This is a genomic window from Streptomyces sp. G-G2, from assembly GCF_030063135.1.
Taxonomy (GTDB): domain Bacteria; phylum Actinomycetota; class Actinomycetes; order Streptomycetales; family Streptomycetaceae; genus Streptomyces.
This window is the reverse complement of the sequence record NZ_JASISO010000032.1, coordinates 1-57,025: the sequence shown is the minus strand read 5'-3', so window position 1 is coordinate 57,025 and position 57,025 is coordinate 1. Positions and strand designations below refer to the sequence as shown.

Below are 57,025 nucleotides of genomic sequence, written 5' to 3'. Positions count from 1 at the left end.
TGCTCCCGCTGCAGAGCGGCGGCCAGCTGATCGGCACCCTGGCGCTGCCGCGGGAGCGGGGCGGCAAACCGTACGACGCCGTGGACCGGCTGCTCGCCTCGCAGTTCGCCTCGCAGGCCGCGCTGGCGCTCGTACTGGCGGACGCGCAGTACGACCGCGAGCAGCTGGCCGTCTACGAGGACCGCGACCGGATCGCCCGGGACCTGCACGATCTGGTGGTCCAGCGGCTGTTCGCGACGGAGATGATGCTGGAGAGCACCCGGCGCCGGTCCTCCACCGCGCCGTCCGGGGACACCGTCGGCGAGGAGCTGGCCCGGGCCGTGGACGAGCTGGACTCCACCATCCAGGAGGTCCGGACCGCCATCTTCGCCCTCCAGCAGCCGCCCACCGACGCGCCGACCACCTTCCGCGGCCGGGTCCTGCGGGAGACCGGGGGCGCGGCGGTCCTCTTCGGCTTCCAGCCGTCCGTGCACTTCTCGGGGGCGGTCGACGCGCTGCTCGTGGACCCGGTGGCGGGCGCCCTGCTGGCCGCCCTGCGCGGGGCGCTGGCCGCGGCGCACCGGCGCAGCGAGGTCACCTCGATCGCGGTCGAGGTGGACGCGGAACCGGGCCGGGTCCACCTGATGGTGGCGGACGACGGCCGCACGGAGGCGGGCACGCGCGGCACCCGGGTGGAATGGCGGTCGGCGCTGTAGCGGCGACGCAGAGGGCACTGGGGCGTGGGTGAGAAGTCCCGCCCGGCCCGCGAGGCGTGGCCCCGCGACGCCCGGCCCGCGACGTCCGGCGTCGCGGGCCCGCCCTTCGGGCGCCCGACGCTCCTTCTCCCACCCGCCCTAACCCGGGCGGGAAGCGGCCCGGAGCGCGATCCGGTGGCTGGACTGGGCGACCCCGGCGTCGCCCTTGAGCCTGCGCAGCAGGGTGTCGAGGGCGGCCGGATCGGCGGCCCGGGCCCGTACGAGGTAGTCGTGGGCGCCGGTCACGTGCACCACCTCGGTGATCCCGGGCAGTCCGCTCACCCGCCGCTCGAACTCCTCCACCGGGCGGCCCCCGGCCGGGACGGCGGTGGCGGGGCGGCGGGCGGGGCGGCGGGCGGGACCCCCGGTTCCGGGACGGAGCGGACCGGGGCACGGGCCGAAGGGCACCGCCCGGCCGCCTTCCGCGCACGCCACGCCTTCGCCCGCTATGTCGCCCTCACCGGCGTCAACCCCACCACCGCCCTCTACTTCGCCGCCCTCATCACCGCCCAGGGCTCCCGCCTCGCCACCGTCCCCGCGGCGGCCGCCTTCGCCGGGGGCGTGCTGCTCGCCTCCCTCCTCTGGCAGCAACTGCTGGCCGCCGTCGGCTCCTTCGCCGGGAGCCGGATCCCGGACTCCGCCCGGACGTGGACCTTCCGCCTCGGCCACGGCCTGATCGCCGTCTACGCCGTGAGGATCGCCCTGCCCCTCCCCTGACCCGGCCGGACCACCCAGTACGCTGGCGCCGTGACGACCCGCCTCTCGGCCCGCGCCGCCATCGCCTCCGTCGCCGATCCCGGCAGTTTCGCCGAACTCCCGGCCCCCGCCAGGGAGTCCCGCCCCGACGGGCCCCTCGGCTGGGACGGGTACGGCGACTCCCGGGCCCGCGCGGCCGCCCGCACCGGCGAGCGCGAGTCCGTCGTCATCGGCACGGCCCGCGTCGGGGGCCGCGAAACCGCCCTGATCTCCTTCGAGTTCGGCTTCCTCGGCGGTTCCCTCGGGGAGCACACCGGCGACCGCCTCGAAGCCGCGTACACCCATGCCCGCACCCACCGCCTCCCCCTCGTCTCCCTGATCGCCACCGGCGGCTCCCGGATGCAGGAGGGCATGCTGGCACTGACCCAACTCCAGCGCGTGGCGCGCCAGTCCGTCCTCACCCGGGCCGCCGGTCTGCCGCAGATCGCGGTGCTGCGCGACCCCACCACCGGGGGCGGCTGGGCCACGCTCGGCGCGGGCGCGGACATCGTGCTGGCGCTGCCGGGTGCGCAGGTCGGGTTCGCCGGGTCCCGGGTGCGTCCGGCCGACGCGGATCCGGCGGCCTACACCGCGGAGGGCCAGTACGCCGCCGGGCACGTGGACGCCGTCGTCCCGCCCGCCGAACTCGCAGCGACCGTCGGCGACTGGCTGCGCCTGCTGGGGTCGGCGCACGCCGGGCCCGCCGAGCCCCCGGCCGCGCTGGCCGACGTACCGCCTCCGGCGAGCGGGTGGCAGGCCGTGCACCAGGCCCGGCATCCGGACCGGCCCCGCGCCCCGGCCTATCTGGACGCGTACTTCGAGCTGCGCCTGCCCGTCTCCGGCGACCGCGCGGGCGGGGTCGACCCCGGGATGCTGTGCGGGTTCGGGCTGCGCGCGGGCCGGACCGTCGCGTACGCCGCCCAGTGCGGCACCGCCACCCGCCCGGCCGGGTACCGTACGGCCGCCCGCCTGGTCCGGCTCGCGGACCGGCTCGGGGTACCGGTGCTGACCCTGATCGACACCCCGGGCGCGGCCAATGACGCGGCGGCCGAGCACGCCGGGGCGGGCGCGGCGATCGCGGACTGCTTCGCGGCGCTGGCGTCGGCCACGGTCGCGCTGACCACCCTGCTGATCGGCGAGGGCGGCTCGGGCGGCGCGCTGGCACTGGCCGCGCCCGGCAACACCTGGGTCACCCCGGACAGTTACTTCTCCGTCATCGCTCCGGAGCTGGCCGCCGCCATCCTCAAGCGCCCAGCGGACCGGGCCCCGGCCACCGCCGACCAACTCCGCCTGCGCCCCCAGGACCTGGTGGACCTGGGGGTGGCGCGCGGCATCGTCACCCGCGGGGCGTGACGGCAGCGGTCCGCGGCCGCGGACCGCACGGCTTCCGGTAGGTACCGCCGGGAACCACCTGGCGGCGCTGACCCGGGAGTCCCCTTGTCACGCACCGCGCACCACCGCGCCCGCTCCCTCGGGACCTGGCCGCTCACCGCCACCGCCACCGTCGACGACCTGCGCTTCAGCGCCCGGCTGTGCGCCGAGGCGCGGCGAGCGGGCCACCGGGTCCGGCCGGAGGCCGTCCGCCGCCGGGCCGTGGTCCGCCGCCTGCCGCGGCTGCTGCGCGACCCCTCGGTCGGCCGCTGGGCCGCGCAGGAGGAGCGGCGCGCCCGCGCCCGGCTGCGCACGGCCGTCCGCGCCGCGGTGCGCGACGCCGGGCCGGGCGCCCCGGACCCGGACGTGCTTCCGGCCCGCCACCGCCGGGGCGCCCTCCAGCTCGCCTGACCCGCGGAGCGGGACCGCTCAGCGCCGGCTGCGCGCGGGCAGGCGCACGTCCGTCGTGCAGAGCCGGGTGATCTGCTGCGGCAGCTCGTTGTCGTCGCTCACCAGCAGCGGCCGCACCCGGCCGGGCCCGTCGTGGCCGGTGACGGCCGTGCCCTCGGTGGTGTCGACGAGCGGATGGTTCTGCGGCGGCTTCGAGGGCGCGCCCGGCGTCGGGCTCCGGAGCTGTGGCCCGCGGGCTGTCAGTCGGTGAGGCCGGGGACCACCAGGCCGGATTCGTAGGCGATGACCACCGCGTGCGTCCTGTTCTGTGCGCCGAGCTTGGTCAGCACGTTTCCCACGTGGGTCTTCACCGTCTCCAGGCTCACCGTGAGCGCCCTCGCGATCTCCGGGTTGGACAGGCCCGTGGCCATGCTCCGCAGCACTTCTTCCTCCCGGTCCGTCAGCGCCGCTTTCGGTAGCGCCTCGGCGGAGTCCAGGGGGCGGGCGGTAACCATGCGGCGCAGTGCTGAGGGGAAGAGGATCGCCTCCCCCGACGCCACCACCCGTACCGTCTCCGCGATCTGGCGGACCGGGAGCCGCTTGAGCACGAACCCGGCGGCGCCCGCGCTGAGTGCCGCGGTGACGTAGTCGTCGTTCTCGAAGGTGGTGATCACCACGACCTTCGGCCGTGCGGTGGCCGGGTCGGCGAGGAGTTGCCGGGTGGCCTCGATGCCGTTGCAGCGCGGCATCCGTACGTCCATCAGGACCACGTCCGGGCGCAGTCGCCGCGCCTGTTCGACCGCGTCGACCCCGTCGGCGGCCTCTCCGACCACCGTGATCCCCGGCTGAACCCCGAGGAGCGTCCGCAGACCGCTGCGGGTCACTTCGTCGTCGTCCGCGATCAGGAGGGTGACGGGGCTGTCAGCGGGATCGGCGGTCGGGTGGGCGGTGGCCGCAGGAGCGGTGGCCGCGCTCGCGCCGGGGGCGGTCATGCCGATGCCGGCCTTACCGATGCCACTCATACCGCCGCCGATGCGGGTACCGGCAGGCGGACCGCCAGGCGCCAGTGCCGCGTCCCCCGCGGGCCCGCCTCGATCTCGCCGTGCAGCAGCCGCACGCGTTCGGCGAGACCGGGCATGCCGTGCCCGGACGTCGGGAAGGTGCCCGGGCCCGCGCTCGTCGGCGGTCCGGTCCTGTTGACCACGCCCAGCTCAAGGCTGTCCGGGGTGGCCGCCACCCGGAGCTCGATCGGACCGCCCGCCCCGTGCCGCAGCGCGTTCGTCAGGCCCTCCTGCAGGATCCGGTACGCCGCCCGGGAGAGCGTCCCCTGCACCTGCGCCCAGTCGCCCGACAGCTCCGGCTCCACCGTCGCGCCCGCGTGCCGCAGCCGGTCGATCAGCTCGGGCAGGTCGGCCAGGGTGCGGGTCGGTGCCGTCCCCGCCCGCTGATCGCGCAGCACACCCAGGACGTAGTCCAGGTCCTCCAGCGCGGCCCGGGACGACTCCTCGATGCTGCGCAGGGCGGCCCGCGCCGCCGCCGGGTCGGCGGCGAGCACCTCGCTCGCCACCGCCGCCTGGATCGTGGTCGCCGTCAGTGTGTGACCGATCGAGTCGTGCAACTCGTGGGCCAGCCGGTTGCGTTCGGCCAGCGCCCGTTCCCGCTCGGCCGCCAGCGCGAGCCGCTCGGCCGACGAAGGCCCCAGCAGCCTCGGCGCCAGTCGGCGCAGGGCTCCCGTCACGACCACGCACCCCACCGCGGCCAGCAGCAGGAAGCACAGCCCCAGCGTCCAGCTCTGCCAGCCGCCGTCCGCCCGCAGTGACCAGCCGAACAGACTCAGCTCCGCCTCACCGCCGAACGGAAGGGTCACCCCCATGAGCAGCAGCACCCCACTGGTCAGTGCCCCCGCCCACCCCAGCGTCACGTGCAGCAGCAGCCACAGCGGAGTCCGCCAGCGGTCGCCGCCCGACGCCGCGGGGTCCGGCAACGGCACCCCCAGCAGCCTGCGGGCGAACGCGATCAGCGCCCGCCGCGTGGTGCGGGCCAGACCGACCGTACCGATCAGCGCCGCCCAGACCAGGAGGGTCAGAACGGCCTTCATGCCATAGGGAGCGGATGGCCACACCAGCGTCGACAGCATGGCGAAAGGCAGCAGCGGAATGCTCGCCAGAGCACCGCAATAGGCGAAGAACATTCCCGCGTACGTGGAGCCGCGCAGCAGCGGCCGTATTCCCCAGATCATGATCCGACCAGTATGACCGGCCGGCCTGCCGGGGCCCTCCCCCGATCGGGGGAGGAAATCCTCCCGCCTTCCCGCGATGTGCGCTCACGTCTCCCGAAACGAGAATCAGCCCCCTGAGCACTCGACCGGAGGATGGCTGATGAACACGCAAGGGACCCAGATGCCGCCGTACCACACGGCACCGGCCCGGACCGGTGGGACGGTCCCGCACCGCCCCCACCCGCAGGGCCCCAAGAACCGGCTGGCCGGAGCCGCCATGGTGCTGGGCGTCACCGGCCTGGGCACCTCGGTCTTCTTCTTCGGCGGCCTGCTCGGCCTCGTCGGCCTGGTCCTTGGCATCAGCGCCCTGGTGAGAAGCGGTCCGACCCGGAGCGGCCGGGGCAAGGCCATCACCGGCGTGGTGACGTCAGCCGTCGCGATCGTGGTGGCCGTCCTGGTCGCCTTCTTCATGGTCTGGTACGCGAACGAGACGCAGAAGTGCTACCAGCCCGACAGTTTCCAGCAGTACGAGCAGTGCGTCCGCCAGCAGCTCACGGGGAACTGATCCTGATGCGGAATCCACGCACAGCGTCTGTCCTGGCTTTCGGCGCCGCGGCGGTTCTTCTTTCGGTGTCGATTCCCGAACCGGCCTTCAGCGCGTCCGAGCCGACCGCAGCGCAGCACAAGCTCCGATGGCAGCGGTGCGACGCGGGCAGCCCCGCCTCCTTTCAGTGCGCGACTGTCCAAGTGCCCCTGGACTACGGCGATTCCGGCGGCAGGACGATCGGCATCGCGATATCCCGGATCAAGGCGGGCAGCGCGAAGGAGCGGCGCGGAGTGCTGCTGCTCAACCCCGGCGGACCCGGCGGACCGGGCCTGGACATGCCCGTGGACCCGGCACTGCACCTCTCGCGGACGGTGCGGAGGCAGTACGACCTCATCGGGTTCGACCCCAGGGGCGTCGGGCACAGCTCTCCCGTCAGCTGCGGGCTGACCGACGACGACCGGGACACCGAACGCCCGTACAGGGCCGGGACCTTCGCGAGGGATGTGGAGCGGGCCCGTACCGTGGCCGCCAAGTGCCAGGCCGCGGCGGGCGGCACACTGCGCCACCTCACCACCCGCAACACCGCGCGCGACATGGACGCGATCCGCGCCGCACTGGGCGAGCAGAAGATCTCGTACCTGGGGATGTCCTACGGCACCTATCTCGGAGCCGTCTACACGCAGCTGTTCCCCCGGCGGACCGACCGGTTCGTGCTGGACAGCGCCGCCGACCCCGCGGGCTACGGGCGCGGCATGTTCACCGCGCAGGCCGAGAGGGCCGAACTCGCCTTCACACGGTGGACCCAGTGGACGGCCCGGCGGCACGCGGCGTACGGCCTGGGCCGCACACCGGCCGCGGTCCGCACGACCTTCTGGGACCTCGTCACCAGGGCCGACCGCACCCCCATCGAGGACGGCGGGGCGCTGTTGAGCGGTGACGGCATCCGCGCTCAGCGCGCCGTGTTCGCGCGCATCGAGAAGGCCGCCGCCTGGGTCGCCGGACTGAAGGAGACGGCCGACGGCAAGAAGCCCGGGACCTCCGGGCAGGCAACGGGCCCCGTCCCTCCGGCGTCCGCCCGCGACGTTCCCCCGGACAACGATGACGCGAGCGCCTGGGCCGTGCTGTGCGCCGACACCCGGGCGTCATGGCCGAGCGATCCGCAGCAGTACCGCCACGACGCGATCCGCGACCGGACCCGGTATCCGCTGTCCGGCGATTTCGACGCCAACATCAAGCCGTGTGCCTTCTGGAAGCCGGGCAGCGAGCCCAGAACGGCGGTGGACAACAACGTCCCCGCGCTCATCGTGCAGAACGAGTGGGACCCCCTGACGCCCCTGGCCGGAGGCCGGGCCATGCACCGGGCACTGCACGGCTCCCGGATGGTCACCGTCGCCGGCGGGGAGGGGCACATCGTCAACGGCAGCAATTCCTGCGCGGACACGAGTGCCATGGCCTACCTGGCCACGGGCAGGCTCCCCGGCAAGGACCTGACCTGCCGGGCCGACTGAACCTCGTGGGCGGGTTCCCCGAGTTCGGCGTCCCGGCCGCCGCGGCGGTGGCCCGGTCGGCGCCCCGGCGAGCGCGAGGGCGGTCACCGCGGCGGTGACGAGCGTACGGAGGCGCCGGACCGGCGTCAGCCGGACGGGACGGCCCGTGGGCACGCGCCCCGCGAGCTCCGCGCGTCAAGAACGTACAAGACCGCCGGCGCACGGCCGGGGCACCCTTCCCCCATGACGACGACAGACCGCAGTACCCAGCGCCAGAAGGTGGACATCGCGGCTTCCCTGGCCGGTTTCGACGAGCACTGGGCGCCCCGGCGGCTCGCCCGGGTCAACGACTACGACGTCCGGGCGGCGAAGTTGCTCGGCTCTTTCGTCTGGCACACGCACGAGGAGACGGACGAGCTGTTCCTCGTGGTGAGCGGCACCCTCACGATCCGCCTGCGGGACTCCCGCGGAGAGGACGCGGTGACGCTCGGCCCGGGCGAGCTGTACGTCGTACCGCGCGGGACCGAGCACTGCCCGGTGGCCGAGGAGGAGGTCTCCATCCTGCTGTTCGAACCGACCGCCACCGTCAACACCGGCGACGCGGGCGGTGACCGCACCCGGGACCCGGTCGAGGCGTGACCGCCGCGCTCCCGCCTCAGGCCTGCGGCGAGCGGGCGTCGTAGCGGGCGAAGCCGCGCCAGCGCAGGCCCAGGAGCGCGAGGACGAGTACGCACGCGATCCCGCCGCCCGTGATGGCGACCCCCGGTGAGGTGAACTGGGCGACGCTGCCCGCCAGGAAGTCACCGAGCCGGGGGCCGCCCGCGACGACCACGATGAAGACGCCCTGGAGGCGGCCTCGCATGTCGTCGGGGGTGGCGGCCTGGAGCATCGTCGTACGGAACACCATCGAGATGGTGTCGGCCCAGCCCGCGAGGCCCAGGAAGAGCAGGCCCAGCCAGAGGTTGCGGGTCAGCCCGAAGACGGCGACGGCCAGCCCCCAGGCGGCGACGGAGATCAAGATGGCCAGCCCGTGCCGCCGGATCCGCCCCTGCCAGCCGGAGAAGAGGCCGCCCAGCAGGGACCCGACGGCGGGCGCGGCGACGAGCAGGCCGACGGTCTTGGCGTCGCCGGCGTACCAGGCGATCGCGATGGCCGGGAAGAGCGCCTTGGGCTGGGCCAGCACCATCGCGCACATGTCGGAGAAGAAGGTCATCCGGATGTTGGGGCGGGTGCCGAGGAAGCGCAGCCCGTCCACGACGGAGGCCCGCCCCGTGCTGCCGTCGGTGCGCTCGGGACGCATCGCGGGCAGCCGCCACATCGCGTAGAGCGCGGCGGAGAAGGCGACGGAGTCGATCAGGTACGCCGCCTGGTAGCCCCACCAGCCGACGATCAGGCCGCCGAGCATCGGGCCCGCGGTGAAGCCGAAGGTGGTGGTCAGCGAGCTCAGGGCGTTGGCGGCGGGCAGCTGTTCCGGCGGCAGCAGCTTGGGGATCATGGCCGAGCGGGCGGGTGAGGTGAGCGCCCCGCAGACCGCTTGGAGCGAGACGACGAGGTAAAGGAACCAGACCCGGTGGTAGCCGGCCAGCGCGGCGGTGGCCAGCGCCACCGACAGGACGGCGGCGCCGCAGGAGCTGTAGAGGCCGAGCTTGCGCCGGTCGAGGGTGTCGGCGATGGCGCCGCCGTAGAGGCCGAAGACGACGAGCGGGACGAGGGAGAAGAGCCCGACGAGGCCGACGGCGAGGCTGGAGCGGGTGATGTCGTAGACCTGGAGCGAGATCGCGAGGGCGGTCATCGCCTGCCCCATCCAGGAGATGGTGCTCCCGGCCCACAGCCGCCGGTAGTCGGGGGAGGTCCGCAAGGGGGTGAGGTCGGCGAATATGCGCCGCCTCGCGCCGCCGCCGGAGCCGCCGTCGTCGGAGGGGCCGGCGTCGGAGGGGCCGTCGTCGCCGGAGACCTGCGGGGGGCCGCCGGAACGGCCGTCGGGACTGCCGGGGGCCGCGTCGTCGGACTGGGTCCGTGGGGTCGCACGAGTCACATCGGATGCTAACCGCCCACGCCCCGCGCCCTCGACCGAATTGATGGCCACCACATCGAAGCGAGGCCACCCCGCGGCCGCGCGGCGCTCCCCGGCCGCCGGGGACCGTTGCCGTCCCGCCCTCTCCGGCCCGCCGGGGACCGTCGCCGTCCCGTCCTCCCCGGCCGCCGGGTTCACCTCCCGCCCCCTGCGCACCACAGGACTCCGGGCCCCCGCGCGAGGGCCGGTCCGGCCGCTAACTCGCCACTATCACCGGACATTTGACCGAATCGACGTGCGCTCACCCCTACGCGTTCAGCTCATGATGAAACGACTCGAATGTCCAGGGAGGCGTAGTGATCGAACCTGGCAAGAGCACCACGAGCAACACCGTCCGGAGTCCTGAGGTCCCCGGCCGCTCCGGGACGACTCCCCTCACCCTCGGAGTCGAGGAGGAGTTCCTCCTCGTCGACGCCCGCACCTTCCGGCTGGCCCCGGCCGCCGAGCAGGTCCTCGCCACCGCTGCCGGCGACCCGCACCACATCCACGCCGAGGGCACCCGCTACCAGGTGGAGATCTCCAGCCCGGTCGCCGACACCGCCCACGGTCTGCGCGAGGACCTCGCCGCCCTGCGGCGCACCCTCGCCAAGGCCGCCCGCGCCCACGGCTGCCGCCTGCTGGCCAGCCCCTCGCCCGTCGTGCCCGTACCGGGACCGCTGCACCTGAGCGACGACGAGCCGCGCCAGCGCGAGATGGCCCGCCGCTTCGGCTCGCTCACCGAGACCCTGGTCACCTGCGGGCGTCACATCCATGTCGGCACCCTCGACATGGACACCGCCGTGGCGGTGGCCAACCGGGTCCGGCCCTGGCTGCCCACGATGATCGCGCTGGCCGCCAACTCGCCGTTCTGGGGCGGCCGCGACACCGGCCACGCCAGCTGGCGCGCGATGGCCTGGTCCACCTGGCCGTCGGCCGGGCTGCCGCCGCACTTCACCTCCACCGCCCACTACCAGCGCTCGGTGCAGGCCCTGCTCGGCTCCGGGGCGGCCCTCGACACCAAGATGGTCTACTGGGACCTCCGCCCGTCCGACCACTGGCCCACCCTTGAGATCCGGGCCCCCGACATGTCCCCGGACATCGACACGGCCGTGCTCCAGGCCGAACTGGTCCGCGCCCTGGTCGCCACCGCCCTGCGCGAGATCGCCGAACACCGTCCCGACCCGGTCGTACGGGAGGACGTACTGCGCCTCGCGCGCTGGCGGGCGGCCCACGACGGGCTGGAGGGCTTCGGCCTGGACCCGTACTCGGGCGCGGAGGTTCCGGCGGCGGACCTGGCGGAGGCGCTGTTCGACCTGGTCGCCCCCGAACTGGCGGCGGCGGGCGACCTCGACCACGCGGCCAAGACGCTGGCCGCCCTCCTGCGCGACGGCTCGGGCGCGGTCCGCCGCCGCGCGGTCTACGCCCGCCGCCAGAACCTGGACGACGTACTGCGCGACCTGGCCGACGAGACGGAGACTTTCTGACGCCCCTTCGGCACGGCGCCCGGTCGGCGGGGTGCGGGGCGGCCGACGGCCGGATGCGAGGGGGCGGATATCCCTGGGAAAACGCCAAAGCCGCAGGTGAGATCGTTTCTTCACCTGCGGCTCGCAGTGGGGCGGGTGGGACTCGAACCCACGGCCGACGGATTATGAGTCCGCTGCTCTAACCGGCTGAGCTACCGCCCCTCACGGCGCGTCGCGCACATGTGTACGCGCTGTCTGCCGCAGCATAGCCGCTCATACGATCTCCTGCCTCGGATGCTTCGCATGATCGGCTTCGCCTGCCCCGGGAGACCGTGACGAGGGCTGCCCGGTTCCCGAGCGGGACAAAAAAGAAAGAGGACCCACTGGGTCCTCTTTCTTCACCGCTCCCCCGACTGGACTCGAACCAGTAACCTGCCGATTAACAGTCGGCTGCTCTGCCAATTGAGCTACAGGGGATCGCGCTCCCCCGACTGGACTCGAACCAGTAACCTGCCGATTAACAGTCGGCTGCTCTGCCAATTGAGCTACAGGGGATTGCTGCGTGCGCCAAACAGCCGACCACCGGTGGTGCCGGAGGGCGCTCGTTCGTTGCGAGACATAGATTAGCGCAAGCAGGGGGGTGCTCCGCCAATCGGTATCGAGAGTCGGCCGGGCGGCCCGGGCACCAACACTACGAAGGGCGGCAGACATGCGGTACAAGGTCACGTTCGTCGTGGGACTGGCCCTCGGGTACGTCCTGGGAACCCACGCCGGACGGGAGCGCTACGAGCAGCTGAAGAAGTCCGCTCGGCAGCTGGCCCAGAACCCCGCCGTGCGCAACGCGGCCGAGACGGCGGGCCAGAGCGGGCGCCAGTTCGCGGGCAAGGCCTTCGCCGCGGTGAGTGACAAGGTCGGGGACGCGGCGCCCGACACCCTCGTCGGGCGGGTGCGCGGGCTGCGCCGCCGGGGCGGCGGCGCGGACGACGACTGGGGCACCAGCAACACCTGAGCCCACGCGGCGGACGAGCCCGCGCGCCAGTGCGGCAGAATTCACCCCATGGGGATAGTCGCCGGGCTGGACAGCTCTTCCGCCTTCACACGCATCGTCGTCTGCGACACGGACACGGGCGCCGTGCTGCGCCAGGGGTACGCACCCCATCCACAGCACGGAGGCGGGGAACCCGACGGCGCGAACCCCCACGAGACCGACCCCCAGGCATGGCTGCTCTCCCTCGGCGAGGCCGCGGGCGGCGGGCTGCTCGAAGGGGTCCAGGCCATCGGGGTCTCCGCGCAGCAGCACGGGCTGCTCGCGCTGGACAACCAGGGGGCGCTGGTGCGCCCCGCCCTGGTCGGCAACGACCGGCGCGGCCAGGTCGCGGCCGCCGACCTCATCGACGCCCTCGGCGTCGAGGGGCACGGCGGGCGGCGGGCCTGGGCCGAAGCCGTCGGTTCCGTTCCGCAGGCCTCGCGGCCGATCACCAAACTGGCGTGGCTGGCGCGCAACGAGCCCGAGGCGGCCCGGCGCGTGGCCGTGCTGATGTCCCCGCACGACTGGCTGGTCTGGCAGTTGCTGGGCCGTCCGGCCCGGCGCACCACCGACCGCGGTGGCGCTTCCGGCACCGGCTGGTGGTCGGCGGCCAGCGGTTCCTACCGTCCCGATCTGGTCGAGCTGGCCCTGGGGCACCGGGCGATGCTGCCCGAGGTGCTCGGTCCGGCCGACGCCGCGGGCACCACCCCGGAGGGGCTGCTGATCTCCGCCGGTACCGGGGAGACCATGGCCGCGGCCCTCGGCCTCGGGCTCGGTCCCGGTGACGCGGTGGTCTCGCTGGGCGCGTCCGGTTCCGTGATGGCCGTGCACCGCGAGGCCCTGTCGGAGCCGAACGGCCTGATCACCTCGCTGGCCGACGCCGCCGGGATGCACCTGCCGGTGGTGAACACCTCCAACGCGGTACGGGCCCTGCGCGGCACCGCCGAGTTGCTGGGCACCGATCTGGAGGGCCTGTCCGACCTGGCCCTGAAGTCGACGCCGGGTGCGCACGGGCTGGTCCTGCTGCCGTACCTGGAGGGCGAGCGGACCCCGAACCTGCCGCAGGCCGCCGGGACCCTGTCGGGGCTGCGGCGAGACTCGATGAAGCCGGAGCACCTGGCGCGGGCCTCCTTCGAGGGGATGCTGTGCGGGCTGGTGGACGCCCTGGACGTGCTGCGCAGCCGGGGCGTGGAGATCCGGCGGGTCTTCCTGCTGGGCGCGGCGGCCGAACTGCCCGCGGTGCAGGCGGCCGCGCCGGGACTGTTCGGCACGCAGGTCGTCGTACCGCAGCCCGCGGACTACGCGGCGCTGGGCGCGGCGCGTCAGGCTGCGTGGGCGCTGGGCGTGGCGCAGGGCACGCTGGCCGCGCACACCCCGCCGGTGTGGCCCGCCCCGGCGGCGCAGGTCTTCGAGCCGGGTGAGGACCTCGCGGTCTGGCAGTCGGTACGCCAGCAGTACACCGCGACGCGGGAGCAGATCCACCCGGGGGCCTTCCAGGTCTGAGGCGGGTCCGGAGTTCCGGGTCTGAGGCGGGTCCGGCGTTCCGGGTCCGAGGCGGGTCCGGGCCGGTCAGGGCCTGGGGCTCCGCCGGGGCGCGTACGCCTTTTGAACCGGCTTTGCGAAAAACAGTGGGGATCACACCCCCGGTTGGCCGAAGATGGGGTGAACCCCCTCGATCTTGCCGACCGGAGCCTGCGCGTGCTCATACGACTTCTGCGGACCCATCTGGGTCCGTACCGGAAACCCATCGCTCTGCTGGTGCTGCTGCAACTGCTGCAGACCAGCGCGAGCCTGTACCTGCCCACGCTCAACGCCGACATCATCGACAACGGTGTCGTCAACGGCGACACGGGCTACATCCTGTCCTTCGGCGCACTCATGCTCGGCGTGTCACTGGTACAGCTGGTGTGCAACGTCGGCGCCGTCTACTTCGGCGCCCGGACCGCGGCCTCGGTCGGCCGGGACATCCGCGCCGCCGTCTTCGACCGGGTGCAGAGCTTCTCCGCCCGCGAGCTGGGCCACTTCGGCGCGCCGTCGCTGATCACCCGTACGACCAATGACGTCCAGCAGATCCAGATGCTGGTGCTGATGTCCTTCACCCTGATGGTGTCGGCACCGATCATGTGCGTCGGCGGCATCGCGATGGCCCTGTCCCTCGACGTGAAGCTGTCGGGCGTACTGGCCGCGGTGGTGCCGGTGCTCGGCATCGCGGTCGGCACGATCGTCTGGCGGACGCGGCCGCTGTTCCGCACCATGCAGACGCGGCTGGACACGGTGAACCGGGTGCTGCGCGAGCAGATCACCGGCAACCGGGTGATCCGCGCCTTCGTCCGCGACGAGTACGAGAAGGGCCGCTTCCGGGAGGCCAACACCGGTCTGACCTCGGTGTCCCTGGCGTCCGGCAAGCTGTTGGCACTGATGTTCCCGACGGTGATACTCGTCGTGAACATCTCCAGCGTCGCCGTGATCTGGTTCGGTGCGATGCGCATCGACAGCGGTGGCATGGAGATCGGTCAGCTGACCGCCTTCCTCGCGTACCTGATGCAGATCGTCATGTCCGTGATGATGGCCACCTTCATGTTCATGATGGTGCCGCGCGCCGAGGTGTGCGCGGAGCGCGTCCAGGAGGTCCTGGACACCGAGACCAGCGTGGTTCCGCCCGCGAACCCGGTGCGCGAGCTGGCCCGGCACGGGCAGCTGGAGCTGCGCGGGGCGGACTTCCGCTACCCGGGTGCCGAGGCGTCCGTGCTGCGCGGGGTGGACCTGGTGGCACGGCCCGGTGAGACGACCGCGGTGATCGGGTCGACGGGCAGCGGGAAGTCGACGCTGCTGGGGCTCGTACCGCGGTTGTTCGACGCGACGGGCGGCGAGGTGCTGGTCGACGGCGAGGACGTACGGCGCCTCGACCCGGCGCTGCTGGCCAGGACGGTCGGCATGGTGCCGCAGAAGCCGTACCTCTTCTCCGGAACCGTGGCCTCCAACTTGCGCTACGGACGCCCCGACGCGACCGACGAGGAGCTGTGGCAGGCCCTTGAGGTGGCCCAGGCCAAGGGCTTCGTGTCCGAACTGGAGGGCGGCCTGGAGGCCCCCATCACCCAGGGCGGAACGAACGTCTCCGGTGGGCAGCGCCAGCGGCTGGCGATCGCCCGCACACTGGTGCAGCGGCCCGAGATCTACCTCTTCGACGACTCGTTCTCCGCGCTCGACTACGCGACGGACGCGGCGCTGCGCGCGGCGCTCGCCCGCGAGACCGGGGACGCGACGGTGGTCATCGTCGCCCAGCGGGTGTCCACGATCCGCGACGCGGACCGGATCATCGTGCTGGACGAGGGCCAGGTGGTGGGCGAGGGGCGCCACCACGAACTGATGGCCGGCAATGAGACCTACCGGGAGATCGTGCTCTCCCAGCTGACGGAGGCGGAGGCCGCATGAGCGGGCCCGGTGGACGGATGATGATGGGACCGCCGACGACGCGGTCCATGGATTTCAAGAATTCCGGAAAGCGGCTGCTGGGACAGCTGACGCAGGACCGGAAGACGCTCTGGGGCATGATCGTCGCGATCGTCGGCAGCGTCGCCTTCTCGGTGGTCGGCCCGAAGATCCTCGGCAAGGCCACCGACCTGGTGTTCGCCGGGATCGTCGGCAGGCAGATGCCTGCCGGGGCCACCAAGGCGCAGGCCCTGGAGGCACTGCGCGCCAAGGGCGAGGACGGCATGGCCGACATGCTGTCCGGGACCGACTTCACCCCGGGACAGGGCATCGACTTCGGCGCCGTCGGGGTGGTCGCGCTGTGGGCGCTGGGCACCTTCGTCGCGGCCGGGCTGCTGATGCTGGTCGCGACCCGGCTGGCGAACCACGTGATGAACGGCACCCTGTACCGGATGCGCGAGGAGCTGCAGGACAAGCTCTCGCGGCTGCCGCTGTCGTACTTCGACCAGCAGAAGCGCGGCGAGGTGCTGAGCCGGGCGACCAACGACATCGACAACATCGGACAGACGCTCCAGCAGACGATGGGGCAGCTGCTGAACTCGCTGCTCACGATCGTCGGCGTGCTGGCGATGATGTTCTGGATCTCCCCGCTGCTGGCGCTGGTCGCGCTGGTGACCGTCCCGATGGCGATCTTCATCGCCGCGAAGATCGGCAAGAAGTCGCAGCCGCAGTTCGTGGCGCAGTGGAAGGTCACCGGCACGCTCAACGCGCACATCGAGGAGATGTACTCGGGGCACACGCTGGTGAAGGTCTTCGGGCGTCAGCAGGAGTCCGCGGCGACGTTCGCCGAGCAGAACGAGGCGCTGTACCGGGCCTCGTTCAAGGCGCAGTTCGTCAGCGGGATCATGCAGCCGGTGATGTTCTTCGTCTCGAACATCAACTACGTGCTGGTCGCGGTCGTCGGCGGCCTCCGGGTCGCCTCGGGCACCCTGTCGATCGGTGACGTGCAGGCCTTCATCCAGTACTCGCGCCAGTTCTCGATGCCGCTGACGCAGCTGGCGTCGATGGCGAACCTGGTGCAGTCGGGCGTGGCCTCGGCGGAGCGGGTGTACGAGCTGCTCGACGCGGAGGAGCAGGAAGCCGACTCGGCGGTCCAGGAGCTTCCGGAGCAGGTGCTCGGCGCCGTCTCGCTGGAGAAGGTCTCCTTCCGCTACGAGCCGGACAAGCCCCTGATCGAGAACCTGTCGCTGTCCGTCGAGCCGGGCCACACGGTCGCGATCGTCGGCCCGACGGGCGCGGGCAAGACCACGCTGGTCAACCTGCTGATGCGGTTCTACGAGGTCACGGGCGGCCGGATCGCCCTGGACGGGGTGGACATCGCGAAGATGACCCGCGCGCAGCTGCGTTCCGGCATCGGCATGGTGCTCCAGGACACCTGGCTGTTCGGCGGCACGATCGCGGAGAACATCGCCTACGGCGCCTCCTCGGCCCGCGCGGTGACGCGCGAGGAGATCGAGGAGGCGGCGCGCGCCGCGCACGCGGACCGGTTCATCCGCACCCTGCCGGACGGGTACGACACCGTGCTCGACGACGAGGGCGCGGGGGTCAGCGCGGGCGAGAAGCAGCTGATCACGATCGCCCGGGCGTTCCTGTCGGATCCGGTGATCCTGGTGCTGGACGAGGCGACCAGCTCGGTCGACACCCGTACCGAGGTGCTGATCCAGAAGGCGATGGCGCGGCTGGCGGCGGGGCGGACGTCCTTCGTGATCGCGCACCGGCTGTCCACGATCCGTGACGCGGACGTCATCCTGGTGATGGAGAACGGGTCGATCGTGGAACAGGGCACGCACGAGGAGCTGCTGGCGGCGGAGGGTGCGTACGCGCGCCTGTACGCGGCGCAGTTCGCGCAGGCGGTCGCCGAGGTCGACTGACCCGGCCCGTCATGAGCGGTGGGGGCGTCCGGCGGTTTTCCCGTCGGACGCCCCCTTCGTCTTCTCGTGCGGGCCGGGTCGGATCGGGGCCGGTCAGGTCGGCCGGCCAGGTCGGGGCCGACCAGATCAGGGCGCGTCCGGTCCGGTTCGGTCCTGGCCCGGCCTTCTCAGTCGAGGTAGCCGCGGAGCTGGTCGGCGAAGGCGTGGTCGCGCAGTTTGCTGAGGGTCTTGGACTCGATCTGGCGGATCCGCTCGCGGGTCACACCGAAGATCCGCCCGATCTCCTCCAGGGTCCGGGGGCGGCCGTCGGCGAGCCCGTAGCGCAGCTGGACCACCTTCCGCTCGCGCTCGCCGAGGGTGGAGAGTACGGCTTCCAGGTGTTCGCGCAGCAGGAAGAACGCGGCGGACTCGACCGGCGAGGCGGCGTCCCCGTCCTCGATCAGGTCCCCGAGCGCCACGTCGTCCTCTTCGCCCACGGGCGCGTGCAGCGAGACCGGCTCCTGAGCGAGCCGCAGCACCTCCAGGACCCGCTCGGGCGTCAGCTCCAGGTGGACGGCGACCTCTTCGGCCGTGGGCTCGTACCCGCGCTCCTGCAGCATGCGGCGCTGCACGCGGATGACCCGGTTGATCAGCTCCACCACATGGACGGGCACGCGGATGGTGCGGGCCTGGTCGGCCAGCGCGCGGGACATGGCCTGCCGGATCCACCAGGTGGCATAGGTGGAGAACTTGTACCCGCGGGCGTAGTCGAATTTCTCAACGGCCCGGATCAGCCCGAGGTTCCCCTCCTGCACGAGGTCGAGCATGGTGAGCCCGCGCCCGACGTACCGCTTCGCGACGGAGACGACGAGCCGCAGGTTGGCCTCGATCAGGCGGCGCTTGGCCATCCGGCCCATGACGACCAGTTTGTCGAGGTCAAGGACGAGTCGGGTGTCCAGGCCGGTGGCCGTAGCCAGCTTCTCCTCGGCGAAGAGGCCCGCCTCGACGGCTCGCGCGAGTTCGACCTCCTCCGCCGCGGTGAGCAGTTGGATCCTGCCTATCTCGCGCAGGTACTGCCGGAACAGATCGGCGGACGGACTGCCTCCGGCGTTGCTCTCGCTCCGCCTGCGTGGTGCGGGCACCTGTTTCACCAGCTCCAGTGCCTCGGGTTCTTCGTCCACGGCCTCGACCTCGGGCTCGGGCTCTTCCGCGGCCGCCGCGGCTCCTGTGGGCGCCGCTCCGGCCACGGCGGGTTCGGTCACGGACAGGGTCTGGGTCTGCACGGGGGCGACCTCCAGGGCTCCGAGGACTCAGGCACCGCCACTCAGTGTGGGGCACGACACATCCCTGCCACGAGGGGCGTGCGAGCACTTTCTGAGTCCGCTGCGTGACCGGATGGTTACCCCTTGGCGAGAACCGCGATGCGGCTCGGACACAAGTCCGAGGGCGGGTGCCGAACGACGGTCACCCGGCCGCGGCCGCGGGCAGCGGCTCGACCCGGACCGCGCAGACCTTGAACTCCGGCATCCGGGACACGGGGTCCAGGGCCGGGTTGGTGAGCGTGTTGGCGCGGCCCTCCCCCGGCCAGTGGAAGGGCATGAACACCGTGTCCGCGCGGATGGAGTCGGTGATCCGGGCCGGAACCACCACCCGGCCGCGGCGCGAGACCACGGCCAGCGGCTGCCCCTCGACGGCGCCGACCCGGGCCGCGAGGCGGGGGTGCAGTTCGACGAAGGGGCCGGGGGCGGCCGCGTTCAGCTCGTCCACCCGGCGGGTCTGGGCGCCCGACTGGTACTGGGCCACGACCCGTCCCGTGGTGAGCAGCACGGGGTACTCCGCGTCGGGTACCTCGGCGGCCTCCCGGTGCGAGACGGCGACGAACCGGGCCCGGCCGTCGTCGGTGGCGAACCGCTCCAGGAACAGTCGCGGCGTCCCGGGGTGCGGTTCGGCTTCCTCCGGCCCGGCCGGGCAGGGCCAGAAGACGCCCTGCTCCGCTTCGATGCGGGCGTAGGTGATGCCCGAGTAGTCCGCGGGGCCGCCCGCGGAGGCGCGGCGGAGTTCACCGAAGACCTCCTCGGGGGCGGTGGGGAACCCTTTCTCCACGCCCAGCCGGCCCGCCAGGCCGTGCAGGACGTCCAGGTCGCCGCGGACTCCGGGGGGCGGGGTGAGGGCCTGGCGGCGCAGCAGTACGCGGCCCTCCAGGCTGGTGGTCGTGCCGGTCTCCTCAGCCCACTGGGTGACCGGCAGGACCACGTCCGCGAGCGCCGCCGTCTCGGAGAGGACCACGTCCGCGACGGCCAGGAAGTCCAGCGAGCGGATCCGCTCCTCGATGTGCGCGGCGCGGGGGGCCGAGACCACCGGGTTCGAGCCCATGAGGAGCAGGGCCCGGATGTCGGTGCCGAGCGCGTCGAGGAGTTCGTACGCGCTGCGCCCGGGGCCGGGCAGGCTGTCCGGGTCCACCCCCCAGACCCCGGCGACGTGCGCGCGGGCCGCCGGGTCGGTGAGCTTGCGGTAGCCGGGGAGCTGGTCGGCCTTCTGGCCGTGTTCGCGGCCGCCCTGCCCGTTGCCCTGCCCGGTGAGACAGCCGTAGCCGGAGTACGGGCGGCCCGCGCGGCCGGTCGCCAGGCACAGGTTGATCCACGCGCCGACGGTGTCGGTGCCCTTGGACTGCTGCTCGGGCCCGCGCGCGGTGAGCACCATCGCGGTCTCCGGCTCGCAGAACATCCGGACCGTCTCGCGGAGTCTGGGCACCGGTACGCCGGTGAGCCGCTCCACCAGCTCGGGCCAGTGCGCCATGGCGGCGGCCCGCGCCTCGGGCCAGCCGGTGGTGCGCTCGGCGATGAACTCCTCGTCGGTGCGCCCCTCGGCGACCACCAGGTGGAGCAGGCCGAGGGCGAGCGCGAGGTCGGTGCCGGGGCGCGGGGCGAGGTGGAGGTCGGCCTGTTCGGCGGTGCGGGTGCGGCGCGGATCGATGACGATCAGGGTGCCGCCGTTCTCCTTGAGTTCGGTGAGGTAGCGCAGGGCGGGGGGCATGGTCTCGGCGAGGTTGGAGCCGACGAGGATCACGCAGCCGGTGCGCGGGATGTCGGCCAGGGGGAAGGGCAGGCCCCGGTCCAGGCCAAAGGCCCGCTGGTGGGCGGCGGCGGCCGAGGACATGCAGAAGCGGCCGTTGTAGTCGATCTGCGAGGTCCGCAGGACGACCCGGGCGAACTTGCCGAGCGTGTACGCCTTCTCGTTGGTGAGTCCGCCGCCGCCGAACACCCCGACCGCGTCCGGGCCGTGCTCGCGGCCCGCGCGGGCCAGGCCCCCGGCGACCGCGTCGAGGGCCGCCTCCCAGGTCGCGGGCTCCAGCTGTCCGCCCGGGCCGCGCACGAGCGGTTCGGTCAGGCGCACCCGGGAGGAGAGCACGGCGGGAGCGGTGCGGCCCTTGCCGCACAGCGCGCCCCGGTTGACCGGGAAGTCCCCGCACTCCTCCACCGTCACCGTCGGGCCCGCGCCCCCCGTTCCCGGCTCGGGCCGCAGCATCATTGCGCACTGCAGGGCGCAGTACGGGCAGTGGGTGGCGATGGCGGAGGCGGGATCCCGAGGGTGCATGCTCCCCACCCTGCGGCCGGGCTGTTACGCCGCCCGCCGCGCCCCGTTACGCGCCCGGTACGACGGCCTCAGCGTCGCGGTCACCGGCCGGTGAGGTGGCGGACGGTGAGCCCGGCCGTCCAGCCGCCGTCCACGGCCAGCTCGGCCCCGGTCATGTAGCCCGCGGCGTCGGAGAGCAGGAAGGAGACGGCCGCGGCTATCTCCTCGGGGGCACCGACGCGGCCCATCGGGGCGCCGGGGTAGTTGCCCTCGCCCGCCTCGATGCCGACGGGGGCGGTCATCGGGGTCAGTGTCATGCCCGGGTGCACCGAATTGACCCGGATCTTCGCCTCGGCCAGTTCGACGGCGCCGATCTTCGACAGGCCCCGCACGCCCCACTTGGAGGCCCCGTACCCGGCGGTGAGCGCGAGGCCGGTCAGTCCGGCGGCCGAGGAGATGTTCACGATGGAGCCGCCGCCTCCGGCGCGCAGCAGCGGGATCGCGGTCTTCATGCCGATGAAGACACCGACCAGGTTGATCTCGACGACCTGCCGGAAGCGCTCGACGCTCTCGTGCTCCAGGAACTGGCCGGTGGATATGCCCGCGTTGTTGACCAGCCCGTCGATCCGGCCGAACTCCGCGACCGTGTGGTCGAGGGCCGCCCGCCAGTCGCTCTCGCTGGTCACGTCGTGCCGGACGAAGCGCGCCGCGTCGCCGAGCTTCGCGGCGGTCTCCGCGCCCTCCGCCTCCAGCACGTCGGTGATCAGCACCCTGCCACCGCCGTCCACCACGGCCTGGGCCGCGGCGGCGCCGAGCCCCCGGGCTCCGCCGGTGATGACGACGACCTTGCCGCTCAGATCAACAACAGCCACGGTTTCACACCTCTTACAGAAAGGGATATGACTATTCGGCATACATGCCGAGCGGCGTCAGTCTGCCAGAGCCCCCAGGGCCCGCGACACCCCTTCCTCCTTCGGCCCGAGGAAGTGCGGCCGGGGCTGGAAGACCGCGTCCAGCGCCGCCTTGCCCGAGGCGAACACCTCGCGGACCCCGCCGTAGTACCAGGTCGCGTCATGCGCCTGGTCCACCCCCACCCCGTACGACTCGATGCCCGCCGACTCGCACAGCGCCACCGCCCTGCGTATGTGGAAGCCCTGACTGACCAGCACCGCCCGCTTGACCCCGAAGATCTCCCGGGCCCGCACACAGGAGTCCCAGGTGTCGAAACCCGCGAAATCGCTGACGATCCGGCCGTCCGGCACCCCGTGCCGCACGAGGTACGCGCGCATCGCGTCCGGCTCGTCATACTCCTCGCGGCTGTTGTCCCCCGTCACCAGCACGACCTTGACCCGGCCCGCCCGGTACAGCGCGGCGGCCGCGTCCAGCCGGTTCGCCAGATACGGGGTCGGCTGCCCGTCCCACAGCCCCGCCCCGAACACCACGGCCACCTGCGCGGCGGGCGCGTCGGCCGTCGTCCGCAGCCGGTCCGCGGCCGACGCGTGCGTCCACGCCGCGGGCAGCAGCGCCAGCGCGCACCCGAGCATGACCGCCTGGACCGTCCTGCGCCTCGTCCGCACCGATCCCCATCCGAACCTCATGACCGCTCCCCCCGTACGCTTTTTCAGGTCGTTCGCACGGATTGACGAACCGGCCCGGGCCCGCAGTTCCACCCGCCCCACCTTTCACTCGTACGAATGAGCGGGTGAGCAGCCGGAAAACGCCCGTCACGCCCGCGCAACGACCCGGCAACCTGGACCCGCCAGGATCGGTCCATGACGGAGCCCGCGCACCCTCCCGAACCGTTCCCGCCGCCCCACCCGTTCCCGCGGCCCACGTCGTTCCCCCTGCCCTTCCCCCTCCCGCTTCCCCCCGACGGCACCGCGGACCTGCTGACCCGGATCACGGCCCAGCTCGGCACCCAGCTCCGCGGCCTGCGCCCGCCGGGGGCCCGGCCCCACGGAGCCCCCGCATGCAGCCCACCCTCGTCGCCGTGGCCCACGGCAGCCGCGACCCCCGCGCCCTCCACGCCGTCTCGGCCCTCCTCGAACGCGTCCGTGAACTCCGCCCCCGCCTCCAGGTCCGGCTCGGTCACATAGAACTGGCCGAACCCCTCCTGGACGACACCCTCGCCGCGCTCGGCGGCCCCGGCGAAGCCGTGCTCGTGCCGCTGCTCCTCGGCCGCGGCCACCACGTCAAGCACGACCTGCCCGCGGCCGCTGCCCGCGCCCCCCACCTGCGCGTGCGCGTCGCCGCCCCTCTCGCCCCGCACCCCCTGCTCGTCGAGGCCCTGCGCGACCGCCTCCTCGAAGCGGGCTGGACCCCGGGCACCGCCGCCGTGCTGGCCGCCGCCGGGTCCCGCGACCCCGACTCGGCCGCCGACACCCGCCGCACCGCCGCGCTGCTCTCCGAACGCCTCGGCGGGGTCCCCGTCGTCCCCGCCTACGCCTCCGCCGCCGCGCCGACCGTGCCCGAGGCGCTGCGCGCCCTCACCGCCCGCGGCCACCACCGGATCGCCGTGGCCTCGTACTTCACCGCGCCGGGCCACTTCTCCGGCCGCTGCGCCGAGGCCGCTCCCGGCCCGGCCGCCGATCCGCTCGGCGCCCACCCGGCACTGGCGCGCCTGGTCCTGCACCGCTACGACGCGGCCCTGGCCGCCCCCCTCGGACCCACCGGCCACCGGGAACTGGCCACCGCCCGAGCGGCCGGGTTCGTTCGTATTGCTCGGATTGTCGGTGTCTCCGGTTAACGTCTGAGCATGGAAGGCATGGAAGGCACCACACCCGTCCCGTCACCCGCGTCGTACGACCCGGCCGCCACCGAGCGCTGGGCCACCGAGCCCGACAAACGCCCCGGCCGGACCGCCTTCCAGCGCGACCGCGCCCGCGTACTGCACTCCGCCGCCCTGCGCCGCCTCGCCGGAAAGACCCAGGTGGTCACCCCCGGCACCCGTTCCCACGACTGGGACGCCAGCCCCCGTACCCGGCTCACCCACTCCCTCGAATGCGCCCAGGTCGGCCGGGAACTGGGCTGGGCCCTGGGCTGCGACCCCGATCTCGTCGAAGCCGCCTGCCTCTCGCACGACCTGGGCCACCCGCCCTTCGGGCACAACGGCGAGGAAGCCCTCAACGAATTCGCCAAGGACTGCGGCGGCTTCGAGGGCAACGCCCAGTCGCTGCGCCTGCTGACCCGGCTGGAGCCCAAACGGTTCGCCCCGCACCCGGACACCGGCGACATGGTCAGCGTCGGCCTGAACCTCACCCGCGCCTGCCTCGACGCCGCGACCAAGTACCCGTGGGCCCGCGGCGACCACCCGACCGACCCCGGCTCGGTGAAGTTCGGGGCGTACGAGGACGACCTGCCCGTCTTCGAGTGGCTGCGCCGCGGCGCGCCCGCCGACCGCAAGTGCTTCGAGGCGCAGGTCATGGACTGGGCGGACGACGTGGCGTACTCCGTCCACGACTTCGAGGACGGTCTCCACGCGGGCCACCTCGACCCCAACCTGCTCTTCGCCGAGCCCGAGCGGGACGCGATCTGGCGGGTGGCCATCGGACGCTACGTACCGGCGGACACGGACCCCGAGGAACTGCGCGCGGCCCTCGACCGGCTGATGGACCAGGAGTGGTGGCCCCACGGATACGACGGCTCCGCGGTCGCGCAGGCCCGCCTGAAGGACGCCACCAGCCAGCTGATCGGCCGTTTCTGCCAGGCCGCCGAGGGCGCCACCCGCGCGGCCTGGGGCACCGGACGGCTCACCCGGTACGGCGCCGAGCTGGTCGTCCCCCGCGAGGCCCGCAACGAGTGCGCCGTCCTGAAGGCCGTCGCCGATCTGTACGTGATGCAGCGCGACGAACAAGAGCGGCTGCGGGCCGACCAGCGCGTCGTCCTGGCCGAACTCGCCGAGGCGCTCAGCGCCCGCGCGCCCGAGGGCCTGGACCCGCAGTTCCGCGCCACCTTCGACGCCGCGCCGGACGACACGGCCCGTAAACGCGCGGTCATCGACCAGATCGCCTGCCTCACCGACGCCGCGGCGCGCTCCCTGCACGCGCGTATCACCCTGCCCCGGCGACGCGCCGAGAGGTGAGCCGATCGGGCCACTGCCCCTTCACGCGGCAGGCTCAGTGCGGGACGCTCGCATGTGGTCGCATGTGGCGTAGAGGTTATGAGGAGGCATCAGGTGGTCGACGCACACCGGACGTTCGTCATCGTCGGCGGGGGGCTGGCCGGGGCAAAGGCGGCTGAAACGCTGAGGTCGGAGGGGTTCACCGGCCGGGTCATCCTGATCGGCGACGAGCGCGACCATCCGTACGAACGGCCACCCCTGTCCAAGGGGTACCTCGCGGGCAAGGAGGAACGCGAGAGCGTGTTCGTGCACGAGCCGACCTGGTACGCCCGGGCCGACATCGAACTGCACCTCGGTCAGCCCGCCGTCCAGCTCGACCGGGACGCCAAGAAGGTCGTGCTCGGCGACGGAACCGTCGTGCACTACGACCGGCTGCTGCTGGCCACCGGCTCCGAACCGCGCCGCCTCGACATCCCCGGCACCGATCTGGCCGGGGTCTACCACCTGCGCCGCCTCGCCCACGCGGAACGGCTGCGCGGCGTACTGGCCACCCTGGGCCGGGAGAACGGCCACCTGCTGATCGCCGGAGCGGGCTGGATCGGGCTGGAGGTCGCGGCCGCCGCCCGCGGGTACGGCGCCGAGGTCACCATCGTGGAACCCGAGGCGACCCCGCTGCACGGGGTGCTCGGCCCGGAACTGGGCCGGATCTTCGCCGACCTGCACAGCGAGCACGGCGTCCGCTTCCACTTCGGCGGCCGCCTCACCGAGATCAGCGGCCGGGACGGCATGGTGCTGGCCGCCCACACCGACGACGGCGAGGAGCACCCGGCGCACGCGGTGCTCGCCGCGATCGGCGCCGCCCCGCGCACCGCGCTCGCCGAGACCTCCGGGCTCGCGCTGATCGACCGGGAGCACGGCGGCGGCATCGCGGTGGACGCCTCGCTGCGCACCTCCGACCCGGACGTCTTCGCCGCGGGTGACGTGGCCGCCGCCCACCACCCGCTGATGGGCACCCGGCTGCGGGTGGAGCACTGGGCCAACGCGCTCAACGGCGGCCCGGCCGCGGCGCGGGCCATGCTGGGCCAGGAGGTCTCGTACGACCGGGTGCCGTACTTCTTCTCCGACCAGTACGACGTGGGCCTGGAGTACTCGGGTTACGCGCCGCCCGGCGCGTACGACCAGGTGGTGATCCGCGGTGACGTGGCCAAGCGGGAGTTCATCGCCTTCTGGCTGTCCGGGGGCCGGGTGCTCGCGGGCATGAACGTGAACGTGTGGGACGTCACCGAGCCCATCCAGGCGCTGATCCGCGCGGGGGTGGAGGTCGACCACCACGCGCTCGCGGACCCGACGGTTCCATTGTCCTCGCTGGTCACACCCCTGGAGGGGGCGGCGGGCTAGGCCGGGAAACCGTCCGGCGGGGCGGGCCGGACGGCCGGGCCGGCGCCCCGGGCGGTCCGGCCGGGCACCCTCCGGGGGTCACCGGAGGGTGCTGGCAGGATTGTCCGAGCCCGGCCGTAGACTTCACGGGTGGCAGGCAGGATCAACGACGACGATGTGAAGGCGGTCCGGGACGCGGTCCCGATCGACGCCGTCGTGTCCGAGTACCTCCAGCTCCGCAACGCGGGCGGCGGCAACCTCAAGGGCCTCTGCCCCTTCCACGACGAGAAGTCCCCGTCGTTCCAGGTCAGCCCCAGTAAGGGGCTCTACCACTGCTTCGGCTGCCAGGCGGGCGGGGACACCCTCGACTTCATCATGAAGATCGACCACCTGTCCTTCTCCGAAGCGGTCGAACGGCTGGCGGGCACCGGCGGAATCACCCTGCGGTACGAGGAGGGCGGCTACACCCCCGGCCAGAGCGGACGCGGCGAACGCATCCGGCTGGTCGAGGCGAACAAGGCCGCCGCGCAGTTCTACCTCGACCAGCTGGAGAGCCCCGAGGCGGAGATCGGCCGCAAGTTCCTGGCCGAACGCGGCTTCGACCAGGCGGCGGCCGCGCACTTCGGGGTCGGCTACAGCCCGGCGGGCTGGGACCACCTCACCCGCTTCCTGCGCGGCAAGGGCTTCAGCGACAAGGAACTGATCCTCTCCGGCCTGTCCCAGGACAGCCGCAGCGGCAAGCCCATCGACCGTTTCCGCGGACGGCTGATGTGGCCCATCCGCGACATCACGGGCGAGGTCGTCGGCTTCGGCGCGCGCAAGTTGCGCGACGACGACAACGGCCCCAAGTACCTGAACACGCCCGAGACTCCGATCTACAAGAAGTCCCAGGTGCTGTACGGCATCGACCTGGCCAAGAAGGAGATCGCCAAGACCTCCAGCGCGGTCGTGGTGGAGGGCTACACCGATGTGATGGCCTGCCACCTGGCCGGGGTCACCACCGCGATCGCGACCTGTGGCACAGCGTTCGGCGGGGATCACATCAAGATCCTCCGGCGGCTCCTCATGGACAACGCCACGGCCGAGGTGATCTTCACCTTCGACGGTGACGCGGCCGGGCAGAAGGCGGCGCTGCGAGCCTTCGAGGACGACCAGAAGTTCGCCGCCGAGACCTCGATCGCGATCACCCCGGGCGGCATGGACCCCTGCGACCTGCGGCTCGCGGAGGGCGACGCGGCCGTGGCCTCGCTGGTGTCCTCCCGCACCCCGCTGTTCGAGTTCGCGCTGCGGCAGATGGTGGCCCGGCACAACCTGGAGAACCCGGCGGGCCGCGCGGCCGCGCTCGACGAGGCCGCCCCGGTGGTGGCCGCCATCAAGAACATCGCGATCCAGCACGAGTCGGCGGTCCAGCTCGCCGGGATGCTGGGCATCCGCGACGAGCAGTTCGTGGTCAAGCGGGTCGCCCAGGTGGCCCGCTGGGCCCGCGACCGGGGCGGCCGCCCCGGGCAGGGCCAGCAGCAGGGCGGCAGGCCCACCCGGCCCGGGCACGAGCAGGCCGCCCCGGAACCGGCCGCGCACACCCCCGGCCCCGCGCTGAACCTGCGCAGCCCGGCCCACCGCACCGAGCGCGAGCTGCTCAAGCTGGCGCTGCAGCGCCCGGCCCTGGTCTCGCCGGCCTTCGACGCCTACGGGCCCGACGAGTTCACCGCCCCGCCCTACGCGACGGTCCGCCAGGCCATCCAGGACGCGGGCGGCACCTCCCTGGGGACCGACGACTACCTCGCCCGGGTCCGTGACGCGGCGCCCAACGACACCGTCCGCGCCATGGTCACCGAGCTGGCCGTGGAGGCCATCCACGCCAAGAACGTGGACGAGATCTATGCCGGGGTCCAACTGGTCCAGGTCCGGCTCCGCGCGGTCGACCGCCGGGTGCACGACGTCCAGGGCACCATGGCCCGGCTCGGCCCGAACGCCCCGGCGGAGCAGGCCGCGGCCGTCCAGGAAGAGCTGTGGGTGCTCCAGCAGTACGGCCAGCGGCTGCGCAACCGCGGAGCCGAAGGCCTGTAGGTCCGTAGGTCCGTAGGCCGCCCAGGGTGGTAGGACCGTAGGCCGCCGACGGCCCGTACGACGGTAGGTCCGTTGGCCGGTGGGTCCGTTGACGGCCGTAGCCCTAGGACCCGTAGGCCGCGCGCCCCGTCGGTCCGGGCCGGTTGCGCCAGTCCCCGCCCGGGATCGGGGTGCCGGTCGCGGTCAGGGTCGCGGCCAGTCGCGGAGCCGCCAGGTAGACCCACGCCGCGGTCCCGCTCCCGTCGGGGCGCAGGGTGGTGCGCCGGACCCGCTCGTAGAGGTTCAGCGGGCTGCCCGGACCGTGGAAGTCCTCCAGCCGGTCCAGCTCCGCCAGGAGCCGCGCGTACTGCCCCGGCGCGGGGACGATCAGCTCGCCCGCCGTCCGGGCTCCGGGGCACTGGACGGCGTACGGATAGCCCGGACCGTCGTAGAGCCGTGCGTCCGGGAGACGGGCGGGCTCCTCGGCGCGGGTACGGCCGCGCAGGAAGAGGTCGTGGTTGACCTCGCCGGGGCGCAGGGTGCCGTAGACGAAGAACGGCAGCTCCTCCCCGGCGCCCCGGTCCGCTTCTTGTGGCCGATCGACCGATGTCATGGAGGTCCCCCCTCGACTAGAACGGTGGTGAGCGGGCGAAAAGGGCTTCCGGCCCGGCCGGATGTCCCGGCCCCGCCCGCTCGCACCACCGTACGCACGGCTGTTACCGGACCGCCCGGTGCCCGTGACAGCCGCCTCCTGCGGTCGGTACGTCCACACCTCCCCCCAGCCCACAGGTCCCCCTCACCCATGAACCGACTGCCCCGCCCGAGCACCGCCGTCCTGTTGTGCGCCTGCGCGCTCGCCGCCGTCGGCGGCTGCGCCGCACCCGGCGGCCTGGGCCCCGGCGAACCCGCGCCCGCCGTCTCCGCGCAGCCCCGGCCCGAACCGCTCTGGCCCGCCTGGACCGACACGACCTCGACGGCGCCCGGCGCGGCGGTCGGCAAGCGCGAGCCAGCGCCGCAGCCGCTCAAGGGCGATCTCCAGGTGCCCGCGGGCGGACTCGGGGCCATGGACGTGCTGGACGTCCTGCGGGCCGACCCGCTGATGCGGCCGTACGTCAAGGGCGGCTCGATCAACGCCCCCGGGCGGGCCGGGATCCGCCCGCCGGTCCACCACGACCTCACGGGGAACGGCGCCCTGGAGCTGATCGCCGCCGCCGACACCGCGAGCGGGCGCTCCGTCCTGGCCGTGTACACGGTGGCCGGGGGGAGGATCGTCCCCGTCCTGCACACCAGCGGACTGCGCATGGAGGCCGAGGCGATCGGCACCGACCTGCTCGTGCGGACGAACACCAACGAGGGCATCGAGCAGGCGGTCCGGTTCCGCTGGGACGGGGAGCGGATGACGGTCGTCAGCGAGGAGAAGCGGTACGACACATCGGCGCCCCGCACCGAGCCGCGGGCCCGGAACACGCCCGCTCCCTCGGCACCTGCCCCCGCACCTTCCGCCCCCGCCCCCAGCCCCGAGTCCTCGCGGTGAGGCGCGCCGTGCTCCCCTTCCGCCGCCGCCTCCAGGCACTCGGCCTGCGCTGGAAGATCGCCGCGCTGCTCGCCGTCGGGTGCTCGCTGGTCGCGGTCACCATCGGGATCTTCATCCACCAGGCGCGGGCCCAGCAGGTGGCCGATTCCGCCCGGGCGTCCGCGACCGCCCAGCTGATCCGGGTCCGCCAGGTGTACGAGCTGACCGGCAGGCTCGACCACGCCAAGACGGGCGAGACCTCGGCCGAGACCAACTCCCCGCGGCTCCCGTCGGTCCTGCGCGACACCGCGCTCGCCGGGCGGCGCTCCACCTACCTCGACATGGGCGGGGACCACCCGGCGGTGTGGGCCGCCCGCCCGGTCGGCGCCAAGGACGTGCTGTCGGTGTGCCTTTCGCTGGTCGGGGAGCGCGGCGAGCTGGTGGAACTGGACCAGCAGCTCGTGGCCTACGGCGTCGTGGTGGTCGCGCTCGCGGCCGTCGGCGGGGCGCTCCTGGCCAGCAGGCTCAGCAAGGGCCTGCGGGCCGCCGCCGAGACGGCACGCCGGATCAGCGCGGGCGAGCTGGACGCGCGGATCGGCGCTTCGGGGGTGCCGGGCAGCCGCGACGAGGTGGCCGAGCTGTCCTCGGCGGTGGACACGATGGCGGCCAGTCTCCAGCGACGGCTGGAGGCCGAGCAGCGGTTCACCGCGGACGTCGCGCACGAACTGCGCACCCCGCTGACCGGCCTGCACACCGCGGCCGAGCTGCTGCCCGAGGGGCGCCCGACGGAACTGGTACGGGACCGGGTGGCCGCCCTGCGCACCCTCACCGAGGACCTGCTGGAGGTGGCCCGGCTGGACGCGGACCGGGAGGAACCGGTGCTGGATGTGCACCCGCTGGCCCCGCTGGTCGTCTCGGTCACCGAGCGCTCGGGAGTGGCGGCCGAGATCACCCTGGCCGGACCCGGACCCGGACCCGGTTGCGGTTCCGGGACCGCAACCGGGGAGGGGGCGGAGGCCGGGGCGGGGGCGTACGTACGGACCGATACCCGGCGCCTGGAGCGCATCCTGGGCAACCTGCTGGTCAACGCCCGCAAGCACGGCGGCGGCGCGGTGGAGGTCACCGTGCGGGGGAGCACGGTCGCGGTACGGGACCACGGCCCCGGCTACCCGGAGAAGCTGCTGCGCGAGGGACCCCAGCGCTTCCTGACCGGGACGGTCGAGCGCGGGCACGGCACGGGCCTGGGTCTGACCATCGCTCTGGGGCAGGCCCAGGTCATCGGAGCCCGGGTGGAACTGTCCAACCCGGTCGGCGGGGGCGCCCGCGCCTTGGTGACGCTGCCGCCGGGCCCGGCACCCTCCGGAACGCCCTGAGCCGCCCGCACCGACGGAGACCGCTCCCACCGCCCGCACCACCCGACTCCCCGGCACCACCCGCGCGCGGGCGCACCACCCGTACCAGTGGCACGACCCGCACGACCCGCACGACCCGCACCGCCTGCGCGGGCCGCACCACCCGACCTCCCGCACCGGAGGCCCGTCACCCGGACGGGGCGGGGGCACCCGGATGGCCCCGGAGCGGGTCTGACGTGCCGTGATGGCGTGACACGCCCGGACCGGAGCGGAATCTGACGGGCCATCAGGAGGCGCCCGGCGCCCGCCCGGGCTTACCTCGGAACACGACCCCGCGTCTTCCAGGAGCCCCCATGCGCCGCCGCACCGCCCACGTGCTCACCGCCGCCGCACTGACCGCCGTCGCCTTCGCCGGTCCGGTCGCGGGCGCGGTCGCCGCCGCGGACCTCGGCGTGGGGAGCTTTGCGGCCGGGGACTTCGCCCCGCTGGAGATCTGGCCCAAGTCGGCCGCCCCCGGCACCACCGTCACCGTGAACACCCCCGCGTGCGGGCGCTCCGGCCGTGCTGAGGGCGACGCGTCGACGGTCGGCGGCGGCCGGTTCACCCTGGTCCCGGGTACCCGCAAGGAGGTGGTCGTGGGCCAGTTCCAGGTCGCCCGCGACACCCCACCGGGCGCCTACGGGATCGGCGTGACCTGCGAGGACGGCAAGTTCGCCACCGGTGACCTGGTCGTGGCCGAGCACGGCCCGCAGGGTCACGTGCGGACGGGGGTGGGCGGTGGCACGACGACCACCGCCGACCCCACCAAGATCGCGGCGGGAGCGGCAGCACTGGCCGTGGCCGCCGTTGGCGGTACCTGGCTCCTGCGTCGCCGGGCGAGCGGCACGCGGAGCTGAGGAACGGATGCCCGCCGCGGCTTCCGCCGCGGTCCCTCCGGTACCGCCCCACCGTCGCCCGCCCCCGCGAGGTCCCCCCCGTTCGCGGGGCCGGGCGACGGACACCTCTTCCGAAAGGAGACCCCTCCGGGGCTCCCCCGACCCGTGACCACCACGGACACCGCCCCCACCACCGTCACCAAAGACACCCCAAGCAGCACAGGCAGCACAGGCAGCACAGGTATCAAGGGGGCACGTATGCGCACCTCCGGCCGACACCACCACCCCCGCCTCAACTCCCACCTCACCCCCCGCATCCACCCCCGCATCCGCTCCCGCCTCAGCCTCCGCCGCCGTCCCACGGGAGCCCGGGGCGGCGGGCTCGTCGCCCTCGCCGCCTGCATCGGAATCTGGCTGGTCACCAGCGGCTCCGCCGAACCGGTCCACCCGCCCCAGCCCTCCCCCGCCGACGCGATGACCGCGAAGCCCCTCGACCCGCGGCACATCGCCCCGCTGCCCAGCTCCCCGCCGACCCGGATCCGGATCCCCTCCATCCGGGTGGACGCCCCGCTGACCGGCCTCGGACTGGTGGCGGACGGCAGCCTGGAGGTCCCGCCGCCCGCCCGCCGCGACCTCGCGGGCTGGTACCGCGACGGCACCACCCCGGGCGCCACCGGCACGGCGGTCATCGCGGGGCACGTCGACCACGCCACCGGCCCGGCGGTGTTCTACCGCCTGGGCTCGCTGCGCCGCGGGGCGACGATCGAGGTGGCCCGCGCGGACGGACGTACCGCCGTGTTCACCGTCCACGCCGTGGCGGTCTACGACGCCACCGCCTTCCCGGACCGGCTGGTCTACGGGCCCGTACCGCGCGCCGAACTGCGCGTGATCACCTGTGGCGGCGGCTTCTCGCCGCGCACCGGCTACCAGGGCAACGTGGTGGTCTTCGCCCACCTCACCAGCACGTACTGACGTCCGAACGCCGCGTACGGGCGGACGACCGGGCCGCTCAGCCCCACTGCTCCAGGCCGAGCTTCACGACCAGCGCGCTCACCACCGTCAGCAGCACGATCCGGACGAAGCCGCTCCCCTTCTTCACCGCCATCCGCGCGCCCGTCATGCCGCCGATCAGGTTGAACGCGGCCATCAGGGCGGCCAGCTGCCACATGACCTGGCCCTTGGAGGCGAAGACGGCGAGGGCTCCGGCATTGGTCCCGACGTTCACGATCTTGGCGGTCGCCGAGGCCGTGAGCAGGTCGAGGTGGAGCAGCGCGGTGAGCGCGAGGACGAGGAAGGTGCCGGTGCCCGGGCCGATCAGGCCGTCGTAGAAGCCGATGCCGAGGCCCGCCAGGGCGATCGCGGCGACGATCCGGCGACCGCTGACGGGCCCGGGGGCGGGGGCGGAGCCGAAGCCGGGGCGGAAGATGACGAACGCGGCGACCAGCAGCAGGACCACCATGATCACCGGGCGCATCGTGTCCTTGCTGAACACTCCGGCGAGCAGCGCCCCGCCCGCGGCCCCGGCCATCGCGGCCAGGCCGATCCGGACGGCGATCTTCACGTCGACGGGGGCCTTGCGGGCGTACGTCACCGCCGCGCCCGTGGTGCCGACGATGGCCACCGCCTTGTTGGTGCCGAGTGCGTGCGTCAGCGGAACGTTCGCCGGGAGGCCGAGCATGAGGGCGGGCAGGAGCAGCAGTCCGCCGCCGCCGACCACCGCGTCGATCCACCCCGCGGCGGCCGCGGCAGCGCACAGCACGATGATCATGGTTATTGATATGTCAGGCACGGCCCGACCTTATGGAGCGGGTGACTGCAAGGGCCATCAATCCCGCGAAACTTGCGCAAGGTTTGAGCTTGGACCTGCGGGAACACGGTCCGGTGCGGTCGGCGCCGACGGATTCACCACCGCCGTCAGCATCGTCGCGGCGAGCACGCTGGCCAGCCCGAGCCCGGCGGCCACCCGCCGCGCGGGCGGTACGGACGCCAGGGCGGGCAGCAGCGTCACCCGCACCGGGGGTTTGCGGTGCCGGGCGCGCGGCGTGGCGGCCGTCGCGGGGGCCGGGGGGCGCTCGGGGGCTTCGACCGACAGGGCGACGTGCAGCGGATGACGCATGGAGCGGTCACCTCTCGTAGGCGGTTCGATCGAAGGCGGCCGCTCAGGGATCCGGCCGCTCAAGGCCCGGACGCCCAAGGCCCAGGCGCTCACGGCCCGGACACCCGAGGCCCGGGCGCCCGAGAGCCCGGCCATCAGGCGCTGAAGCATTCGGAATGGATACGTCCGCCAGGCACCCCGGCCCGCAGCAGCGCGGCCCGGGTCGCCGCGCCCATCGCGGGCGGCCCGCACAGGTAGACGTCGTGCTCGGCGAGGCCGGGCACCAGGTCGGCCAGCGCCCGCAGGGCCAGCGGATCACCCCCGGCCACCGCGGGGAGGTGCCCCCCTGCCGCGTCCGAGGGACCGAGCAGATAGTGCAGCCGGGCCTGCCGCCCGGCGGCGATGGCTTCCAGCTCCGCACGCAGCACGAGGTGCTCCTCGGCCCGGGCCCGGTAGAGCAGGGTGATGTCACCGGGCCCGCCGGGCAGGGTCTCGAACAGGGCCCGCATCGGGGCGATCCCGACCCCGCCCGCGATGAGCAGCACCCGCGGCCGGGTCCGGCGGGCCGCGGTGAGCGCGCCGAAGGGGCCGGTGGCCAGGACCCGGGTGCCGGGGCGCAGCCTGCGGATCCGGCGGGTGTGGCCGCCCAGCGCCTTGACGGTGATCCGGAGCGTGTTGCCGCGGACCGGTGCGGAGAGGGAGAACGGCAGGGCGGTGTGCCAGAGGCGCCGCTGGAGGAAGCGCCAGCGCAGGAACTGCCCTGCCTCGGCCCGCAGTTCGGCCAGGTGGGCGCCGTACATGACCACGGACACCACCCCGGGCCCCTCGTCGCGGACCTCCAGCACCCGCAGCGCGTGCCGCAGGGCCTGGCGTACGGGCACCACGCCCCGGTACCAGAGCAGCAGGACCGCGACCACCGTGTGCGCGAGGGCCCAGAACCAGGCGACCGGACCCAGATCGGGACCGGCGAGCTGGTGGACGAAGCCGAGGGCGGCGGCGAGGTAGACCAGCAGGTGCACCCCGCGCCAGGTTTCGTGGGAGACCCGGCCGCGTACCGCCCGGGCGGAGGTCACCCCGACGCACACCAGCAGGGCGGTGGCGACGGCCGCGGCTGCGAGCGCCGGGTACCCCAGGAGGTCCCGGGCGGCGGAGAGCACGTCGAGCCCGCTGTGCACGGCGTACCCGAGGAGGGCGAAGAGGGCGTGGCCGAAGCAGAGCAGCAGGACGTGGCGGCCGCCGAAGGCGTGCCAGCGGGCCAGCCGGTCGGCGCCGACGCCGTGTTCGACGGCGGGGACCCGGGCCATCAGGAAGAGCAAGACGAGGACCCCGTACCCGGCGAGCAGGCCGGTCAGGTGCGCGGCGGTGGCGAAGAGGGCGTCGAGCCGGGCGGAGGGGTGCACCTGCACGGCCCACAGCAGGGTCACCAGCACGGCTCCGGCGGCCGCGCCCGCCGTGAGCTGCCCTCCCGCGTCGAGCGCCGCTCCCCGATCCCTCGGACCTGCCGTTCCCGCAGCCCCGCCCCGCCCCACCGCATCTCGCATACGGGCCACGCTAGGTGCCCCGGACCCGCTCCGGATGATCCTTAAGGCGGCCTTGAGGAACGCCTCACGGCCCCTTAACCCGGACGCTGAGCCGCGCGTTCCGTCCGGGTAACAGCGAGGATGCGGCAGGGAAACAGCGGACACGCAGGCTGGGGCCATGACCTCGCAACAGCGTGTGGTGGTGATCGGCGGCGGCCTGGCGGGCCTGCGGCTGGCGGCCCGGCTCGGCGGTGACGCCGCGGTGACGATCCTCGGTGAGGAACCGCACGTCCCCTACAACCGGGTGCTGCTGGCCGAGGTCCTCGCGGGCCGGTACGCACCGGAGGTGACCGCCCTCCCCGCCCCCGGCCCGGCGCTGCGCCGGGGCGTGCGGGCGGTCCGCATCGATCGCGCCGACCGGACCGTCCACTGCGACGACGGCAGCGCGTGGCGCTACGACGTCCTGGTCCTGGCCACCGGTTCCAACCCGGTACTGCCGCCCCTGCGCGGCCTGTTCGAGCCCGACGGGCGGGACCTCCCCGACGGGGTGCACGCCTTCCGCACCATGGACGACTGCCTCGCCCTGGACTCCGCCCTCACCGCCCGCCCCGGAGCCAACGCGGTCGTCATCGGCGGCGGGCTGCTCGGGGTCTCCGCCGCCCGCGCCCTCGCGGAACGCGGGGCACGGGTGGTGCTGGCCCAGCAGGGCACCCGGCTGATGGAGCGCCAGCTCGACGCGGACGCCTCGGCCCTGCTCCACACCCACCTGGGGGAACTCGGCGTCGAGATCCACACCGAGTGCCGGGTGCGCGGACTGACCACCCGGGCCGCCGGAACCGGCCGCCGGGTCACCGGGGTCGACCTCGCCGTCGGCCTCCACCTGGACGCCGACCTCGTCGTCCTGGCCTGCGGGGTACGTCCCCGCACCGGTCTGGCCCGGGCCGCGGGACTCGACGCACGCAAAGGAGTGGTGGTCGACGACCGGCTGCGGACCGCCGATCCCCGGATCCACGCCATCGGCGACTGCGCCGAGCACGCGGGCCGGGTCTACGGTCTCGCCGGGCCCGCGCTGGAGCAGGCCGACGCCCTGGCCGCCGTCCTCACCGGCGGCGCCCCGGCCCCCACGACGTACGGCGGGACCCGCGCCCTCACCCGGCTCACCCTCTCCCGGGGTCCGCGCCCGCTCGACCTCGCCGCCTTCGGCGAGACCACCGCGCTGCCCGGAGACGACGTGGTCCGCCTCGCCGACGCCACCCGCCGCACCTACCGCAAGGTCGTCGTCCGAGGCGACCGCCTGGTCGGCGGGGTCCTGCTCGGCGAACTCTCCGCCGTCGGAGCCCTCGCCCGTACCTGGGAGGACGACGAACCCCTGCGCGCGACCGACGACCTCTTCCACCTGATCACCGACGACGGAGGCGCCTGACCATGGCCGCACCCACGACGCCCACCCCCTCGATCGTGCTCATCGGGCACGGCATGGTCGGGCAGCGCTACCTCGAAGCGCTGGCCGAGCGCGGGGCGACGGCCTCCCACCGGATCACCGTGCTCTGCGAGGAGCCGCGCCCGGCCTACGACCGCGTCCACCTCACCTCGTACTTCTCCGGCAGCAGCCCGGAGGACCTCTCGCTCACCCCCGCCGGGTTCATGGCGGAGCACGGCATCGCGCTGCACCTGGACGACCCCGCCGAGCATGTCGACCGGGCGGCGCGCACGGTCACCTCGCGCTCCGGGCAGGTCTTCCCCTACGACGTCCTCGTCCTGGCGACCGGCAGCTACCCCTTCGTACCGCCCGTGCCCGGCAAGGACGCCCCCGGCTGCTTCGTCTACCGCACCATCGAGGACCTCCTCGCCATCGAGGAGTACGCCGAGGGCCGCACCAGCGGCGCGGTGATCGGCGGCGGCCTGCTCGGCCTGGAGGCGGCGGGCGCGCTCCAGGGGCTCGGACTGGCCACCCGGATCGTGGAGTTCGCGCCCCGGCTGATGCCCGCGCAGATCGACGAGGGCGGTGGCGCGGCCCTGCTGCGCACCATCGAGTCCATGGGCCTGACCGTCCACACCGGCGTCGGCACCCAGGAGGTGCTCACCGGAGCGGACGGCTCCGTCAGCGGTATGGCACTCTCCGACGGCTCCTCGGTCGATACGGAACTCGTCGTCTTCTCCGCCGGGGTCCGCCCCCGCGACCAGCTCGCCCGCGCCGCCGGACTCGACGTCGGCGAACGCGGCGGAATCGCCGTCGACGCCCGCTGCCGCACCTCCGACCCGCACGTCTACGCGATCGGCGAATGCGCCCTGGCCACCGACGGCCGGGTCTACGGCCTGGTCGCGCCCGGCTACGAGATGGCCGAGACCGCCGCCGAGGACCTCCTGGGCCGGGACCGGGAGTTCACCGGAGCCGACCTCTCCACCAAGCTCAAGCTGCTCGGCGTCGACGTGGCCTCCTTCGGCGACGCCCACGGCGCCACCCCCGGCTGCCTGGACGTCGTCTACTCCGACTCCCGCTCCGGTGTGTACAAGAAGCTCGTCGTCTCCCCCGACGGCGTCCTGCTCGGCGGGGTCCTCGTCGGCGACGCCGACTCCTACGGACTGCTGCGCCCGCTCACCGGCAGCGTGCCGCCGGCCGCCCCCGAGCAGCTCGTCCTGCCCGCCGGAATCGGCTCCGCCACCCAGCTGGGGCCCGCCTCGCTGCCCGACCACGCGGTCATCTGCTCCTGCCACAACGTCACCAAGAAGGCCATCACCGCCTGCTCCACCCTCCCCGAGGTCAAGAAGTGCACGAAGGCGGGCACCGGCTGCGGCAGTTGCCTCAAGGTGATCGGCCAGCTGCTCCCGGCCGCCACCGACAAGGGGCTGTGCGGCTGCTTCTCCTTCAGCCGCGCCGAGCTGTACGAGATCGTCCGCACCCTGCGCCTGACCTCGTACGACGCCCTCCTCGACAGTCACGGGCGGGAGTCGGCGCGCGGCGGCGACGGGTGCGAGGTCTGCAAGCCGACGATCGGGTCGATCATCGCCTCGCTCGCTCCGACGGTCGGCGCGAGCGGCTACGTACTGGCCGGTGAACAGGCCGCGCTCCAGGACACCAACGACCACTTCCTCGCCAACCTCCAGCGCAACGGCTCGTACTCGGTCGTCCCGCGCATCCCCGGCGGCGAGATCACCCCGGACAAGCTGATCGTGATCGGCGAGGTGGCCCGCGACTTCGGCCTCTACACGAAGATCACCGGCGGTCAGCGCATCGACCTCTTCGGCGCCCGCGTCGACCAGCTCCCGCACATCTGGGCGCGCCTCGTCGAGGCCGGGTTCGAGTCCGGTCACGCCTACGGCAAGGCCTTGCGCACGGTGAAGTCCTGCGTGGGACAGACCTGGTGCCGCTACGGCGTCCAGGACAGCGTGCGCATGGCCATCGACCTGGAACTGCGCTACCGGGGGCTGCGCGCGCCGCACAAGCTCAAGTCGGCGGTGTCCGGCTGCGGCCGCGAGTGCGCGGAGGCGCAGAGCAAGGACTTCGGGGTGATCGCCACCGCGAGTGGCTGGAACCTGTACGTCGGCGGCAACGGCGGAGCCACCCCGCGGCACGCGGACCTGCTGGCCCAGGACCTGTCCGACGCCGAGCTGGTCCGGCTCATCGACCGGTTCCTGATGTTCTACATCCGCACCGCCGACCGCCTGGAGCGCACCTCCGCCTGGCTGGAGCGGCTGGAGGGCGGCCTGGATCACCTGCGGGACGTGGTCGTCCACGACGCCCTCGGGCTGTGCGGGGAGCTGGAGGCCCTGATGGCCGACCACGTGGCGCACTACCGGGACGAGTGGGCGGAGACCCTGGAGGACCCCGAGCGGCTGCGGCGGTTCGTGTCCTTCGTCAACGCGCCCGGCGCCCCCGACCCGACCGTGAAGTTCGTCGCCGAACGCGACCAGGTCAAGCCCGACCTGACGTTTCTGACCCTGGCACCCCTGGGAGGGACCCGATGACCGTCGAACTGCGCGTGGCGGAAGGCTGGCTGGAGGTGTGCGCGTACACCGCGCTCACCCCGGGGCGCGGGGTGGCGGCCCTGCTCCCGGACGGGACCCAGGCGGCGGTGTTCGTCGACCGCGCGGGGCGTACGTACGCCATCGGCAACCAGGACCCCTTCACCGGCGCGCAGGTCCTCTCGCGCGGGCTGGTGGGCTGTGTGGAGGGGCGGCCGTTCGTGGCGTCACCGCTGCTCAAGCAGCGGTTCGACCTGGCAACGGGGCGGTGCCTGGACGACGAGGAGGTGGCGGTCCGGACGTATCCGGTACGGACCGCCGCGGCCTCTCCGGCGTCAGCCGCGGCCTCGCCGGCGCCGGCGCCGGCTCCGGCCGCCTAGCCCTGGACCATCGCCGGGTCCATCCACATGATCTCCCAGGTGTGGCCGTCGAGGTCCTCGAAGGCCCGGCCGTACATGAAGCCGTGGTCCTGGGCGGCGCGGGGCTCGGTGGCGCCCGCCGCGACCGCCCCGTCGACCAGCTCGTCGACGGCGGCGCGGCTCTCGGAGCTGAGGCACAGCAGCGCCTCGGTGGTGGTGGCCGTGTCCGCGATGGCCTTGTGGGTGAAGTCCTTGAAGCGGGCCTCGGTCAGGAGCATCGCGACGATGGTGTCGCTGATGACCATGGAGGCGCCGTTCTCGTCGCTGAACTGAGCGTTGAAGGTGTAGCCGAGCTTGCCCCAGAAGGCCTTGCTCGCGTCCAGGTCCTTGACCGGCAGATTGACGAAAATCATCGTTGACATCTCGGGGTCCGCTTCTCTCGGGGTGTGCCGGCGCTCGGCGCCGCCGCTCGGTGCTTACGAGAGGTAGACGGCGGGGCCGCCGCGAACTCATCGCTCCCCGCGAATTTTCTTTCCGGGAACCTCAGGCCGTGGGGCGCAGCTCCAGGACGGCCAGGGGGACGAAACCGGTGCCGTCGCCATCACCCGTTCCGTCCGCTCCGGCGAGCCGCTTGTGCAGGGAGACGGCCATCCGTTCGCCCTGCGCCTTGGCGCGCTCGGCGTTCGGTCCTCGGTACAGGCCGTCGATCGTGGCGCGCCACAGCTGCACCCAGCGGCCGAAGTCCCCGGCGGTCAGGGTGCGCGCGGCGTCGAGCGCGGCGTGCGGGGCGAAGGCGTCGCGCCGGTAGTCGGCGCCGCGGAACAGCGCGCGCTCCCAGAAGTCGGCGATCCGGGGCAGGTGGACCTCCAGGTCGGTGCCCGCGATCTCGGTGAAGAAGGGTCCGATCCGGGGATCGGCGAAGGCCGCCCCGTAGAAACGGCGCAACAGGACGTCGAGGTCGGCGCGACCCCGGATGTCGGCCTTGCCGGGACGGCCGCCGGGGCCGCGGTCCTGGCCGGCTTCGCGGTCCTGGGCGGCTTCACCACGAGTGGAGTCCATCACTCCACCATCCTCGCGCACCCGTCCCGGCTCCAGGGGCGCGAGTCCCCCCGTGCCCGGGAGCCCCAGCAGGGCACCCGGGCAAGGTCGCGCGGCGCGGTTACGAGGCCACCGCACCGCCCTTGAGCAGCGCCGCCCCCAGGGGGGTGACGGTGTGCAGCACGGCGCTGCCCCGGCGCAGGGTCGTGACCAGGCCCGCTTCCCGCATCACGCAGGCGTGCTGACTCGCCGAGGCCAGCGAGACCCCGGCCCGGCGGGCCAGCTCGCTGGTGGTGGCGCCGTCCCCGATGGCCCGCAGGACCACCGAGCGGGTGTGCCCGACCAGCTTGCCCAGGGTGCGCTGGCGCTGCTCCTCCACGGGCCGGGCCGCCTCGCCGCCGGTCTGGGCCGAGGTGAGCTGCGCGGCGGCCGGGTAGACCAGCACGGGCGGCAGTTCCGGGTCGTGCAGGGTCACCGCCGTGCGCCGGCAGAAGAAGGACGGCTGGAGCAGCAGCCCGCGGCCGCGCAGCCGGACGTCCCGGTCCACCGGGTAGTCGCACTCCAGGACCGGCGCCCGCCACCGCAGCATGGGCGGCAGGGAGGCCAGCAGCTCGTCGGCGCCGCCGTCGAGCAGCGCCCGGCCCCTGGCCGCCCGTTCGGCCTCGATCTGGGCCTGGATGTGCGTCCAGTACGGCTCCACGGCCGCCCGGTGGTACCCGCGCAGCTCGTCGAGCAGCCGCGGCAGGTGCCGGGCGGTGTCGTCGACGAAGTCCCGCAGCCGCAGCGAGGGCGGCGCGCCCCGGCCCAGCACCTGCAGCTCCCGGCGCATCCGCTCGGGCCTGATCCCGCGCAGCGCGTCGAGGCCCGTGTCCCATCCGTACTGACCCTCGACCGGAGTCAGGAAATCCGGGAAATAGCCGCGACTCGGTATGAGCGCGCCCAGCAAACGTGTTTCAGTATTCAACCGGCTCCGAGTTGTTGTACGCCATTCACCGAACAACCGGACATCGCGCCGGTCTCTTAAACGGTGAAAACTGAGAATCGTTTCCCACAACGCATCGGGACGCCCTGCCATCCGTACGCGTGCCAGGTCCACTCCAGTGAAATGGATACGAAGCACCGAACCCCCACCTGTGCAACCGCAATCCCCCCGCCTCACGAGTATGCATGCCGTCACACGACGTCACCACGCCCTTTCGGCCACAGTTGAAACCCCTTTCGGCGGGGGTGTGACAACCGAAATCCTGTACTCCGCCGGGCACACTCCGGCGCGACCGAAACGCTCCGCGAAGGCCGTGGGGGGCTTTGCGGGGCCTGGCGGTCGGTCGCACCGGGAAGCGCCGACGTGCCCGGCGGAATGACAGCAGGCGGTGGACGGGTGGGGATCCGTCCACCGCCTGCTGACGTAAGGATTCGTTGAAGAATTACCTTCTTCGACAAACAGGCGCGCCCGCCCCAGGGGAGTCAGGGATCCCCAGGGCGGGCGCGGTCTCAGGGTGGTCGGGCGCTCGGGCTCGTACGGACGCCGGGCCCGCCGGGTCAGCGGCTGTCGCTGCCCTTCGACTCGGCGGCGGCGCGGCCCGCTTCCAGGCGCGCCACCGGGATCCGGAAGGGCGAGCAGGAGACGTAGTCGAGGCCGACCTCGTGGAAGAAGTGCACCGACTCGGGGTCGCCGCCGTGCTCGCCGCAGACACCGAGTTTGAGGTCGGGGCGGGTGGCCCGGCCCGCCTGGACCGCGCTGCGCACCAGCGCGCCGACGCCGTCCCTGTCGATGGTCTCGAAGGGGGAGACCCCGAAGATGCCCTTCTCCAGGTAGGCGGTGAAGAAGCTGGCCTCGACGTCGTCGCGGGAGAAGCCCCACACGGTCTGGGTCAGGTCGTTCGTACCGAAGGAGAAGAACTGCGCGGCCTCGGCGATCTGACCGGCGGTCAGCGCGGCGCGGGGCAGCTCGATCATCGTGCCGATGGTCAGCTTGAGGTTCGTGCCGGTGGCGGCCTCCACCTCGGCGATGACCTGGTCGGCCTCCTCGCGGACGATCTCCAGCTCCTGGACAGTGCCCACGAGCGGGACCATGATCTCGGCGCGCGGGTCGCCCTTGGCGTTCTTGCGCTCGGCCGCGGCCTCGGCGATCGCCCGTACCTGCATGGCGAACAGACCGGGGATGACCAGGCCCAGGCGGACACCGCGCAGACCCAGCATCGGGTTCTGCTCGTGCAGCTTGTGGACGGCCTGGAGCAGGCGCAGGTCGTTCTCGTTGGCGTCCTTGCGGGACTCGGCGAGGGCGACGCGCACCGACAGCTCGGTGATGTCGGGCAGGAACTCGTGCAGCGGCGGGTCGAGCAGGCGGACGGTGACGGGCAGCCCGTCCATCGCCTCGAACAGCTCGACGAAGTCCTTCTTCTGGAGCGGCAGGAGGGCACTCAGTGCCTCCTCCCGCTCCTTGTCGGTGTCCGCGAGGATCAGGTGCTCGACCAGTTCGCGGCGCTCGCCGAGGAACATGTGCTCGGTGCGGCACAGGCCGATGCCCTGGGCGCCGAAGCGGCGGGCGCGCAGCGCGTCCTCGGCGTTGTCGGCGTTGGCGCGCACCCGCAGGCGACGGACCCGGTCCGCGTAGGCCATGATCCGGTGCACGGCGGCGACCAGTTCGTCGGCGTCGTCGGCACCCGCGTGCATGCGGCCCTCGAAGTACTCGACGACCGGGGACGGTACGACGGGTACCTCGCCCAGGTACACCTTGCCGGTGGAGCCGTCGACCGAGACCAGGTCGCCCTCCTCGACGACCACGCCGGAGGCGGTGGTCATCCGGCGGCGCTTGGTGTCGACCTCCAGCTCCTCGGCTCCGCAGACACAGGTCTTGCCCATGCCGCGGGCGACGACGGCCGCGTGCGAGGTCTTGCCGCCGCGCGAGGTCAGGATGCCCTCGGCGGCGATCATGCCGTCGAGGTCGTCGGGGTTGGTCTCGCGGCGGATCAGGATGACCCGCTCGCCGGAGCGGGACCACTTGACGGCCGTGTAGGAGTCGAAGACGGCCTTGCCGACGGCCGCGCCCGGGGAGGCGGCGATGCCCCGCCCGATCAGCTCCGTCGCGGCCTCGTCGTCGAAGCGCGGGAACATCAGCTGCGCGAGCTGGGCGCCGTTGACCCGCTGGAGGGCCTCGGCCTCGTCGATCAGGCCCTGGTCGACGAGCTGCGTGGCGATGCGGAAGGCGGCGCCCGCGGTGCGCTTGCCGACGCGGGTCTGCAGCATCCACAGCTGGCCGCGCTCGATGGTGAACTCGATGTCGCACAGGTCCTTGTAGTGCGTTTCGAGGGTCTCCATGATCTGCATGAGCTGGTCGTACGACGCCTTGTCGATCGACTCGAGCTCCGCGAGCGGGACCGTGTTGCGGATGCCCGCGACGACGTCCTCGCCCTGCGCGTTCGTCAGGTAGTCGCCGTAGACGCCCTGGTGGCCGCTGGCCGGGTCACGGGTGAAGGCGACGCCGGTGCCCGAGTCGGGGCCGAGGTTGCCGAAGACCATGGAGCAGATGTTGACGGCCGTGCCGAGGTCGCCGGGGATGCGCTCCTGGCGGCGGTAGAGCTTGGCGCGGTCGGTGTTCCAGGAGTCGAAGACCGCGTTGACGGCGAGGTCCATCTGCTCGCGGGGGTCCTGCGGGAACTCGCGGCCCGCCTGCTTCGCGACGATCTTCTTGAAGCGCGTGACGAGCTTCTTGAGGTCGGCGGCGTCGAGGTCGGTGTCGACGGTGACCTGCTTGGCGGCCTTGGCCTCGTCGAGGGCGTCCTCGAAGAGCTCGCCGTCGACGCCGAGGACGGTCTTGCCGAACATCTGGATGAGGCGGCGGTACGAGTCCCAGGCGAAGCGGTCGTTGCCCGCCTGGGCGGCGAGGCCCTTCACGGACACGTCGGACAGGCCGATGTTGAGGACCGTGTCCATCATGCCGGGCATCGAGAACTTGGCGCCGGACCGCACGGAGACCAGCAGTGGGTCGTCGGACTGGCCGAGCTTCTTGCCCATCTTCGCTTCGAGGGCGGCCAGGTGGGCGCTCACCTCGTCGCGCAGCTCGGCCGGGGCCTCGCCGCTCTCCAGGTAGACCTTGCAGGCCTCGGTGGTGATGGTGAAGCCGGGAGGGACGGGGAGACCAAGGTTGGTCATCTCGGCGAGGTTGGCCCCCTTGCCGCCGAGAAGGTCCTTGAGGTCCCGGTTGCCCTCAGTGAAGTCGTAGACGAACTTCTGATCTTTGTTTTCCGACACGGGTCTCGACTCCTCGAGGACTCGGTGGCTGCCCTGACGGCCAGGAACATACCCAGATCGAAGGCTTATGGGTACGTCCACTTGGCGGTCACATGGCTGTAACCACCCGGGCGCCAGCAGATCGAAAGTAACTCGCGGGTAGCTGGAACGTACGAGGAGCCTTCACCTCCCGAAGCCGGAAGGCACTACTGCGGCTTGCTTGTGCTCGGATGAGCGATCATCGATACATTTGCGTTCAAGTCTTGAACGCACAAAGGGTGGCACCCAGTGCCACCCTTTGAGAATTTTAGCCGTGATGGTTGCGCTCATGTGAGCGCAACCCCACCCATGCGTGGCGTATCTCACGCCGATCCAGGAGCCCCGGAAGGGGTCGGGAAGGCCGTTTCTCAGCCGCCGGAGGTATCCAGCTCGGCTTCCTCGCCCACTCCGGCGCAGTCGTAGGGATCCTTCAGCCAGCCCTCGGGCAGGACAACTCGGTTGTTTCCGGACGTCCTGCCGCGCGGACCGTCCGCGCTCTCCGGCCAGGGCTGATCCAGGTCCAGCTCGCTCAGATGAGCGTCGAGCTCGGCCAGGGACGAGGTGACGGCGAGCTTCTGCCGCATCTCCGAGCCGATGGAGAAGCCCTTGGTGTACCAGGCCACGTGCTTACGGAAGTCGATCACCCCGCGCGCCTCGTCGCCGATCCACTCCCCCAGCAGCTGCGCGTGCCGGTGCATGGTGGCCGCGACCTCGCGCAGCGTGGGCTTGTGGAAGTCCTCGGGGCGCCCCTCGAAGGCCGCCACGAGGTCGTTGAACAGCCACGGCCGCCCCAGGCAGCCGCGCCCCACGACCACGCCGTCGCAGCCGGTCTCGCGGACCATGCGCAGCGCGTCCTCGGCGCACCAGATGTCACCGTTGCCGAGCACCGGGATCTCGGGCACGTGCTCCTTGAGGCGCGCGATGGCCTCCCAGTCGGCGGTGCCGCCGTAGTGCTGGGCGGTGGTGCGCCCGTGGAGGGCGATGGCGGTGACGCCCTCCTCGACGGCGATCCGGCCCGCGTCGAGGTAGGTGAGGTGCTCGTCGTTGATGCCCTTGCGCATCTTCATCGTCACCGGCACGTCACCGGCGCCCGCGACCGCCTCGCGCAGGATCGCGCGCAGCAGGTTCCGCTTGTACGGGAGGGCCGAGCCGCCGCCCTTGCGGGTCACCTTGGGGACCGGGCAGCCGAAGTTGAGGTCGATGTGGTCGGCGCGGTCCTCCTCGACGATCATCCGGACCGCCTTGCCGACCGTGCCCGGGTCGACCCCGTACAGCTGTATCGAACGGGGCTTCTCGGTCGCGTCGAAGTGGATCAGCTGCATGGTCTTCTCGTTGCGCTCGACCAGCGCGCGCGTCGTGATCATCTCGCTCACGAAGAGTCCCTTGCCACCCGAGAACTCGCGGCAGAGGGTGCGGAACGGGGCGTTGGTGATGCCGGCCATCGGCGCGAGCACCACCGGGGGCTGCACGGTGTGCGGGCCGATCGCGAGGGGCGGGGGGAGCGTGGTCATCCCCCCATTGTCGCGCAGCCCGGACCCGGCACGCGATTGTTTAGTTAGGCGTACTATCGGCATCATGCCCGACTTGAGCCCCAGGCGCCGCATGCTCATCCTGGCCATCTGCTGCATGAGCCTGCTGATCGTGAGCCTCGACAACACCGTCCTGAACGTCGCCCTCCCCTCCATGCGCCGCGAACTGGGCGCATCGGTCTCGGGGATGCAGTGGACGATCGACGCGTACACCCTGGTCCTGGCCTCGCTGCTGATGCTCGCGGGTTCCACGGCGGACCGGATCGGCCGCCGCAAGGTCTTCACGGCCGGGCTCGTCCTCTTCACCGCGGGCTCGCTGCTGTGCTCACTGGCCCCCAGCCTGGAATGGCTGGTCGCCTTCCGCATGGTCCAGGCCGTCGGCGGCTCGATGCTCAACCCGGTCGCGATGTCGATCATCACCAACACCTTCACCGACCCGAAGGAACGCGCCCGCGCCATCGGCGTCTGGGGCGGGGTCGTCGGCATCTCCATGGCCGCGGGCCCGCTGATCGGCGGGCTGCTGGTCGACTCGGTCGGCTGGCGCTCGATCTTCTGGGTCAACCTCCCGGTCGGCATCCTCGCGCTGGCCCTCACCCTGCGCTATGTCCCCGAGTCCCGCGCCGCCCGGCCGCGCCGCCCGGACCACGTGGGCCAGCTCCTCGTCATGCTGCTGCTCGGCTCGCTCACGTACGGGATCATCGAGGCGCCCAGCGCGGGGTGGACCAGCCCGCTGATCCTCGGCTGCGCGGCACTGGCCGTCTGCTCCCTGGTCGGGCTGCTCGGCTACGAACCCCGGCGGCCCGAACCGCTGATCGACCCCCGGTTCTTCCGGAGCGCGCCCTTCAGCGGGGCGACGGTGATCGCGGTGAGCGCCTTCGCGGCACTGTCCGGGTTCCTCTTCCTCAACACCCTGTACCTCCAGGAGGTGCGCGGGCTCAGCGCCCTGCACGCCGGGCTCTACATGCTCCCGATGGCCGCCCCGACCTTCCTGTTCGCCCCGATCTCGGGGCGCCTGGTGGCCACGCGCGGGCCGCGGCTGCCGCTGCTGGTCGCGGGGGTCACCATGGGCGCGAGCGGGCTGCTCTTCGCCGCCTTCTCCGCCGCGTCCTCGACCCCGCTGCTGTTCACCGGGTACCTGCTCTTCGGCATCGGCTTCGGCATGGTCAACGCGCCCATCACCAACACCGCCGTCTCCGGGATGCCCCTCTCCCAGGCCGGGGTGGCGGCCGCGGTCGCCTCCACCAGCCGCCAGACCGGCGGCACCCTCGGGGTCGCGGTGATCGGCGCGGTCCTCGCCGCCGGGCTGGCCGGGCACACCTACACGGCGACGGCCTTCGCGGACGCGGCCCGCCCGGCCTGGTGGATCATCACGGCCTGCGGCCTGGCGGTCCTCGCCGTGGGCACCCTGACCAGCGGCCGCTGGGCCCGCGCCACGGCCATCCGCACGTCACGCACGCTGGAGAAGGTCTCGGCGTCCTGACAGGGGTGGCCGCCCGAGGCCGGGCCGTCCGAGGCCCGGCCGCCCACGGCCCGTCGCCTCAGGCCCGGCCGTCCCCGGCTATTCGCCGCAGGTGAAGTCTTCGGCGTTCGAGTCGATCCGGTTCAGGAGGCCGCGCAGCGTGTCGCGGTCCTGGGGCGAGAGGGCCGCGAAGAGCACGCGCTCCAGCCCGTCGAGCGCGGCGTTCGTCGTGCGGAGCGCGGCCGAGCCGGCCGGGGTGATGGCCACGTTGTGGCGGCGCCGGTCGGCGGGGTCACGGCGGCGTTCCACCAGGGCCTCGCGCTCCAGGTCGTTGAGGATGCCGACCAGGACGCTGGGGTCGACCTCCAGCCGCTCGGCGAGGGCCCGCTGGCTCACGGGACCGCCGTCCAGGTGCATCAGGGTCATGGCGTGCCGGGGGGTGAGGCCCGCGTCGTTGAGCGCCTTGCGCATCCGGGTCTCGGTGGCCGATCCGTGCCAGGCCAGCAGCATCCCGAGGCGCTGCGTCGCGCCCGCGCCGTCCTCGCCGTCGGCGACGTCCGCGCCGTGCTGTGCGTCCCTGGCGTCCTGAGCGGTCATCTCCATACCGTAACAGTCGGAAAATGATTGGATTCGGTCGATCGTTGATGGTGTTCAATGATTCCAATACCCCGACCGTTGGAGTGCCTCACGTTCATCGCCTACGCCATCACCGCCACCCTGCTCGCCCTCGCCCTCACCGCCTCCGCCACCTTCACCCTGCGCCGGGCCGAGCAGGTGGTGGGCGGGATGCGCGAGATGGGCGTCCCCGACTCCTGGTTCCCGCGACTGGCGACACTGAAGGCCGCCGGGGCGCTGGGCCTGATCGGAGGACTCTGGTTCGCGCCGCTCGGCACGGCCGCCGCGACCGGGGTGATCCTCTACTTCATCGGCGCTCTCATCACCCACCTGCGGGCCAAGGACTACGCACTCGCCCCGGCGGCCGTCCTGACGCTCATCGCGGTGGCGGCCCTGGCGCTGCGCATCGCCTCCGCCTGACCCGTACGAGTGATCCACGGGAATGACGGGTGACAGATATTGATATCTGTCACCCGTCATGCCATTCTCGTTCCATGACCAAGAACGCGAACAGCCCGCGCACCCTGGGCACCACCGGCCCGTCCGTCCACCCGCTCGGTCTCGGCTGCATGGGCATGTCCGCCCTGTACGGCGAAGCCGACCGGGCCGAGTCCATCGCCACCGTCCACGCCGCCCTCGACGCGGGCGTCACCCTCCTGGACACCGGCGACTTCTATGGCATGGGGCACAACGAACTCCTGATCAACGAAGCCCTCCGCACCGCACCGGCCGCCACCCGCGACCGGGCCCTCACCAGCGTCAAGTTCGGCGCGCTGCGCACGGTCGAGGGCGGCTTCACCGGGTACGACGGCCGCCCCGCGGCCGTGAAGAACTTCCTGGCGTATTCGCTCCAGCGCCTCGGCCGGGACCACATCGACATCTACCGGATCGCCCGGGTCGACCCGGACGTCCCGATCGAGGAGACCGTCGGGGCCATCGCCGAGGCGGTCCAGGCGGGGCACGTCCGGCACATCGGGCTCTCCGAGGTCGGCGCCGACACCCTGCGCCGGGCCGCGGCCGTGGCGCCGATCGCCGACCTCCAGATCGAGTACTCCCTGATCTCGCGCGGCATCGAGGAGGAGATCCTGCCCACCGCCCGCGAGCTGGGCATCGGCATCACGGCGTACGGGGTGCTCTCCCGGGGCCTGATCAGCGGCCACTTCGGCCGCGACCGCTCGCTCGCCCCCGGGGACTTCCGCGGGATGAGCCCCCGCTTCCAGGGGGACAACCTGCACCGCAACCTCGACCTGGTCGACGCCCTGCGCAAGGTCGCCGAGGGCAAGGGAGTGAGCGTGGCCCAGACTGCCATCGCCTGGGTGCTCTCGCGCGGCGAGGACATCGTCCCCCTGGTGGGAGCGCGCAGCCGGGTCCGGCTGGAGGAGGCCCTGGGCGCCCTCGACGTCGACCTCACCCCCGCGGACCTGGCCGCGATCGAGGCGGCCGTCCCCGCCGGGGCCGCGTCGGGCGACCGGTATCCGGCGGCGCAGATGGCCCACCTGGACAGTGAGCACTGAGCTGCCGGTACGGTCGTCGACATGCCCCCCGCAGCTGCCGAACCCCTTACTCCCGAGCGCATCCTCGAAACCACCGAGGAGGTGCTGCGCCGCTTCGGCCCCACGAAGGCGACCGTGGTGGACGTGGCGCGCGCCCTCGGGGTCAGCCATGGCAGCGTCTACCGGCACTTCCCGTCGAAGGCGGCGCTGCGCGAGGCGGTCACCGACCGCTGGCTCGCCCGGAACGTCCTCACGCTGGAGGAGATCGCCTCGGCCCCCGCCGAAAGCGCCCCCTCCAAACTGGAGGCCTGGCTGGAGGCCCTCTTCGAGTCCAAGCGCCACAAGGCGGGCGACGACCCCGAGCTGTTCGCGACGTACACCGTGCTGCTCGCCGAGCACAGCGGCGTGGTGGACTCGCACCTGAACCAGTTGGTCGACCAACTGGACCGGATCATCGCCGAGGGCGTGGCCGCCGGATCACTGGCGGCGCCGGACGTACCGGCCGCCGCCCGCGCGGTCTTCAACGCCACCGGCCGGTTCCACGATCCGCAGTACGCGGCGGAGTGGCTCTCGCCGACCATCCTGACCGAGTTCGAGGCCGTCACCGCGCTCATCGTCCGGGGCCTGCGCGCCTGAGTCCCCGGAGGCCGGAACCATCGGACGCCGGAACCCCCGGACGCCTGAACGCTCGTCCACTCGTCCGCTCGTCCACTCGTCCGCTCCAAGGACCGTGTGCCGCTGGCCGGAATAGGGCGGTCCGGACAGCTTGGTGATCATTTTGGGCGGCATTCCATTGCCCCGCCACCGCATCCTCCTTACGTTCCCCTTACCGCACTTCAGCAGGTACGCATCAGGGGGAACGTTGTCCGCTCAAGAAGCACCCGTATCTCGGTCCACACCACCCGCCCGGTCCGGCTCGGCGACCGCCATCGGCTGGATCATGACCATCGCCTTCAACGTGGTCGCGCCGATCCTCACGTACAACATCCTCACCGGGCGGGACTGGAGCGAGTTCAGCGCACTGCTGCTCAGCAGCGCCTGGCCGGTGGTCGATTCCATCGTCACGCTCGCCTGGCGCCGCCACATCGACGAGTTCGCCATCGTCACCCTGGTGTTCCTGGTGATCACCGCGTTCGTCACCCTGGTCGGCACGCACTCGGCCCGCGCCCTGCTCATCAAGGACTCGGCCGTGACCGGCCTGTTCGGCACCCTGTGCGTGGCCACACTGCTCGCGCCCCGGCCACTGATGTTCTACTTCGGCCGGAAGTTCGGCACCGACGGCACCCCCCAGGGCGTGGCGCACTTCAACGGCCTGTGGCAGTACCCCGATTTCCGCAAGGCGATGCGGCGGATGACCACCGTCTGGGGCGTGGCCTACCTGTTCGAGGCCGCGCTGCGCGTGGTCCTGGCGTACAGCCTGACCACCGACACCATGGTGGTCCTCAGCCCGGTCCTGATCTACGGGTTCCTCGTCGCCCTGATCTTCTGGACCGTCCGCTTCTCGAAGCGGACCCAGGCCGAGGGTGAGGCCAGGGCCGCGGCGCTGGCGGCGCGCGGGGGCGCCCCCGCCACCGCCTGACCCGCGGGACCGCGTCAAACAGGGGCGGCCCCGGGCGCGTTGCTCACCGGGCCGCCCTCGTCGTGGCCGATCCGCTAGCAGCCCAGCAGACGGCTGCCGAGGTAGCTCTGGATCTGGTCCAGGGAGACGCGCTCCTGCTTCATGGTGTCGCGCTCGCGCACGGTCACCGCGTTGTCGTCCAGGGTGTCGAAGTCGACGGTGACGCAGAACGGCGTACCGATCTCGTCCTGGCGGCGGTAGCGGCGGCCGATGGCGCCCGCATCGTCGAACTCGATGTTCCAGTTCTTGCGCAGGTCGGCGGCGAGGCCCTTGGCCTTCGGCGACAGCTGCGGGTTCCGGGACAGCGGCAGGACGGCGACCTTGATCGGGGCCAGGCGCGGGTCGAGGCGCATCACGGTGCGCTTCTCCATGACGCCCTTGGCGTTCGGCGCCTCGTCCTCGTTGTACGCGTCGAGCATGAAGGCGAGCATGGCGCGGTTGACACCGGCCGCGGGCTCGATGACGTACGGGGTGTAGCGCTCGCCGGCCTCCTGGTCGAAGTACGTGAGGTCCTGGCCGGAGGCGGCGGAGTGCGCCTTGAGGTCGAAGTCGGTGCGGTTGGCCACACCCTCCAGCTCGGAGAACTCATTGCCACCGAAGTTGAAGCGGTACTCGATGTCGGCGGTGCGCTTCGAGTAGTGCGACAGCTTGTCCTTCGGGTGGTCGTACCAGCGGATGTTCTCCTCGCGGAGACCGAGGTCGCGGTACCAGTTCCACCGCTCCTGCATCCAGTACTCCTGCCACTGCTCGTCCTCGCCCGGCTTGACGAAGAACTCCATCTCCATCTGCTCGAACTCGCGCGTGCGGAAGATGAAGTTGCCGGGCGTGATCTCGTTGCGGAAGGACTTGCCCATCTGGGCGATGCCGAACGGGGGCTTCTTGCGGGAAGTCGTCTGCACCTGGGCGAAGTTGGTGAAGATGCCCTGCGCGGTCTCGGGCCGCAGGTACGCGATGGAACCGGCGTCCTGGGTCGGGCCGAGGTGCGTCTGGAGCATGCCCGAGAACTGCTTGGGCTCGGTGAACTGACCCTTGTTGCCGCAGTTCGGGCAGTTGATGTCGGCCAGGCCGTTGGCGGGGAGGCGGTTGTGCTTGGCCTCGTACGCCTCTTCCAAGTGGTCGGCGCGGTAGCGCTTGTGACAGGAGGTGCACTCGGTCAGCGGGTCCGAGAAGGTCGCGACGTGGCCCGAGGCCTCCCAGACCTCACGGGCCAGGATCACGGAGGAGTCGATACCGACAATGTCCTCACGGCCGGTGACCATCGAACGCCACCACTGGCGCTTGATGTTCTCCTTCAGCTCGACACCCAGCGGGCCGTAGTCCCAGGCAGCCCTGGAGCCACCGTAGATCTCACTGCACGGGTAGACGAAGCCACGGCGCTTGCTGAGGCTGACGATGGACTCGATCTTGTCGGCGGCCACGGTGCTCTCTTCATTACGAGGACGAACGGCGAAGCCTTTAGGTTACCGGCGCCCGTACCCCCACCTTCAAATCGGATCCCCCCTTACGCGAGGACCGCGCACCGGCCGGGTGCCGAGGGCGGCCCCTCACCAGGCTTGTTGACAATCGTTTCCATCTTTGATGAAAATGGATGTCATGAACGTACGACGCCTCATACCCACCGCCGCCCTCGCCACCGCCGTCGCCCTCGGCGCCGCGGCGCTGACCGCCTGCTCCGGCGCCTCCGCCGCGGGATCCGGCAAGGACGGCAAGCTCGACGTCATGGCGTCGTTCTACCCGATGCAGTTCCTCGCCGAGCGGATCGGCAAGGACCACGTGAAGGTCGAGTCCCTGACCAAGCCTGGCGTCGAACCTCACGACCTGGAGATCACCCCCCAGCAGACCGGCAAGCTGGGCGAGGCCGACCTGGTCCTCTACCTCAAGACCCTGCAGCCCGCCGTCGACAAGGCCGTGGAGCAGACCCCCGCCAAGAACGTCGTCGACGCCGCCGCCCTCACCAAGCTGGAGGTGCACGGCGCCTCCGGCCACGACCACGCCGAGGACGAGGCGGACCACGGCCACAGCCACGGCGAGTCCGGCGAGGACCCGCACGTCTGGCTCGACCCGGTCAAGTACGCGGAGATCGCCAAGGGTGTCGGCGCCGCCCTGGAGAAGGCCGACCCCGACCACTCCGCGGACTACAAGAAGAACACCGACGACCTGGTGGCCGAGCTGACAGCGCTGGACACCGAGTTCAAGGACGGCCTGAAGAACACGGCCACCAAGACCTTCATCACCACGCACTCCGCCTTCGGATACCTCTCCGCTCGCTACGAGCTCGACCAGGAGGGCATCTCCGGCGTCGACCCCGAGTCCGAGCCGACCCCCGCCCGGATGAAGGAACTCCAGGACGTCGCGAAGAAGGACAATGTGACGACCGTGTTCTTCGAGGCGCTGGCCAGCGACAAGACCGCCAAGAGCCTCGCCCGCGACACGGGCCTGAAAACCGACGTCCTCGACCCGGTCGAGGGAATCACCGACGCGTCCCAGGGCGCTGACTACTTCGCGATCATGCGGTCCAACCTCAAGAACCTGCAGAAGGCGCTCGGCAACAAGTAATGGCAGCAGTAGCAGCAACGGAGGCGCGAGCCATGGAGTCCACGGCAGCCGCGACAGCGGCGGAGCAGCCCGTCATATCCCTGCGCGGGGCCACGGCCACGCTCGGCTCGCGCCCCGTGCTGCGCGGGGTCGACCTCACCGTCCGGCGCGGCGAGGTCGTCGCCCTGCTCGGCGCCAACGGCTCCGGCAAGTCCACGGCCGTCCGCGCCGTCGTCGGCCAGGTCCCGCTGAGCGCGGGCACGCTCTCCCTCTTCGGCACGGACTTCAAGCGCTTCCGGCAGTGGTCGCGCATCGGGTACGTCCCCCAGCGCACCACCGCCGCCAGCGGCGTCCCGGCCACCGTCCGCGAGGTCGTCTCCGCCGGACGCCTGGCCCGCACCCGCTTCGGGATCCTGCGCAAGGACGACCGTAAGGCCGTGGAGCGCGCGCTGGCCCTCGTCGACATGGACGGGTACGCCGACGCCTCGGTCAACGCCCTCTCCGGCGGCCAGCACCAGCGCGTCCTCATAGCCCGGGCGCTCGCCGTGGAACCCGAGCTGCTGATCATGGACGAGCCGATGGCCGGCGTCGACCTCGCCAACCAGGAGGTCCTCGCCAACGCACTGCGCCGCCAGGTCGAGGCCGGGACCACCGTCCTGCTCGTCCTGCACGAGCTGGGCCCGCTGGAGCCCCTGATCGGCCGGGCCGTCGTCCTGCGCGACGGCTGCGTCATGCACGACGGGCCGCCCCCCGAGGCCCTGGGCCAGCACGCCCTGCCCGGCCACGACCACGTACACCCCCACGCGGCCCACGACGCCGAACCGATCCGGACGGGACTGCTGAGCTGATGGACCTCCTCACCTACGCCTTCATGCAGCGGGCCCTGATCGCGGCGGCCCTCGTCGGGATCACCGCCCCCGCCATCGGCACGTACCTCGTCCAGCGCCGCCAGGCGGTCATGGGAGACGGCCTCGGCCACGTCGCCATGACCGGGGTCGCCCTCGGCTTCCTGCTCCAGACCAGCCCCGTCTGGATGGCCACGCTGGTCGCCGTCGTCGGCGCCGTCGGCATGGAGCTCATCCGCTCGCGCGGCAAGACCAGCGGGGACGTCGCGCTCGCGATGCTCTTCTACGGCGGCCTCGCGGGCGGCGTGATGATCATCAACATGGCGCCGGGCGGCTCCACCGCCAAACTGCTGGGCCCGATGTTCGGCTCGATCACCACGGTCACGCCCGAGGACATCACCGCCATGGCGGTCCTCGCCGCCTTCGTCATCGCCGTCACCATCGGCCTGCGCCGCCAGCTGTTCGCCGTCTGCCAGGACGAGGAGTTCGCCCGGGTCACCGGCCTGCCGGTGCGCCTCCTGAACCTGCTGATCGCGATCACCGCCGCGGTCACCGTCACCGTCGCCATGCGCATCGTCGGCCTGCTGCTCGTCAGCGCCATGATGGTGATCCCCGTCGCGGCCGCCCAGCGGCTCACCCGCGGCTTCGCCGCCACCCTCGGGCTCGCCATCGCGATGAGCCTCACCATCTCGCTGACCGGCACCGCGGCGACGTACTACATCGATGTCCCCTCGGGCGCCACGATCGTGCTCCTCGCCATCGGCGTCTTCCTGGTGCTGTCCCTGATCTCCACCCCGCTCGCCAACCGGCGGGCCCGGGCCGCGCGGGCCGCGGAGCAGGTCTGCACACGGGACGGCGTGACGGCGCAGTAGCCCTCCGGACGGGGCATCAGGCACCGGCGGGCTGGCACAATGACTCGACGGCCCGATATGAGGAGGACCCGGTGGCGACTGCCCCTGGCGAGATGAATACCGCGCCAGTACGAGGGCGCTCGACCCGGCAGCGGGCCGCCGTCGCGGCGGCGCTGGACGAGGTGGACGAGTTCCGCAGCGCCCAAGAGCTGCACGACATGCTCAAGCACCGCGGCGACTCCGTGGGCCTGACCACCGTCTACCGCACCCTGCAGTCCCTGGCCGACGCCGGCGAGGTCGACGTCCTGCGCACCAGCGACGGCGAATCCGTCTACCGGCGCTGCTCCACCGGCGAGCACCACCACCACCTGGTCTGCCGCAAGTGCGGCAAGGCCGTGGAGGTCGAGGGCCCGGCGGTGGAGAAGTGGGCCGAGACGATCGCGGCCGAGCACGGCTTCGTGAACGTCGCGCACACCGTGGAGATCTTCGGCACCTGCGCGGACTGCGCGGCGGCCGCCTCCGCCTAGGGCGCCCCGCCCCCGGCCTTCTCTAGATGAATGAGTCCAAGGGATGGCCTGCGGACATGGCACGAGGGCGTCCAGTGTCGATGTGTGAAGAACGACGTGAACACCCTCGCAACAGCACTCTATGCCCGGATCGATGACGAGTTGAAGGC

General features: G+C 72.5%; 50 protein-coding genes, 3 tRNA genes and 1 pseudogene (1 of these 54 cut by a window edge). 32 read left to right on the top strand and 22 right to left on the bottom strand.

Features of this window, described 5'->3' with window-relative positions:
- Window positions 1-695: the final stretch of a GAF domain-containing protein gene (locus QMF80_RS24240; RefSeq protein WP_283456663.1), read on the top strand. Its footprint begins 940 nt before the window's first position; the window shows 695 of its 1,635 coding nt (coding positions 941-1,635); the start codon falls outside the window, past its left edge; it ends in the stop codon at window positions 693-695.
- A 138-nt stretch (window positions 696-833) separates the two neighbouring features.
- On the opposite strand, the pseudogene QMF80_RS24235 reads toward QMF80_RS24240, so the two are convergent.
- Window positions 834-1,034 (bottom strand): annotated as a pseudogene (locus tag QMF80_RS24235) (Lrp/AsnC ligand binding domain-containing protein); the annotation flags it as partial.
- Here QMF80_RS24235 and QMF80_RS24230 point away from each other — a divergent pair.
- From QMF80_RS24230 to QMF80_RS24220, 3 genes are all read left to right on the top strand, one after another.
- On the top strand, window positions 966-1,451 hold the full coding sequence (locus QMF80_RS24230) for a LysE family transporter (protein WP_349372236.1): 486 nt from the start codon (window positions 966-968) through the stop codon (window positions 1,449-1,451). The pseudogene QMF80_RS24235 and the gene QMF80_RS24230 sit on opposite strands and share 69 nt — an antisense overlap.
- A 30-nt stretch (window positions 1,452-1,481) precedes the next feature.
- Window positions 1,482-2,822, top strand: a complete 1,341-nt coding sequence (locus tag QMF80_RS24225; RefSeq protein ID WP_283456659.1) for a carboxyl transferase domain-containing protein — start codon at window positions 1,482-1,484, stop codon at window positions 2,820-2,822.
- A gap of 84 nt (window positions 2,823-2,906) precedes the next feature.
- A complete protein-coding gene (locus tag QMF80_RS24220) occupies window positions 2,907-3,251 on the top strand; it encodes a hypothetical protein (RefSeq protein ID WP_283456657.1) in 345 nt (114 codons plus the stop codon).
- 239 nt (window positions 3,252-3,490) lie between these two features.
- Here the strand turns inward: QMF80_RS24220 and QMF80_RS24215 are convergent, their stop codons facing one another.
- Entirely contained in the window at window positions 3,491-4,252 is a 762-nt protein-coding gene (locus QMF80_RS24215; RefSeq protein ID WP_283456655.1) for a response regulator, read from the bottom strand.
- Window positions 4,249-5,469, bottom strand: coding sequence for a sensor histidine kinase (locus QMF80_RS24210; RefSeq protein ID WP_283456653.1), 1,221 nt, complete (start codon window positions 5,467-5,469; stop codon window positions 4,249-4,251). The genes QMF80_RS24215 and QMF80_RS24210 overlap by 4 nt, the downstream gene beginning before the upstream one ends.
- Before the next feature lie 139 nt (window positions 5,470-5,608).
- On the opposite strand from QMF80_RS24210, the gene QMF80_RS24205 reads away from it, so the two are divergent.
- From QMF80_RS24205 to QMF80_RS24195, 3 genes are all read left to right on the top strand, one after another.
- Window positions 5,609-6,013 carry a DUF4190 domain-containing protein gene (locus QMF80_RS24205; protein ID WP_283456651.1) on the top strand — a complete coding sequence of 135 codons (405 nt, stop codon included), beginning with the start codon at window positions 5,609-5,611 and terminating at the stop codon, window positions 6,011-6,013.
- Window positions 6,014-6,195: 182 nt separating this feature from the next.
- Window positions 6,196-7,503 (top strand): alpha/beta hydrolase, encoded by a 1,308-nt coding sequence (locus QMF80_RS24200; protein ID WP_349372235.1) that lies wholly within the window; start codon window positions 6,196-6,198, stop codon window positions 7,501-7,503.
- A gap of 222 nt (window positions 7,504-7,725) precedes the next feature.
- On the top strand, window positions 7,726-8,121 hold the full coding sequence (locus tag QMF80_RS24195; RefSeq protein ID WP_283456645.1) for a cupin domain-containing protein: 396 nt from the start codon (window positions 7,726-7,728) through the stop codon (window positions 8,119-8,121).
- A gap of 16 nt (window positions 8,122-8,137) precedes the next feature.
- Here QMF80_RS24195 and QMF80_RS24190 read toward each other — a convergent pair whose 3' ends face one another.
- The gene (locus tag QMF80_RS24190; protein ID WP_283456745.1) at window positions 8,138-9,361 is read right to left on the bottom strand and encodes an MFS transporter; all 1,224 of its coding nucleotides are present in this window, start codon (window positions 9,359-9,361) and stop codon (window positions 8,138-8,140) included.
- Window positions 9,362-9,852: 491 nt separating this feature from the next.
- On the opposite strand from QMF80_RS24190, the gene QMF80_RS24185 reads away from it, so the two are divergent.
- Window positions 9,853-11,019: a carboxylate-amine ligase gene (locus QMF80_RS24185; RefSeq protein ID WP_283456643.1), complete on the top strand. Its 1,167-nt coding sequence runs from the start codon at window positions 9,853-9,855 to the stop codon at window positions 11,017-11,019.
- A gap of 127 nt (window positions 11,020-11,146) precedes the next feature.
- Here the strand turns inward: QMF80_RS24185 and QMF80_RS24180 are convergent.
- From QMF80_RS24180 to QMF80_RS24170, 3 genes are all read right to left on the bottom strand, one after another.
- Window positions 11,147-11,220, bottom strand: a tRNA-Ile gene (locus QMF80_RS24180).
- 182 nt (window positions 11,221-11,402) lie between these two features.
- Window positions 11,403-11,475: transfer RNA gene (locus QMF80_RS24175), tRNA-Asn, on the bottom strand.
- A 5-nt stretch (window positions 11,476-11,480) separates the two neighbouring features.
- Window positions 11,481-11,553, bottom strand: a tRNA-Asn gene (locus QMF80_RS24170).
- Window positions 11,554-11,707: 154 nt separating this feature from the next.
- Here QMF80_RS24170 and QMF80_RS24165 point away from each other — a divergent pair.
- The 4 genes from QMF80_RS24165 to QMF80_RS24150 all read left to right on the top strand — a co-directional run bounded on the left by QMF80_RS24165 (window position 11,708) and on the right by QMF80_RS24150 (window position 17,385).
- Window positions 11,708-12,007: a YtxH domain-containing protein gene (locus QMF80_RS24165; RefSeq protein ID WP_283456641.1), complete on the top strand. Its 300-nt coding sequence runs from the start codon at window positions 11,708-11,710 to the stop codon at window positions 12,005-12,007.
- 48 nt (window positions 12,008-12,055) lie between these two features.
- On the top strand, window positions 12,056-13,528 hold the full coding sequence (locus tag QMF80_RS24160; RefSeq protein ID WP_283456639.1) for an FGGY family carbohydrate kinase: 1,473 nt from the start codon (window positions 12,056-12,058) through the stop codon (window positions 13,526-13,528).
- 195 nt (window positions 13,529-13,723) lie between these two features.
- Window positions 13,724-15,457, top strand: coding sequence for an ABC transporter ATP-binding protein (locus QMF80_RS24155; RefSeq protein WP_283456637.1), 1,734 nt, complete (start codon window positions 13,724-13,726; stop codon window positions 15,455-15,457).
- Entirely contained in the window at window positions 15,454-17,385 is a 1,932-nt protein-coding gene (locus QMF80_RS24150; protein ID WP_283456635.1) for an ABC transporter ATP-binding protein, read from the top strand. The genes QMF80_RS24155 and QMF80_RS24150 overlap by 4 nt, the downstream gene beginning before the upstream one ends.
- 167 nt (window positions 17,386-17,552) lie before the next feature.
- On the opposite strand, the gene QMF80_RS24145 is transcribed toward QMF80_RS24150, so the two are convergent.
- From QMF80_RS24145 to QMF80_RS24130, 4 genes are all read right to left on the bottom strand, one after another.
- The gene (locus tag QMF80_RS24145; RefSeq protein ID WP_283456743.1) at window positions 17,553-18,662 is read right to left on the bottom strand and encodes an RNA polymerase sigma factor; all 1,110 of its coding nucleotides are present in this window, start codon (window positions 18,660-18,662) and stop codon (window positions 17,553-17,555) included.
- Between the two features lie 166 nt (window positions 18,663-18,828).
- Window positions 18,829-20,958 (bottom strand): molybdopterin oxidoreductase family protein, encoded by a 2,130-nt coding sequence (locus tag QMF80_RS24140; RefSeq protein ID WP_283456633.1) that lies wholly within the window; start codon window positions 20,956-20,958, stop codon window positions 18,829-18,831.
- A gap of 80 nt (window positions 20,959-21,038) precedes the next feature.
- Entirely contained in the window at window positions 21,039-21,851 is an 813-nt protein-coding gene (locus tag QMF80_RS24135) for a glucose 1-dehydrogenase (protein ID WP_283456631.1), read from the bottom strand.
- A gap of 15 nt (window positions 21,852-21,866) precedes the next feature.
- Window positions 21,867-22,535 carry a SanA/YdcF family protein gene (locus QMF80_RS24130; RefSeq protein WP_283456629.1) on the bottom strand — a complete coding sequence of 223 codons (669 nt, stop codon included), beginning with the start codon at window positions 22,533-22,535 and terminating at the stop codon, window positions 21,867-21,869.
- 371 nt (window positions 22,536-22,906) lie between these two features.
- Between QMF80_RS24130 and QMF80_RS24125 the strand changes: the two genes are divergently transcribed.
- From QMF80_RS24125 to dnaG, 4 genes are all read left to right on the top strand, one after another.
- Entirely contained in the window at window positions 22,907-23,683 is a 777-nt protein-coding gene (locus tag QMF80_RS24125) for a sirohydrochlorin chelatase (RefSeq protein ID WP_283456627.1), read from the top strand.
- Between the two features lie 9 nt (window positions 23,684-23,692).
- A complete protein-coding gene (locus QMF80_RS24120) occupies window positions 23,693-25,018 on the top strand; it encodes a deoxyguanosinetriphosphate triphosphohydrolase (RefSeq protein ID WP_283456625.1) in 1,326 nt (441 codons plus the stop codon).
- 93 nt (window positions 25,019-25,111) lie between these two features.
- Window positions 25,112-26,395: an NAD(P)/FAD-dependent oxidoreductase gene (locus QMF80_RS24115; RefSeq protein ID WP_283456623.1), complete on the top strand. Its 1,284-nt coding sequence runs from the start codon at window positions 25,112-25,114 to the stop codon at window positions 26,393-26,395.
- 129 nt (window positions 26,396-26,524) lie between these two features.
- Entirely contained in the window at window positions 26,525-28,441 is a 1,917-nt protein-coding gene (gene dnaG, locus QMF80_RS24110; protein WP_283456622.1) for a DNA primase, read from the top strand.
- A 103-nt stretch (window positions 28,442-28,544) separates the two neighbouring features.
- Here dnaG and QMF80_RS24105 read toward each other — a convergent pair whose 3' ends face one another.
- Window positions 28,545-29,033 carry a gamma-glutamylcyclotransferase family protein gene (locus QMF80_RS24105; RefSeq protein WP_283456620.1) on the bottom strand — a complete coding sequence of 163 codons (489 nt, stop codon included), beginning with the start codon at window positions 29,031-29,033 and terminating at the stop codon, window positions 28,545-28,547.
- A gap of 189 nt (window positions 29,034-29,222) precedes the next feature.
- Here QMF80_RS24105 and QMF80_RS24100 point away from each other — a divergent pair, with 189 nt between their 5' ends.
- From QMF80_RS24100 to QMF80_RS24085, 4 genes are all read left to right on the top strand, one after another.
- Window positions 29,223-29,954, top strand: coding sequence for a hypothetical protein (locus QMF80_RS24100; protein ID WP_283456619.1), 732 nt, complete (start codon window positions 29,223-29,225; stop codon window positions 29,952-29,954).
- Window positions 29,951-31,306 carry a sensor histidine kinase gene (locus QMF80_RS24095; protein ID WP_283456618.1) on the top strand — a complete coding sequence of 452 codons (1,356 nt, stop codon included), beginning with the start codon at window positions 29,951-29,953 and terminating at the stop codon, window positions 31,304-31,306. The genes QMF80_RS24100 and QMF80_RS24095 overlap by 4 nt, the downstream gene beginning before the upstream one ends.
- Window positions 31,307-31,638: 332 nt before the next feature.
- On the top strand, window positions 31,639-32,181 hold the full coding sequence (locus QMF80_RS24090) for a GVDTG sorting domain-containing protein (protein WP_283456617.1): 543 nt from the start codon (window positions 31,639-31,641) through the stop codon (window positions 32,179-32,181).
- Window positions 32,182-32,418: 237 nt separating this feature from the next.
- Window positions 32,419-33,132 (top strand): class F sortase, encoded by a 714-nt coding sequence (locus tag QMF80_RS24085; protein ID WP_283456616.1) that lies wholly within the window; start codon window positions 32,419-32,421, stop codon window positions 33,130-33,132.
- A 37-nt stretch (window positions 33,133-33,169) separates the two neighbouring features.
- Here QMF80_RS24085 and QMF80_RS24080 read toward each other — a convergent pair whose 3' ends face one another.
- The 3 genes from QMF80_RS24080 to QMF80_RS24070 form a co-directional block, all read right to left on the bottom strand.
- Entirely contained in the window at window positions 33,170-33,949 is a 780-nt protein-coding gene (locus tag QMF80_RS24080) for a sulfite exporter TauE/SafE family protein (protein WP_283456615.1), read from the bottom strand.
- 36 nt (window positions 33,950-33,985) lie between these two features.
- On the bottom strand, window positions 33,986-34,276 hold the full coding sequence (locus QMF80_RS24075; RefSeq protein ID WP_283456614.1) for a hypothetical protein: 291 nt from the start codon (window positions 34,274-34,276) through the stop codon (window positions 33,986-33,988).
- Between the two features lie 134 nt (window positions 34,277-34,410).
- A complete protein-coding gene (locus QMF80_RS24070) occupies window positions 34,411-35,796 on the bottom strand; it encodes a ferredoxin reductase family protein (RefSeq protein ID WP_283456613.1) in 1,386 nt (461 codons plus the stop codon).
- Between the two features lie 157 nt (window positions 35,797-35,953).
- Between QMF80_RS24070 and QMF80_RS24065 the strand changes: the two genes are divergently transcribed.
- The 3 genes from QMF80_RS24065 to nirD are packed head-to-tail and all read left to right on the top strand — an operon-like array spanning window position 35,954 to window position 40,118.
- Window positions 35,954-37,198, top strand: coding sequence for an NAD(P)/FAD-dependent oxidoreductase (locus QMF80_RS24065; RefSeq protein ID WP_283456611.1), 1,245 nt, complete (start codon window positions 35,954-35,956; stop codon window positions 37,196-37,198).
- Between the two features lie 2 nt (window positions 37,199-37,200).
- A complete protein-coding gene (gene nirB, locus QMF80_RS24060; RefSeq protein ID WP_283456609.1) occupies window positions 37,201-39,741 on the top strand; it encodes a nitrite reductase large subunit NirB in 2,541 nt (846 codons plus the stop codon).
- A complete protein-coding gene (nirD, locus tag QMF80_RS24055; RefSeq protein WP_283456607.1) occupies window positions 39,738-40,118 on the top strand; it encodes a nitrite reductase small subunit NirD in 381 nt (126 codons plus the stop codon). Before nirB ends, nirD begins: the two co-directional genes overlap by 4 nt.
- On the opposite strand, the gene QMF80_RS24050 is transcribed toward nirD, so the two are convergent.
- The 5 genes from QMF80_RS24050 to dusB all read right to left on the bottom strand — a co-directional run bounded on the left by QMF80_RS24050 (window position 40,115) and on the right by dusB (window position 46,915).
- Window positions 40,115-40,519 (bottom strand): VOC family protein, encoded by a 405-nt coding sequence (locus tag QMF80_RS24050; protein ID WP_283456605.1) that lies wholly within the window; start codon window positions 40,517-40,519, stop codon window positions 40,115-40,117. The two genes, nirD and QMF80_RS24050, sit on opposite strands and share 4 nt — an antisense overlap.
- A 121-nt stretch (window positions 40,520-40,640) precedes the next feature.
- Window positions 40,641-41,156: a group III truncated hemoglobin gene (locus tag QMF80_RS24045; protein WP_283456603.1), complete on the bottom strand. Its 516-nt coding sequence runs from the start codon at window positions 41,154-41,156 to the stop codon at window positions 40,641-40,643.
- Window positions 41,157-41,256: 100 nt separating this feature from the next.
- Window positions 41,257-42,255 carry an ArsR/SmtB family transcription factor gene (locus QMF80_RS24040; RefSeq protein ID WP_283456602.1) on the bottom strand — a complete coding sequence of 333 codons (999 nt, stop codon included), beginning with the start codon at window positions 42,253-42,255 and terminating at the stop codon, window positions 41,257-41,259.
- Window positions 42,256-42,674: 419 nt separating this feature from the next.
- Entirely contained in the window at window positions 42,675-45,386 is a 2,712-nt protein-coding gene (ppdK, locus tag QMF80_RS24035) for a pyruvate, phosphate dikinase (protein WP_283456600.1), read from the bottom strand.
- A gap of 386 nt (window positions 45,387-45,772) precedes the next feature.
- The gene (dusB, locus tag QMF80_RS24030) at window positions 45,773-46,915 is read right to left on the bottom strand and encodes a tRNA dihydrouridine synthase DusB (RefSeq protein ID WP_283456597.1); all 1,143 of its coding nucleotides are present in this window, start codon (window positions 46,913-46,915) and stop codon (window positions 45,773-45,775) included.
- Between the two features lie 64 nt (window positions 46,916-46,979).
- Here dusB and QMF80_RS24025 point away from each other — a divergent pair, with 64 nt between their 5' ends.
- Window positions 46,980-48,413 carry an MFS transporter gene (locus QMF80_RS24025; protein WP_283456595.1) on the top strand — a complete coding sequence of 478 codons (1,434 nt, stop codon included), beginning with the start codon at window positions 46,980-46,982 and terminating at the stop codon, window positions 48,411-48,413.
- 78 nt (window positions 48,414-48,491) lie between these two features.
- On the opposite strand, the gene QMF80_RS24020 is transcribed toward QMF80_RS24025, so the two are convergent.
- Window positions 48,492-48,989 carry a MarR family winged helix-turn-helix transcriptional regulator gene (locus QMF80_RS24020; protein WP_283456593.1) on the bottom strand — a complete coding sequence of 166 codons (498 nt, stop codon included), beginning with the start codon at window positions 48,987-48,989 and terminating at the stop codon, window positions 48,492-48,494.
- Between the two features lie 78 nt (window positions 48,990-49,067).
- Between QMF80_RS24020 and QMF80_RS24015 the strand changes: the two genes are divergently transcribed.
- From QMF80_RS24015 to QMF80_RS24000, 4 genes are all read left to right on the top strand, one after another.
- Complete coding sequence (locus QMF80_RS24015; RefSeq protein WP_283456591.1) at window positions 49,068-49,427, top strand: DoxX family protein; 360 nt, start codon at window positions 49,068-49,070, stop codon at window positions 49,425-49,427.
- Window positions 49,428-49,501: 74 nt separating this feature from the next.
- The gene (locus QMF80_RS24010; protein WP_283456590.1) at window positions 49,502-50,521 is read left to right on the top strand and encodes an aldo/keto reductase; all 1,020 of its coding nucleotides are present in this window, start codon (window positions 49,502-49,504) and stop codon (window positions 50,519-50,521) included.
- Between the two features lie 21 nt (window positions 50,522-50,542).
- Window positions 50,543-51,136, top strand: coding sequence for a TetR/AcrR family transcriptional regulator (locus tag QMF80_RS24005; protein ID WP_283456588.1), 594 nt, complete (start codon window positions 50,543-50,545; stop codon window positions 51,134-51,136).
- Between the two features lie 304 nt (window positions 51,137-51,440).
- Window positions 51,441-52,079, top strand: a complete 639-nt coding sequence (locus tag QMF80_RS24000; RefSeq protein WP_283456586.1) for a VC0807 family protein — start codon at window positions 51,441-51,443, stop codon at window positions 52,077-52,079.
- 74 nt (window positions 52,080-52,153) lie between these two features.
- On the opposite strand, the gene QMF80_RS23995 is transcribed toward QMF80_RS24000, so the two are convergent.
- On the bottom strand, window positions 52,154-53,536 hold the full coding sequence (locus QMF80_RS23995; RefSeq protein ID WP_283456584.1) for a glycine--tRNA ligase: 1,383 nt from the start codon (window positions 53,534-53,536) through the stop codon (window positions 52,154-52,156).
- Window positions 53,537-53,711: 175 nt separating this feature from the next.
- On the opposite strand from QMF80_RS23995, the gene QMF80_RS23990 reads away from it, so the two are divergent.
- The 4 genes from QMF80_RS23990 (at window position 53,712) to QMF80_RS23975 (ending at window position 56,876) form a co-directional block, all read left to right on the top strand.
- Window positions 53,712-54,674 carry a metal ABC transporter substrate-binding protein gene (locus tag QMF80_RS23990; RefSeq protein WP_283456582.1) on the top strand — a complete coding sequence of 321 codons (963 nt, stop codon included), beginning with the start codon at window positions 53,712-53,714 and terminating at the stop codon, window positions 54,672-54,674.
- A gap of 32 nt (window positions 54,675-54,706) precedes the next feature.
- Window positions 54,707-55,501, top strand: coding sequence for a metal ABC transporter ATP-binding protein (locus tag QMF80_RS23985; protein ID WP_283456580.1), 795 nt, complete (start codon window positions 54,707-54,709; stop codon window positions 55,499-55,501).
- A complete protein-coding gene (locus QMF80_RS23980; protein WP_283456579.1) occupies window positions 55,501-56,370 on the top strand; it encodes a metal ABC transporter permease in 870 nt (289 codons plus the stop codon). Before QMF80_RS23985 ends, QMF80_RS23980 begins: the two co-directional genes overlap by 1 nt.
- A gap of 71 nt (window positions 56,371-56,441) precedes the next feature.
- Window positions 56,442-56,876, top strand: coding sequence for a Fur family transcriptional regulator (locus QMF80_RS23975; protein ID WP_283456577.1), 435 nt, complete (start codon window positions 56,442-56,444; stop codon window positions 56,874-56,876).
- Window positions 56,877-57,025: the final 149 nt, after the last annotated feature.

Coding starts and splice junctions, on each gene's coding strand:
- QMF80_RS24215 (WP_283456655.1), bottom strand. CDS start 4,252: ATGAGTGGCATCGGTAAGGCCGGCATCGGCATGACCGCCCCCGGCGCG.
- QMF80_RS24210 (WP_283456653.1), bottom strand. CDS start 5,469: ATGATCTGGGGAATACGGCCGCTGCTGCGCGGCTCCACGTACGCGGGA.
- QMF80_RS24205 (WP_283456651.1), top strand. CDS start 5,609: ATGAACACGCAAGGGACCCAGATGCCGCCGTACCACACGGCACCGGCC.
- QMF80_RS24195 (WP_283456645.1), top strand. CDS start 7,726: ATGACGACGACAGACCGCAGTACCCAGCGCCAGAAGGTGGACATCGCG.
- QMF80_RS24165 (WP_283456641.1), top strand. CDS start 11,708: ATGCGGTACAAGGTCACGTTCGTCGTGGGACTGGCCCTCGGGTACGTC.
- QMF80_RS24160 (WP_283456639.1), top strand. CDS start 12,056: ATGGGGATAGTCGCCGGGCTGGACAGCTCTTCCGCCTTCACACGCATC.
- QMF80_RS24150 (WP_283456635.1), top strand. CDS start 15,454: ATGAGCGGGCCCGGTGGACGGATGATGATGGGACCGCCGACGACGCGG.
- QMF80_RS24140 (WP_283456633.1), bottom strand. CDS start 20,958: ATGCACCCTCGGGATCCCGCCTCCGCCATCGCCACCCACTGCCCGTAC.
- QMF80_RS24135 (WP_283456631.1), bottom strand. CDS start 21,851: ATGCCGAATAGTCATATCCCTTTCTGTAAGAGGTGTGAAACCGTGGCT.
- QMF80_RS24130 (WP_283456629.1), bottom strand. CDS start 22,535: ATGAGGTTCGGATGGGGATCGGTGCGGACGAGGCGCAGGACGGTCCAG.
- QMF80_RS24125 (WP_283456627.1), top strand. CDS start 22,907: ATGCAGCCCACCCTCGTCGCCGTGGCCCACGGCAGCCGCGACCCCCGC.
- QMF80_RS24120 (WP_283456625.1), top strand. CDS start 23,693: ATGGAAGGCATGGAAGGCACCACACCCGTCCCGTCACCCGCGTCGTAC.
- QMF80_RS24105 (WP_283456620.1), bottom strand. CDS start 29,033: ATGACATCGGTCGATCGGCCACAAGAAGCGGACCGGGGCGCCGGGGAG.
- QMF80_RS24100 (WP_283456619.1), top strand. CDS start 29,223: ATGAACCGACTGCCCCGCCCGAGCACCGCCGTCCTGTTGTGCGCCTGC.
- QMF80_RS24090 (WP_283456617.1), top strand. CDS start 31,639: ATGCGCCGCCGCACCGCCCACGTGCTCACCGCCGCCGCACTGACCGCC.
- QMF80_RS24085 (WP_283456616.1), top strand. CDS start 32,419: ATGCGCACCTCCGGCCGACACCACCACCCCCGCCTCAACTCCCACCTC.
- QMF80_RS24075 (WP_283456614.1), bottom strand. CDS start 34,276: ATGCGTCATCCGCTGCACGTCGCCCTGTCGGTCGAAGCCCCCGAGCGC.
- QMF80_RS24070 (WP_283456613.1), bottom strand. CDS start 35,796: ATGCGAGATGCGGTGGGGCGGGGCGGGGCTGCGGGAACGGCAGGTCCG.
- QMF80_RS24065 (WP_283456611.1), top strand. CDS start 35,954: ATGACCTCGCAACAGCGTGTGGTGGTGATCGGCGGCGGCCTGGCGGGC.
- nirB (WP_283456609.1), top strand. CDS start 37,201: ATGGCCGCACCCACGACGCCCACCCCCTCGATCGTGCTCATCGGGCAC.
- nirD (WP_283456607.1), top strand. CDS start 39,738: ATGACCGTCGAACTGCGCGTGGCGGAAGGCTGGCTGGAGGTGTGCGCG.
- QMF80_RS24050 (WP_283456605.1), bottom strand. CDS start 40,519: ATGTCAACGATGATTTTCGTCAATCTGCCGGTCAAGGACCTGGACGCG.
- QMF80_RS24045 (WP_283456603.1), bottom strand. CDS start 41,156: ATGGACTCCACTCGTGGTGAAGCCGCCCAGGACCGCGAAGCCGGCCAG.
- dusB (WP_283456597.1), bottom strand. CDS start 46,915: ATGACCACGCTCCCCCCGCCCCTCGCGATCGGCCCGCACACCGTGCAG.
- QMF80_RS24025 (WP_283456595.1), top strand. CDS start 46,980: ATGCCCGACTTGAGCCCCAGGCGCCGCATGCTCATCCTGGCCATCTGC.
- QMF80_RS24020 (WP_283456593.1), bottom strand. CDS start 48,989: ATGACCGCTCAGGACGCCAGGGACGCACAGCACGGCGCGGACGTCGCC.
- QMF80_RS24010 (WP_283456590.1), top strand. CDS start 49,502: ATGACCAAGAACGCGAACAGCCCGCGCACCCTGGGCACCACCGGCCCG.
- QMF80_RS24005 (WP_283456588.1), top strand. CDS start 50,543: ATGCCCCCCGCAGCTGCCGAACCCCTTACTCCCGAGCGCATCCTCGAA.
- QMF80_RS24000 (WP_283456586.1), top strand. CDS start 51,441: ATGACCATCGCCTTCAACGTGGTCGCGCCGATCCTCACGTACAACATC.
- QMF80_RS23990 (WP_283456582.1), top strand. CDS start 53,712: ATGAACGTACGACGCCTCATACCCACCGCCGCCCTCGCCACCGCCGTC.
- QMF80_RS23985 (WP_283456580.1), top strand. CDS start 54,707: ATGGAGTCCACGGCAGCCGCGACAGCGGCGGAGCAGCCCGTCATATCC.
- QMF80_RS23980 (WP_283456579.1), top strand. CDS start 55,501: ATGGACCTCCTCACCTACGCCTTCATGCAGCGGGCCCTGATCGCGGCG.